Annotated in this window: 43 protein-coding genes, 1 tRNA gene, 1 pseudogene and 2 riboswitches; of the genes and pseudogenes, 15 read left to right on the top strand and 30 right to left on the bottom strand. The window is 66.3% G+C overall.

Annotated features, from left to right (window positions below; genetic code table 11):
• Positions 1 to 750, top strand: a 750-nt coding sequence (locus tag Y706_RS23315; protein ID WP_043434421.1) for an aminotransferase class IV, incomplete at its 5' end; no start/stop codon positions are given.
• A gap of 6 nt (positions 751 to 756) precedes the next feature.
• Here the strand turns inward: Y706_RS23315 and Y706_RS23310 are convergent.
• Positions 757 to 1,710: an ATP-grasp domain-containing protein gene (locus Y706_RS23310; protein ID WP_052354994.1), complete on the bottom strand. Its 954-nt coding sequence runs from the start codon at positions 1,708 to 1,710 to the stop codon at positions 757 to 759.
• A gap of 318 nt (positions 1,711 to 2,028) precedes the next feature.
• Positions 2,029 to 2,142, top strand: a riboswitch (SAM riboswitch).
• A gap of 12 nt (positions 2,143 to 2,154) precedes the next feature.
• On the opposite strand from Y706_RS23310, the gene Y706_RS0103000 reads away from it, so the two are divergent.
• From Y706_RS0103000 to Y706_RS0102990, 3 genes are read left to right on the top strand one after another with little or no spacing between them, the layout of a single operon-like run.
• Positions 2,155 to 2,463 carry a DUF1737 domain-containing protein gene (locus Y706_RS0103000; RefSeq protein WP_173403046.1) on the top strand — a complete coding sequence of 103 codons (309 nt, stop codon included), beginning with the start codon at positions 2,155 to 2,157 and terminating at the stop codon, positions 2,461 to 2,463.
• Positions 2,460 to 2,879: a rhodanese-like domain-containing protein gene (locus Y706_RS0102995; RefSeq protein WP_028275400.1), complete on the top strand. Its 420-nt coding sequence runs from the start codon at positions 2,460 to 2,462 to the stop codon at positions 2,877 to 2,879. The genes Y706_RS0103000 and Y706_RS0102995 overlap by 4 nt, the downstream gene beginning before the upstream one ends.
• Positions 2,880 to 4,088: an O-succinylhomoserine sulfhydrylase gene (locus Y706_RS0102990; RefSeq protein ID WP_028275399.1), complete on the top strand. Its 1,209-nt coding sequence runs from the start codon at positions 2,880 to 2,882 to the stop codon at positions 4,086 to 4,088.
• Positions 4,089 to 4,118: 30 nt separating this feature from the next.
• On the opposite strand, the gene Y706_RS0102985 is transcribed toward Y706_RS0102990, so the two are convergent.
• The 9 genes from Y706_RS0102985 to Y706_RS0102945 all read right to left on the bottom strand — a co-directional run bounded on the left by Y706_RS0102985 (position 4,119) and on the right by Y706_RS0102945 (position 14,916).
• Complete coding sequence (locus Y706_RS0102985; protein ID WP_216699099.1) at positions 4,119 to 5,165, bottom strand: hypothetical protein; 1,047 nt, start codon at positions 5,163 to 5,165, stop codon at positions 4,119 to 4,121.
• Between the two features lie 41 nt (positions 5,166 to 5,206).
• Positions 5,207 to 6,502 carry a glycosyltransferase family 2 protein gene (locus Y706_RS0102980; RefSeq protein ID WP_043434418.1) on the bottom strand — a complete coding sequence of 432 codons (1,296 nt, stop codon included), beginning with the start codon at positions 6,500 to 6,502 and terminating at the stop codon, positions 5,207 to 5,209.
• Positions 6,489 to 7,430, bottom strand: a complete 942-nt coding sequence (locus Y706_RS23305; protein WP_084475890.1) for an ATP-grasp domain-containing protein — start codon at positions 7,428 to 7,430, stop codon at positions 6,489 to 6,491. The genes Y706_RS0102980 and Y706_RS23305 overlap by 14 nt, the downstream gene beginning before the upstream one ends.
• On the bottom strand, positions 7,430 to 8,335 hold the full coding sequence (locus Y706_RS0102970; protein ID WP_052354992.1) for a PIG-L deacetylase family protein: 906 nt from the start codon (positions 8,333 to 8,335) through the stop codon (positions 7,430 to 7,432). The genes Y706_RS23305 and Y706_RS0102970 overlap by 1 nt, the downstream gene beginning before the upstream one ends.
• A gap of 584 nt (positions 8,336 to 8,919) precedes the next feature.
• Positions 8,920 to 10,104 (bottom strand): glutamate--cysteine ligase 2, encoded by a 1,185-nt coding sequence (locus Y706_RS0102965; RefSeq protein WP_043434415.1) that lies wholly within the window; start codon positions 10,102 to 10,104, stop codon positions 8,920 to 8,922.
• Between the two features lie 51 nt (positions 10,105 to 10,155).
• Positions 10,156 to 11,679: a UDP-N-acetylglucosamine 1-carboxyvinyltransferase gene (locus tag Y706_RS0102960; protein ID WP_028275394.1), complete on the bottom strand. Its 1,524-nt coding sequence runs from the start codon at positions 11,677 to 11,679 to the stop codon at positions 10,156 to 10,158.
• A gap of 105 nt (positions 11,680 to 11,784) precedes the next feature.
• Positions 11,785 to 12,588, bottom strand: coding sequence for an energy-coupling factor transporter transmembrane component T family protein (locus tag Y706_RS0102955; protein ID WP_028275393.1), 804 nt, complete (start codon positions 12,586 to 12,588; stop codon positions 11,785 to 11,787).
• Positions 12,585 to 14,240: an ABC transporter ATP-binding protein gene (locus Y706_RS0102950; RefSeq protein WP_028275392.1), complete on the bottom strand. Its 1,656-nt coding sequence runs from the start codon at positions 14,238 to 14,240 to the stop codon at positions 12,585 to 12,587. The genes Y706_RS0102955 and Y706_RS0102950 overlap by 4 nt, the downstream gene beginning before the upstream one ends.
• 28 nt (positions 14,241 to 14,268) lie before the next feature.
• Complete coding sequence (locus tag Y706_RS0102945; RefSeq protein ID WP_028275391.1) at positions 14,269 to 14,916, bottom strand: ECF transporter S component; 648 nt, start codon at positions 14,914 to 14,916, stop codon at positions 14,269 to 14,271.
• 66 nt (positions 14,917 to 14,982) lie between these two features.
• Positions 14,983 to 15,126, bottom strand: a riboswitch (TPP riboswitch).
• 187 nt (positions 15,127 to 15,313) lie between these two features.
• Between Y706_RS0102945 and Y706_RS0102940 the strand changes: the two genes are divergently transcribed.
• Both Y706_RS0102940 and Y706_RS0102935 read left to right on the top strand, forming a co-directional pair.
• Entirely contained in the window at positions 15,314 to 15,859 is a 546-nt protein-coding gene (locus Y706_RS0102940) for a heme-degrading domain-containing protein (protein ID WP_028275390.1), read from the top strand.
• 39 nt (positions 15,860 to 15,898) lie between these two features.
• Positions 15,899 to 16,162: a DUF4235 domain-containing protein gene (locus tag Y706_RS0102935; RefSeq protein ID WP_028275389.1), complete on the top strand. Its 264-nt coding sequence runs from the start codon at positions 15,899 to 15,901 to the stop codon at positions 16,160 to 16,162.
• Between the two features lie 96 nt (positions 16,163 to 16,258).
• Here Y706_RS0102935 and mnhG read toward each other — a convergent pair whose 3' ends face one another.
• Genes mnhG through Y706_RS0102905 form a run of 6 tightly spaced genes read right to left on the bottom strand, consistent with a single transcriptional unit; the run spans position 16,259 to position 22,654 of the window.
• Positions 16,259 to 16,648, bottom strand: a complete 390-nt coding sequence (gene mnhG / locus Y706_RS0102930; protein ID WP_275450871.1) for a monovalent cation/H(+) antiporter subunit G — start codon at positions 16,646 to 16,648, stop codon at positions 16,259 to 16,261.
• Complete coding sequence (locus Y706_RS0102925; RefSeq protein WP_018774043.1) at positions 16,638 to 16,916, bottom strand: MrpF/PhaF family protein; 279 nt, start codon at positions 16,914 to 16,916, stop codon at positions 16,638 to 16,640. The genes mnhG and Y706_RS0102925 overlap by 11 nt, the downstream gene beginning before the upstream one ends.
• Positions 16,913 to 17,458, bottom strand: coding sequence for a Na+/H+ antiporter subunit E (locus Y706_RS0102920; protein ID WP_028275387.1), 546 nt, complete (start codon positions 17,456 to 17,458; stop codon positions 16,913 to 16,915). The genes Y706_RS0102925 and Y706_RS0102920 overlap by 4 nt, the downstream gene beginning before the upstream one ends.
• Positions 17,455 to 19,083 (bottom strand): Na+/H+ antiporter subunit D, encoded by a 1,629-nt coding sequence (locus Y706_RS0102915; protein WP_028275386.1) that lies wholly within the window; start codon positions 19,081 to 19,083, stop codon positions 17,455 to 17,457. The genes Y706_RS0102920 and Y706_RS0102915 overlap by 4 nt, the downstream gene beginning before the upstream one ends.
• Positions 19,080 to 19,601 (bottom strand): Na(+)/H(+) antiporter subunit C, encoded by a 522-nt coding sequence (locus Y706_RS0102910; protein ID WP_028275385.1) that lies wholly within the window; start codon positions 19,599 to 19,601, stop codon positions 19,080 to 19,082. Before Y706_RS0102910 ends, Y706_RS0102915 begins: the two co-directional genes overlap by 4 nt.
• Positions 19,598 to 22,654, bottom strand: coding sequence for a Na+/H+ antiporter subunit A (locus Y706_RS0102905; RefSeq protein ID WP_028275384.1), 3,057 nt, complete (start codon positions 22,652 to 22,654; stop codon positions 19,598 to 19,600). The genes Y706_RS0102910 and Y706_RS0102905 overlap by 4 nt, the downstream gene beginning before the upstream one ends.
• 225 nt (positions 22,655 to 22,879) lie before the next feature.
• Here Y706_RS0102905 and Y706_RS0102900 point away from each other — a divergent pair, with 225 nt between their 5' ends.
• The 3 genes from Y706_RS0102900 to Y706_RS0102890 are packed head-to-tail and all read left to right on the top strand — an operon-like array spanning position 22,880 to position 26,003.
• Positions 22,880 to 24,280: an MFS transporter gene (locus Y706_RS0102900; RefSeq protein WP_028275383.1), complete on the top strand. Its 1,401-nt coding sequence runs from the start codon at positions 22,880 to 22,882 to the stop codon at positions 24,278 to 24,280.
• 38 nt (positions 24,281 to 24,318) lie between these two features.
• Positions 24,319 to 24,801 (top strand): cation:proton antiporter regulatory subunit, encoded by a 483-nt coding sequence (locus tag Y706_RS0102895; RefSeq protein ID WP_028275382.1) that lies wholly within the window; start codon positions 24,319 to 24,321, stop codon positions 24,799 to 24,801.
• Positions 24,802 to 24,806: 5 nt separating this feature from the next.
• The gene (locus Y706_RS0102890; RefSeq protein WP_028275381.1) at positions 24,807 to 26,003 is read left to right on the top strand and encodes a cation:proton antiporter; all 1,197 of its coding nucleotides are present in this window, start codon (positions 24,807 to 24,809) and stop codon (positions 26,001 to 26,003) included.
• 90 nt (positions 26,004 to 26,093) lie between these two features.
• Here the strand turns inward: Y706_RS0102890 and dcd are convergent, their stop codons facing one another.
• The 5 genes from dcd to Y706_RS0102865 form a co-directional block, all read right to left on the bottom strand.
• Positions 26,094 to 26,669 carry a dCTP deaminase gene (gene dcd, locus Y706_RS0102885; protein ID WP_026538211.1) on the bottom strand — a complete coding sequence of 192 codons (576 nt, stop codon included), beginning with the start codon at positions 26,667 to 26,669 and terminating at the stop codon, positions 26,094 to 26,096.
• Between the two features lie 78 nt (positions 26,670 to 26,747).
• Positions 26,748 to 27,194 (bottom strand): SRPBCC family protein, encoded by a 447-nt coding sequence (locus Y706_RS0102880; protein WP_028275380.1) that lies wholly within the window; start codon positions 27,192 to 27,194, stop codon positions 26,748 to 26,750.
• Between the two features lie 140 nt (positions 27,195 to 27,334).
• Positions 27,335 to 28,780, bottom strand: a complete 1,446-nt coding sequence (locus Y706_RS23300; RefSeq protein WP_052354991.1) for a tyrosine-protein kinase domain-containing protein — start codon at positions 28,778 to 28,780, stop codon at positions 27,335 to 27,337.
• 54 nt (positions 28,781 to 28,834) lie between these two features.
• Positions 28,835 to 29,188 (bottom strand): hypothetical protein, encoded by a 354-nt coding sequence (locus Y706_RS29090; RefSeq protein ID WP_162159056.1) that lies wholly within the window; start codon positions 29,186 to 29,188, stop codon positions 28,835 to 28,837.
• 405 nt (positions 29,189 to 29,593) lie between these two features.
• On the bottom strand, positions 29,594 to 32,518 hold the full coding sequence (locus tag Y706_RS0102865) for a DNRLRE domain-containing protein (protein ID WP_216699098.1): 2,925 nt from the start codon (positions 32,516 to 32,518) through the stop codon (positions 29,594 to 29,596).
• A 440-nt stretch (positions 32,519 to 32,958) separates the two neighbouring features.
• On the opposite strand from Y706_RS0102865, the gene Y706_RS0102860 reads away from it, so the two are divergent.
• Both Y706_RS0102860 and Y706_RS0102855 read left to right on the top strand, forming a co-directional pair.
• Positions 32,959 to 33,411: an FAD synthase family protein gene (locus Y706_RS0102860; protein WP_028275378.1), complete on the top strand. Its 453-nt coding sequence runs from the start codon at positions 32,959 to 32,961 to the stop codon at positions 33,409 to 33,411.
• A gap of 1 nt (position 33,412) precedes the next feature.
• Positions 33,413 to 34,891, top strand: a complete 1,479-nt coding sequence (locus Y706_RS0102855; RefSeq protein ID WP_084475884.1) for a glycerophosphodiester phosphodiesterase — start codon at positions 33,413 to 33,415, stop codon at positions 34,889 to 34,891.
• 46 nt (positions 34,892 to 34,937) lie between these two features.
• On the opposite strand, the gene Y706_RS0102850 is transcribed toward Y706_RS0102855, so the two are convergent.
• The 5 genes from Y706_RS0102850 to Y706_RS0102830 are packed head-to-tail and all read right to left on the bottom strand — an operon-like array spanning position 34,938 to position 40,389.
• Entirely contained in the window at positions 34,938 to 36,212 is a 1,275-nt protein-coding gene (locus tag Y706_RS0102850; RefSeq protein ID WP_028275376.1) for an MATE family efflux transporter, read from the bottom strand.
• Complete coding sequence (locus Y706_RS23290) at positions 36,213 to 36,971, bottom strand: CDP-alcohol phosphatidyltransferase family protein (protein WP_043434411.1); 759 nt, start codon at positions 36,969 to 36,971, stop codon at positions 36,213 to 36,215. It abuts the gene before it with no gap.
• Positions 36,968 to 38,410, bottom strand: a complete 1,443-nt coding sequence (locus Y706_RS0102840; protein ID WP_028275375.1) for a hypothetical protein — start codon at positions 38,408 to 38,410, stop codon at positions 36,968 to 36,970. Before Y706_RS0102840 ends, Y706_RS23290 begins: the two co-directional genes overlap by 4 nt.
• On the bottom strand, positions 38,394 to 39,548 hold the full coding sequence (locus Y706_RS27375) for a glycosyltransferase (RefSeq protein WP_084475881.1): 1,155 nt from the start codon (positions 39,546 to 39,548) through the stop codon (positions 38,394 to 38,396). Before Y706_RS27375 ends, Y706_RS0102840 begins: the two co-directional genes overlap by 17 nt.
• Positions 39,541 to 40,389 carry a glycosyltransferase family 2 protein gene (locus tag Y706_RS0102830; protein WP_028275374.1) on the bottom strand — a complete coding sequence of 283 codons (849 nt, stop codon included), beginning with the start codon at positions 40,387 to 40,389 and terminating at the stop codon, positions 39,541 to 39,543. The genes Y706_RS27375 and Y706_RS0102830 overlap by 8 nt, the downstream gene beginning before the upstream one ends.
• 95 nt (positions 40,390 to 40,484) lie before the next feature.
• Here Y706_RS0102830 and Y706_RS23280 point away from each other — a divergent pair, with 95 nt between their 5' ends.
• Entirely contained in the window at positions 40,485 to 41,213 is a 729-nt protein-coding gene (locus Y706_RS23280; RefSeq protein WP_162159055.1) for an SGNH/GDSL hydrolase family protein, read from the top strand.
• A 14-nt stretch (positions 41,214 to 41,227) separates the two neighbouring features.
• On the opposite strand, the gene Y706_RS23275 is transcribed toward Y706_RS23280, so the two are convergent.
• From Y706_RS23275 to Y706_RS0102805, 4 genes are all read right to left on the bottom strand, one after another.
• Positions 41,228 to 41,692 carry an LbetaH domain-containing protein gene (locus tag Y706_RS23275; RefSeq protein WP_253906678.1) on the bottom strand — a complete coding sequence of 155 codons (465 nt, stop codon included), beginning with the start codon at positions 41,690 to 41,692 and terminating at the stop codon, positions 41,228 to 41,230.
• Positions 41,693 to 41,832: 140 nt separating this feature from the next.
• Positions 41,833 to 43,092 carry a glycosyltransferase family 4 protein gene (locus Y706_RS23270; RefSeq protein ID WP_043434405.1) on the bottom strand — a complete coding sequence of 420 codons (1,260 nt, stop codon included), beginning with the start codon at positions 43,090 to 43,092 and terminating at the stop codon, positions 41,833 to 41,835.
• A 6-nt stretch (positions 43,093 to 43,098) separates the two neighbouring features.
• Positions 43,099 to 44,064 carry an NAD-dependent epimerase/dehydratase family protein gene (locus Y706_RS0102810; RefSeq protein ID WP_028275373.1) on the bottom strand — a complete coding sequence of 322 codons (966 nt, stop codon included), beginning with the start codon at positions 44,062 to 44,064 and terminating at the stop codon, positions 43,099 to 43,101.
• A 44-nt stretch (positions 44,065 to 44,108) separates the two neighbouring features.
• On the bottom strand, positions 44,109 to 45,596 hold the full coding sequence (locus Y706_RS0102805; protein WP_043434532.1) for a sugar transferase: 1,488 nt from the start codon (positions 45,594 to 45,596) through the stop codon (positions 44,109 to 44,111).
• A gap of 724 nt (positions 45,597 to 46,320) precedes the next feature.
• On the opposite strand from Y706_RS0102805, the gene Y706_RS0102800 reads away from it, so the two are divergent.
• From Y706_RS0102800 to Y706_RS27715, 3 genes and pseudogenes are all read left to right on the top strand, one after another.
• Positions 46,321 to 46,394, top strand: a tRNA-Gly gene (locus Y706_RS0102800).
• An 89-nt stretch (positions 46,395 to 46,483) separates the two neighbouring features.
• The gene (locus Y706_RS29540; RefSeq protein ID WP_018774018.1) at positions 46,484 to 46,633 is read left to right on the top strand and encodes a hypothetical protein; all 150 of its coding nucleotides are present in this window, start codon (positions 46,484 to 46,486) and stop codon (positions 46,631 to 46,633) included.
• Positions 46,630 to 46,841: pseudogene (locus Y706_RS27715) on the top strand (alanine dehydrogenase); the annotation flags it as partial. The gene Y706_RS29540 and the pseudogene Y706_RS27715, both read left to right, overlap by 4 nt.

Below are 46,841 nucleotides of genomic sequence, written 5' to 3'. Positions count from 1 at the left end.
CTTCTGGAGCTGGACATCCCCGCCGAGGACGCATGGCGGCGGGCAGTGGAAACCGCCATCCGCGAGTTCCGCGGGCAGGACCCCGCCGCGGCTGCAGCGGGCGGCGCGGCGCAGGACGAGGTGGTGGTGAAGCTGATTGTCACCCGCGGGCCGGAGGGCGCGGCTGCCCCCACGTGCTGGGTCCAGGCCTCCGCCCCGGCCGCCGCGGGACGGCGGCAGCGCCAGACCGGGATCGACGTCATCCTGCTCGACCGCGGCTACGACAGTGAAGTCGGCGAGCGCGCCCCGTGGCTCCTGCTCGGCGCCAAGACCCTTTCCTACGCCGTGAACATGGCGGCGCTGCGCTACGCCCACCGGCAGGGCGCCGACGACGTCATCTTCACGTCCGCGGACGGCAGGGTGCTGGAGGGTCCGACGTCGACCGTTCTGCTGGCCCACCTGGAAACCTCGGACGACGGCGCCGGCGGTGTCCGCACCATCCGGCGGCTCATCACGCCCCAGCTGGACAGCGGCATCCTGCCCGGCACGTCACAGGGCGCCCTGTTCACCGCCGCCAAGGCCGCCGGCTGGGAGCTGGGCTACGGCCCGCTGGAGCCGAAGGACCTGCTGGACGCCGACGCGGTCTGGCTGATCTCCAGCATCCGGCTCCTGGCCCCGGTGAACCACATCGACGGGCAGGAAATCGGCACCCCGGAACTCCGGCGCCAGCTCACGGCCGAACTCAACGCCCTCTTCGCGACCATCGAATAGCAACGCTCACCCCAGGGCGTCCGCGGGCACTGCCGGGCACCGGCGGAACGAGGCCGGGTTGAACGCCGGGAGCATGAACGTTGCGAGCACGGCGTCGAGCATTTCCGGGGCCCAGGTGCTGTTCTCCCCCAGGGTCGCGCAGACACCCAGCACCACGGGCGTTCCGTCGGTGCGGCGACGGATCTGGACCTGGACCGGTCCGGCCAGCCCGAGCGTGCGGACGGCGGCCAGGCCCAGCTTGCGCACATCCCCGGCCTGGTTCGCCGGCACCCTGCGGCTGACCTCGTCGCTGCCGGCGCGTCCATACGGAGTCCTGGTCTTCTCGAGGACCACCGCCACCGGCGCCATCGCGTTGCGTGCCGGGGTGCCGAACACCAGGCACACATAGTCGGCGCCCGGGATAAATTCCTGGACCAGTTGCCCCGCCGGCATGTTCTTCCAGCTAACGGAGTCGGTTCCGGCCAGCAGGTGGACACCATGGGAGCCTTTGAAGACCCGAGGCTTGACCACCACGGGGCCGCTGAGGCCGGCGAGGGATGCCGGCGCGGCGGCGAGGTCGCCCGGAACCGCGAACCGGGGCACCGGGATGCCGGCGGCTTGCAGCGCCCAGGTGGTGAACAGGTGGTCGTTGGCGAGGGCCACCGCGGCGGGGTCGGCCACGATGATCCGCACGTCCTGGGCGAATCCGGCGCGGGCCGCGGCCAGGACCGGGAGCTCCACGGTGAGGGTCGGAATGATGACGTTGATGGCTTCGCGGTCCACCACCCGGCGCAGGTCCAGGACCATGTCCGGGTTCGTCGCCGGCAGGAGCCTGACCGCGGCGGCGGGAGCCTCCCCGGCCTGGCGGGTGTCGGCGCGGGCGTCGGAGCCGAGGTACGGGAGGGCCCGGGCTTCGAGCTGGGCCGCGACGGCCCGCCCGGCGGCGCTTGTAATCCCGGTAACGAGTATGCGCGGGCCCACGATTGCTCCATTCCGCCGTCACCGGCCGGACCGCGGCTGCGGCTCCGACCGTTCCAGCCACCGATTCCCAGACAGCTTGTTGATGGACAGACGAGTCGATTCCGGGACTGCTCGATTCACACATTGCTCGAATCACCTGCAGCTCCGGCCGACTCGTCGGACCTAATCCCCCCAGTAGACGGCGAAACGTCCCGGCAGACACGAGTGGGCTGTACCCGAAACTGGAGCCCGCCACTACTCGCCCGGGCCGCGGTCCGGTTACGGAACATGACGACGGCGGCCGTGCGGGCCGGCGTCGCAGGTGTTACGTTTTTGGGGAGTAATGAGAACCGGTGCCAAGCCCTGACTGGCCGGTCGGCAACCCTCCCTTTCGCGGCGGGGTGCCTCAGGTGAATACTCGGCATTCGAGAATTCGAGCTGCAAGCGTGAAAGAGGAGATCCGTCGTGCCCGAGACGTCAATACCCACAACAGCCACACCCGGTTCAGCACCCGGCGAGGAGAGGCTGGCCTACCGGCTGTTCACCGGCGCGGATGACCGCGCCTTTTGCGAGCGGGTGTCAGCCGCCCTGGCCGAGGGCTACGTGCTGCATGGAAGCCCCGCCGCCAGCTTCAACGGAAGCACCGTGATCGTGGCGCAGGCGCTGGTCCTGCCGGCCGCGATTGCCAGTGCGGACGCCGCCGTGGCCAATGCGGTTGATGAGCTCGACGCCGACGAATTTGACGCCGACGGGGCCTTCGCGGGCCACGCATGAGCTACGCCGGAGACCTCAGCCCGCAGGAGGCGTGGGCCAAGCTGGAGGCCGGAGCCATCCTGGTGGATGTCCGGACCGAGGTCGAATGGGCCCACATCGGCATCCCGGACACCGCGGCCGCGGGCGAGAGCCGCAACGATCCGCTCTTCATCCAGTGGAACCTCGCCGGCGGCACGCCGAACCCGCACTTCGTGGAACAGCTAAGGCAGCAGGCGCCGGCGGACACCGCCGTCGAACTGGTGTTCCTTTGCCGTTCCGGTGCCCGGTCGATCGGCGCCGCGACGGCCGCGACGGCCGCCGGCTACACCTCGTACAACGTCCTTGAAGGCTTCGAAGGCGAGGCCGACCGCTTTGGCGAACGCACCGTCAATGGCTGGAAGAACCGCGGCCTGCCCACCAACCTCGGAAAGATCTAAGTGACTTTCAATCCCGACGCCGCCGGCTGGGCGGCCGACACCCAGGCTGTCCGTGGCGGCCTTGACCGCACCGGCTTCCAGGAAACCACCGAGCCGATCTTCCTCAACTCAGGATTCGTCTACGAGTCCGCGGCCGCCGCCGAGCGCGCCTTCACCGGGGAGGACGAGCGCTTCGTCTACTCCCGCTACGGCAACCCCTCCGTCGCCACCTTCCAGGAGCGGCTGCGGCTGCTCGAGGGAACGGAGGCGTGTTTCGCGACGGCGTCCGGCATGTCCGCCGTCTTCACCGCCCTGGGCGCGCTGCTGGCGGCCGGCGACCGGGTGGTCGCGGCCCGCTCGCTGTTTGGCTCGTGCTTCGTGATCCTCAACGAAATCCTGCCGCGCTGGGGTGTCGAGACGGTCTTCGTGGACGGTCCGGACCTGGAGCAGTGGCAATCCGCGCTGTCCGTGCCGACCACCGCGGTGTTCTTCGAGTCGCCGTCGAACCCGATGCAGGAAATCGTGGACATCGCCGCCGTGAGCAAACTGGCGCACGCGGCCGGCGCCACGGTGGTGGTTGACAACGTCTTCGCCACCCCGTTGCTCCAGCGCTGCGGCGACCTCGGCGCGGACGTGGTGGTCTACTCCGGCACCAAGCACATCGACGGCCAGGGCCGCGTCCTGGGCGGGGCCATCCTGGGCACCAAGGAATTCATCGACGGGCCCGTCAAGCAGCTCATGCGGCACACCGGTCCGGCGCTTTCGGCGTTCAACGCCTGGGTGCTCACCAAGGGCCTGGAGACGATGGCCCTGCGCGTCAACCATTCCTCGGCCTCCGCGCTGCGGCTCGCCGAATGGCTCGAGGGACAGCCTGCGGTCGGCTGGGTAAAGTACCCGCTGCTGCCGTCCCACCCGCAGTACCCGCTCGCAGTACAGCAGATGAAGGCCGGCGGGACCGTGCTCACCCTGGAACTGCAGCCCTCCCCCGGCCGCACGGCGAAGCAGGCCGCGTTCGCACTCCTGGACGCGCTGCGGATCATCGACATCTCCAACAACCTGGGCGATGCCAAGACGCTCATCACGCACCCGGCCACCACCACGCACCGCGCGATGGGCCCGGAAGGCCGCGCGGCGATCGGCCTCAGCGACGGCGTGGTCCGGCTTTCGGTGGGGCTGGAGGACGTCGAGGACCTGATCCGCGACCTCGGCCAGGCGCTCAAGCAGGTCTAGGCCCTTAAGCAGGTCCGGGGCCATGGCCGCTCAGGCCCAGGCCGCCTTGAGCGCCCGCCAGGCGTCGTCGTCGAGCATGCTGGACGGTGTGACAGCGACGGCGGCCGCCCCGCCGGAGACAGACGCCCCCAGCCCGGCCGCCAGGTCCGCGGCGGAGATGCGCCCGTCCTTGGCCCACATCCCGACCGACATGGCGAACTTCCCGGACCGCTTGGCCATGGCCGCGGCCAGCTCGGCGGAGTAGGCCGGAGCGGCGTCGTTGAGCCCGAAGTAGTCCCACAAGACCAGCCGGTCCGCGGCCGCGGCGAGCAGCCCATAGTCATGGCCGCTCTCCGGCCGGTCGGCGGCGGGATCGTGCCACGGCGCCCGGACGTCCATGTCGAGCGTGGCGCCGTTCGCGTGCGCGGCCGCCGCCGCCTTGGCCACGATGGCTGCCACCGCCTTCGACCGCCAGGCCCCAAGGCTCGGGTGTTCGACGTCGATGTCCCCGTTCGCGAGCCGCGGCCAGTCCGTCCCGCCGCTGGCCAGCCGGTAGGAGTCACGGTCGTCGCCGCCGTAGGTGTTGTTATCGAACATCAGTTCCGTCAAGGCCACGGCGTCCGGCTGGTACCGCCTGGTCACCTCGGCCACGAAGTCGACCAGCCGCTCCCCGACGGGTCCTGTCGTGAGTGCGCTGACGCTGGCGAACTCCGTGGAGCGGGTGCCGTCGAAGTTGATGCCGGCCAGGCCCGGGTTGGTGCGGATCCAGCCGGGGATCAGCAGGTCGATGGTCAGTGTGACCTTGCGTTTCCGGCCATCACCGCCGGTCCCCAGTGCCTTGACCGCTTCGGCCACGTGGTCGCGGCCCGGGACGGCCTCCACCTCGGGGTGGGCGTCCCAAGGGAACGCCGTCCAGTCCAGCCGCCCCACGCTGATGGTGACGCTGTTGGCGTTGACCTCATCGAGCCGTCTGGCCAGTTCCGGCAGCGTCGAGGCGGCGTCGACCACAGTTTCGTAGCCGACGCCGACAGTGCGCTCCGCGGCGGGCGCCGTGGGTCCCTGCGGGCCGCCGCACCCAGTGGCGGCAAGCGCCAGCACCGACAGGAGCACAAGGGCAGGGAAGGCAGCCGGTCCGCGCCTCAAACGCTGACGTCCGGGCGCACCGCCGGGGCGGTGACGCTGACCACCCCGGTCCGCGTCAGCTTGTTCCAGTGCGCCTCCTTGCCGCGGAGTTCCTGCACCAGCGCGGCGACCATGGTCAGGCTCGTAAACACGGAATAGAGCGGGATGAGCGGGAGTGCCCAGGCGTGCCGCAGGTCCTTCCACGCCCTGTTCATGGCCAGGGCAAACACCGTGAGCAGCAACGTGATGAACAGCCCCACCCAGCCAAGGATCGCCCAGACGTCCGCGCCGAACGGACTGCGGCCCAGCGCCGTGAGGAAGACCAGATCCACGAGTACCAGGATCTGGAGCACCGGGAGCACCACCATGGTGATGGTGTTGAACAGCAGGTACGCGCCGAACTGTCCGTGCCGGAGGTTGCCGATCATGCGCTTGTGCACACCCATGGTCTGCAGCAGCCCGCGGGCCCAGCGGACGCGCTGGCGCCAGAGCGCCCGGACCGTTGACGGCGACTCGGCATAGACCAGCGCCCGCGGGGCGAAGACCACCCGGTAGCCTGCCTTGTGCACCCGCCAGGTGAGTTCCAGGTCCTCGCCTACCGTGTCTTCGCGGAACGGCCCGATCTCCTCCAGGATCCGGCGGGGGAACGCCCCAATGTTGCCGGAAACGATCGGGAGGCAGCCGATCATGGTCAGGGCGCGCCTGACCATCCCGGTGCCGACATGGCTGATGAAGGCCAGCATCCGGGTCTGGACCCGGTCCAGGTTTACCGGCCTGTCGTCGCCGCACACGGCCCCGGTGCGCTGGTCAGTGAAACCCTGGAGCATCCGCTTGACGGTGTTCTGGGAGAAGATCCCGTCAGCGTCGACAAACATGAGGACCTCACCCGTGGCGTGGCGGATGCCCAGGTTCAGGGCCGCCCCCTTGCCGGCATTGGCCTGGGTCAGGACCGTGATCCGTGGATCCGTCGCGGCGAGCGCGCGCATCAGCCCGGCCGTGTTGTCAGTGGAGCCGTCATCCACGAGCACCACCTCGTACCGGTCGTACAGGGTGAGCTGAATGGAGCGGACGCAGTTTTCGATGACGGTCGCCTCGTTGAAAGCCGGGACAATGATCGACACGCTGGGCCGCTCATCCAGCAGGGTGGGCGTTGCGCGGCGGCGGCGGCGCCCCGCACGGAGTTCAAACCAGACGGACAGCGGCAGCACGAGCAGCTTCACGAGCCCGAACACCAGAATCGGCAGGCCGATGAGGAGCAGGAGGTATTCGGCGCCGGGGACGGCTGATGCGGAGGCGGAACTAAACCAGGACATGGGCGTACGCTCCTGTGCTTTGCCGGAAGGAGGCCGGGTTGAAGGAGGGAAGGGCAAACGACGCCAGCACGGCGTCGAGCAGTTCCGGGGCCTGCCTGCTGTTCGCGCCGAACCGGGCGTTCACTTCAAGGACCGCCGGGGTCCCGTCGGCACGCCGGCGGACGTCGACGTCGACCGGGCCCGTGAGGCCCAGCGAGCGGACGGCCCCCATCGCCAGATTTCCGACGTCCATGGCCTCGCCTGCTTCGGCGCGGCGGGTGCTCACGGCGTTGCCCACGCTGCCCTGCGCCAGTTCGGTCTTCTCCACGACGACGACGAACGGCGCGGCCCCGTTGTGCGCCGGGGTGCCGAAGACCATCGGGCCGTATTCGGTGCCCGGGATGAATTCCTGGACAATCAGGCCTTCCGGCAGGCGGTGCCAGTCCACCTGCTTGCTGCCGTCGATGACCATCACGCCGCGTCCGCCGCGGGAGACCCGCGGCTTGAGAACTATGGGGCCGCCGAGCGCGGCCATGGCGGCACCGGCATCGGCGAAGTCCCTGGGCACGCCGAATCTCGGCACGGGGACCCCGGCGGTCTGCAGCTGCCAGGCCGTGAAGAGCTTGTCGTTGGCCAGAGCCACCGGACCGGGATCGCCGATGATGACCCGGACGTCGGTCCCGAAGGCGGCACGGTACCCGGCAAGCTGCGGGAGTTCCTCACTCACCGTGGGGATGACCAGGTTGATGCCCTCCTGGACGACAAGCCGGCGCAGAGCCGAGACCATGTCCGGGTCCGAGGCCGGCGGCACCGGGACGACGGTAAGGCCGGCCCCGGCGGGCAGTTCGCGGATGTCCGTGCCCAGGACGGGAACGCCACGGGACTTCAGCTGGGCCGCTACGGCGCGGCCCGCGGGGCCTCCGGCGCCGGTGACCAGCACGCGGGGCATCACAGCTTTTCCATTTCCGTGCTCAGGAGACGGACGGGTTCGTAGGCTTCGGCGACCCGGCGCCGCGCCTGCCCGCCGCGGAACGAGGCGATGCCGCGGACCCGCTCGGGCGTCATGTACGGCTTGGCGAGCTGGTCGCTGTGCATCCTCACGGCCTGGACCTTGGCGTCAAGGTAGTCGTCGATGTCAATGAAGACGCTCGGGCTGAAGTCCCGCGTTGCCGACGGGCTTTCATAGCAGAGGATTGAGTGGTGCTGGCGGGCGGCCCGCAGCGTCGCCATGTGGACGGCCTGATGGTCCTGGTGCTGGTCGTGGTTGGAATGCGTGAGGATGATGTCCGGGTTGTAGCGGGCGATGGCGGCTTCAATGACACCCACCATTTCCTGGCTGTGCCGGAACAGGTCCGTGTCTGTGAAGTTGTAGTGGGTCATTCCGGTGAGGCCCATGAACGCCGCGCCGCGCCGCGCGTCGAGGGAGCGTTCCAGGGGATCCCCTCCACGGGTGCCATCGCTCATGACGAGCCCCTGCACCTCGTGTCCGGAGTCTACGAACTTCGCCAGGGTACCGCCGCAAGCAAGTTCAAGGTCGTCGGGGTGGGCGCCGATGGCCAGAACTCTGCGCGGCTGGCGGGCCGGGGCTCCCCCGGTGCGCAGGGCCGTCAAAGCAACGCCCAGGGACGCGAGCCCGCCAAGGGTGAGCGTGAGGTCGGCAGTCCGCCACAACTCGGGCGCATCGAGGAAAACGCTGGCCAGATTTGCCACCAGCAGCGTTGAGCCGGCAAGAAGGCAAATCCTGCGAAGCAGTTCGGGACGGCGCAGGCGGCGGTGGAACCAGGACCGGCCAAGGGCGGCGGCGGCCACAAAAGTAATCAGGAAAACGATGAGCAAGACATAAATCGAGACCATGTGAATTCAATTCCTATGTTGTTCGGCACCCCAGTGCCGGGCCGGATTTGATCTTCAGGGCCGGGCGCATAAGCGAACCCGGCTTTGGGAAGTAAGAGGGGCCATTTCTGAATCGGTTCGCGGCACCCTTGGCAGGGTGCCGCGTCGGCGAAAGGTGCAGCCGCTGCGGGCTGTGCGAGCATTGCAGGACGTTGACCAGCGCATATGTGGCACAGCACAACCGCCCCCCGGCGTGTTACGTGACATTGTGAGACCTTCTGGAAACCTTCTGAAAACCTTGAACTTGCTCTTCCAGTAAAGGCGAGTGGCCTATCAGGGCGCCCGAGTAGGCAATACCCGAACCTCAGTGAATGGAATTAATGGCGGTCACAGGTAGTACTCATATTTCTTGTTTCGACTACCCGGATCAGGCTTTCGCAAGGCGAACGGGGGCGTGCTGCCCTGCCGGGAACGGTTAACTGAAAAGGGCTGGGCGGCAATCATTAAACAACCGTGATTCCCTATCAGCATTCGGCAATAAATGCGGCGCCTCTTCGGCTTTTTTCTTTTGGCGTCCCGCACCCGCAGCTGTTGTGGGCTCCCGGTCAGGCCGGGCGCAACCGGCCCAGGGCCGAACGATTGTCTGCCGGCCCCTCGGTGACGGACCCCTGGGTGGTCAGTTCGATGGCCCGCTCGACGACGGCGGGCAGGCCGCCGGCCCGGAACGGGCCGCGCTGCAGCTGGGAACCAGTGCCCTCTGCAAGAATCCGTTCGACGCCCTCGCGCGCCAGCTCCAGCTCGCCCTGTTCCTCAAGCACCGGGGCCACGAAGTCCACGAGCGCCCTGACCACGTCCGCGGCCGGGGCCGGGGTGAAGGTTCCGAAGTCCAGGAGCTCCCCGCGCAGTCCGCAATTGCTGGCCTGCCAGGCGGCCATCCGCAGCAGCAGCGTGGGCACCGGGGCGGGATCGACGCCGTCGTTCCATTCCCGCGCGGCCGACTCCACGAGGGCGCGCACCAGCACGGCAATCAAGGCAGCATCCTCGGCCCGCAGGCAAACATCCGCGACCCGGATCTCCACGGTGGGATGCTGCCGGGCCAGCCGTGCGTCGAAATAGACCATCCCCTCATCCATCAGGACGCCGCTTTCGACCAGTCGGGTGACCACGCGGCGGTAGACGGGCAGGCTGCCGAAGATCATCGTGGGACCCGAGCCCGGCCACCGGTTCCAGGCCTGGGTGCGGTAGCTTTCGAATCCGGTCTCGGCCCCGTTCCAGTAGGGGGAATTCGCGCTGAGTGCTATCAGCACGGCCAGCTTGTCACGGATCCGGTCCATTACCGCCACGCCCTCCTCCGGGGACTCCACAAAGGTGTGGACGTGGAGGCCGCAGGTCAGCTGGTTCCGGACGGTGAGCCCGAAGCGCTGCTGCATGGTCATATAGCGCGGATTCGGGGTCAGGTGGGTGGCTGAGCCTTGGGGCGACGTGGCGAGGGCCGCGACGCGCCCGCCGTGCGCCCGGGCCGCCTGGTCCGCAAGGGACCGGCCACGCCTGAGCTGCCGGAGCAGTTCCGTGTATTCCAGGCACGGATGCGTCTGGGTCTCGATCTGTTCGAGCTTGAGCTCGTAGCTGAAGTCGGCGCCTTCGTGGACCGGTTTCTGTGCCGGGAGAACCCTGGCGGCTTCCTGCTGCGGCGGCACCAGACCCGGCAGCATGAGGTCAGCGAGGGCAAGCAGCATCCCCGATTCGGGGTCCACTATCAGCAGTTCTTCCTCCACGCCGAAGGTGCGCATGAATCTATTGTGCGTCAGGATCCGCCGAAACGCCCCACACCAACGCGGGGCTCAGTCTTGGAAATACTCGATCTTCGCCCCGATGGTGTTCAGCCGCTCGGCCAGGTCCTCATAGCCGCGTTCAATGACATAGATGTTCCGCAGCTCCGAGACGCCACGGGCCGCCAGCATGGCAAGCAGCAGGCAGGCGGCGGGGCGGAGGGCAGGCGGGCAGCCCACCTCGGCCGCCCGCCACTTGCTGGGCCCGTTGACGTAAATGCGGTGCGGATCGAGCAGCTGGACCTGGGCGCCGAGCTTGTTGAGCTCGGTCAGGTAGATGGCCCGGTTCTCGTAGACCCAGTCATGGATCATGGTCTGGCCGTGGGCGTTGGCGGCGATCACCGCGAAGAAGGGCAGGTTGTCGATGTTCAGCCCGGGGAAGGGCATGGGGTGGATCTTGTCCTCCGGCGCCCGCAGCTCCGAAGGCTTGGTGGTGACGTCCACCAGGCGGGTTCGGCCGTTGCGGGCAAAGTACTCCCCGGAAACCTCGAGCCGCTGGCCCATCTGCTCGAGCGTGGCGAGTTCGATTTCCATGAATTCGATCGGGACACGGCGGATGGTGACTTCCGAGTTCGTCACGATGCCGGCGGTGATGAGGCTCATCGCCTCGATGGGGTCCTCGGACGGGAAGTATTCGATGTCGGCGTCGATCGACGGCCGGCCGGTGATCTTCAGCGTGGTGGTGCCAACCCCAGCGATGTCCACGCCGAGCATCTGCAGGTAGAAGCACAGATCCTGCACCATGTAGTTCGGGCTGGCATTGCGGATGATGGTGGTGCCACGGCGGTGGGCTGCGGCCATGATGGCGTTCTCGGTGACGGTGTCGCCGCGTTCGCTGAGCACGAAGGAGCGGTCGTGACCGTCCGACGGCGGCGCCTGCACCGCGTAGAACCCGGATTTCGCCTCCACGCTAAGGCCGAACTGGCGCAGTGCCTGCATGTGCGGCTGCACGGTGCGGGTGCCGAGGTCGCAGCCGCCGGCGTAGGGCAGCCGGTAGGTGTCGGCCTCGTCCAGCAGCGGGCCCAGGAGCATGATGACGCTGCGGGTCCGGCGGGCCGCCTCCACATCCATGGAGGCCAGGTCCAGGACGGCGGGGCGGCGGATCTGGAGGTCGTTCGCGTTGAGCCAGGTGCACTCGACGCCGATGCTGGTCAGCACCTCCACGATCCGGTTGACTTCCTCGATCCGGGCAAGCCTGCGCAGCGTGGTGGTGCCGCGGTTGATGAGGCTGGCGCACAACAGCGCGACGCCGGCATTCTTGCTGCTGTTGACGTCCACCGCGCCGGCGAGGGTGCGGCCGCCCTCGACGCGCAGGTGGGTCATCTGGGGCCGGCCCACCTTGACGATGCTGTGCCCGACGATCGCCTCCAGGCGCTGGATCATCTTCAGGCTCAGGTTCTGCTTGCCTTGTTCCATCCGGGCGATGGCGCTCTGGCTGGTGCCCAGCTCGGCCGCGAGTTGCCCCTGGGTCCAGCCCTTGGCGCCGCGCGCCTCGCGGAGCAGGATGCCTACGTGTTCAGCAGTCGGTTGAGTCATGCTCCCGAAAATATCACGCATGATTTATAAACCACGGCAATTCCGGCCGGAATGGCGTCAATCTCACACGGATACCCACGCCATGCGATAACCGGCGGCGCCGGTCTACTGGCGGGTGAGGAAGACGAGGTTCCAGGTGCCCGCGCCGAGGGCCGCGGCGACGGCGGCGGCTGCGATGCCGAGCCCGCCCAGCAGCACCCAGGCATCGAGTCCGCTGAACGTTGAGGGCCGGGCCCAGGTCCGGGCGGCACCGCCGAACCCGCGGGCCTCCATGGTCACCGCGAGCCGCGAGGCGCTCCGGATCGCCTGCACCAGCAGGCCGAAACTCTGGCCCAGCGTGGCGCGGAACCGCTGATAGGGGTTGCCGCTCGAGCCCACGCCGCGGGCCCGCCGGGCCATGCCGATGGTCTGCCATTGCTCGGCCATGATTCCGACGAGCCGCATCGCGGCCAGGGTGCCCAGGACGAACCGGTGCGGCAGTTTCGCGTTCTGGGCCAGGGCGTCGGCCAGATCCGTGGGGTCGGTGCAGCTCATCAGCAGCACCGCGGGCAAGGCGATCGCGAGTCCGCGGAGCATGAAGCCGATCCCCAACTGCAGGGAACCGGCGCTGATGGACCAGATCCCCGCATCGAGCAGGACGGGTCCGGAATCGGGCGCCAGGATGGCCGTGCTCCAGCCGCCCAGCGCCGCGGCGAGGATCAGCGGCCAGCCGCGCTGCCACAGCACGGCCACAGTCAGGCCCGCCAGCGGCAGGAGCAGCAGTTCGAACGCCAGCGCCACCGACGCCGACACCCAGTCAATGGAGAGCGCCAGGACCAGGGTGATCAGGGTGACCGCCGTGAACTTGGCGAGCGGGTTGGCTCGGGTCAGCAGCGCATGGTTGCCGCGCAGGCTCAGTGCGTCCCTCATGGCGAAGCTCCCTCCGGCAGCTGAAGATCCGGGCCGGGCGCGTCCGCGGCGGCGGTTTCCCGTGGCCGGAGGCGGAGTTCGGCGCCACCGAGGACGGCGCTGAATTCGGCGTCATGCGTCACGGACACGACGGCGGTGCCGGCGTCGAGGAGCTCGGAGAGGAACGAGGCGAGTTCGGCCCAGGTATTGGCATCCTGGCCGAAGGTGGGCTCGTCCAGGACCAGCACCTGGGGGTGCGCCGCCAGCACAGTGGCTACCGAAAGGCGTCGCTTCTCGCCGCCGGAGAGCGTGTAGGGGTTGGCGTCCACAAGCTCCGTCAGCCGCAGCCGCTCCAGCAGTTCGTCCACGCGGTCTTCGCCGTAGCCGAGGTGGCGCGGCCCGAACATGAGCTCGTCGAGGACCTTGCCGGTGACGAACTGGTGCTCGGGTTCCTGGAAGACGGTTCCGATCCTGGCGATCAGCTGCTGGGCCTTCCACCGGTAGGGATCGGGTCCGGCGCTGTCGCGTACGCGGCCACTGGAGTGACCGGTGGCGGGACTGCTCAGCTCCGCCGTGGCCGAGATTGTTCCCGCGACGGGCCGCAGGAGACCGGCCATTGTCAGCGCCAGGGTGGACTTTCCCGTGCCGTTCTGGCCGGTGATGGTCAGCGCCTCGCCGGCGCGGACCCGGACGGAGAGCCCGGACTGGACCGGACGCGGCGCGATGGTGCGGAAGCCGTCGCGCAGCCCGGCCCGCCGCGGCCGTTCGCGGGACACCGCGAGCGCGTCGGCCGTGAGCAGAGTCTGTCCCGCGCCCCGCGCCGGTGTCCGCATCCGCGTCGCCGGGACGTAGCCCGGCACCCAGACGCCCGCACCGATGAGCATGTCCCGCGCCTCGGCCAGGACCCGGTCCGGCGGTCCGTCAATCAAGACCGCGGAGTCCGTGGCGGACCCTGGCTGCAGCACCACGATCCTGTCCACCAGATCTTTCCAGACCCCCACCCGGTGCTCCACGACCACCAGCGTGGCGCCCGTCTTGTCCAGGCAGCGGCCCACGGCGTCGCGGACCTCCAGGACGCCCGCGGGGTCGAGGTTGGCGGTCGGCTCGTCGAGCAGCAGCAGCCCTGGCCGCATCGCGAGGATCCCGGCGAGCGCCAGCCGTTGCTTTTGTCCGCCGGAGAGGGCCGCCGTCGGGTGGTCCAGCGGCAGCTGTCCCAGCCCGACGTCGTCGAGGGCCTCGCGCACGCGCGGCCAGATCTCCGCCGCCGGGACGGCGAGGTTCTCCGCCCCGAAGGCGACGTCGTCGCCGAGGCGGGAGAGCACCACCTGCGTTTCCGGGTCCTGCTGCACCAGCCCGGCGCGGCCGCGCTGCGCCCGTGGCGCGGCGCCGTCGATCAGGAGGCTGCCGGTCTCGTCTGTGTTCTCGGCGTCGCCGGGGTCGCCGGGGTCACCGGGGTCACCGGAGGCGCCGGACGCGCCGTCGCCCAGCACGCCGGCCAGGGCGTGGAGCAGCGTCGACTTGCCGGCGCCGGAGGGCCCCAGCAGGAGCACGCGCTCCCCCGGCTGGATGTCCAGGTCAAGGCCGCTGACCGCGGGCCTGGTCCGTCCGGCATGCCGCCAGCCCCAGCCGCGGGCCGTGACGGCGGCCGGCCGGACGCCCGGTGAAGATCTCATGATTCTCTGCAGGATTCAGCGACGGGGCTCAGGAAAAGACGGGCTCCGTGGCGGCCTTGCGGGAGGCAAAGGAGCCCAGCACTCCGGTCTTCGCCAGGCCGCGGGTGGCGAGCCAGGCCAGTCCGCCGGCAATCACTGCGCCGGAGATCGTGGTGAAGACGATGTAGGCGAGCTTGTCGCCGGCTTCGTAGGCGATGTTCCAGCCCCACGGCAGGAAGGAATCGTTCAGGCCGCAGAAGAGGCCCGCGCCGGCGCCGGCCAGCACGGAGACGGGCAGGTTGAACTTCTTGTAGAGGAAGGCCGCGAAGACCAGTTCGGCGCCGAGGCCCTGCAGGATGCCGGAGATCAGCACCGTGGTGCCGTACTGCGAACCCATGATGAGCTCGCCGGTGGCCGCGACGGTTTCGCAGAAGAGCGCGGCGCCCGGCTTGCGGATGATGAGCATGCCCAGCACCGCCGGGATCATCCAGCCGCCGGCGTAGAGTCCGCTCAACGGCGGGTAGACCGCGTTGACCGGAGTCGAGATCAGGTTCGCGCCCTGGGACCAGGCCCAGAAAATGACGCCGCCGGCAACAGCGATCAACGCGGCCACCACAATGTCCACCACACGCCAGCTGTAGTTGCGCCGGGCGGATGAACGGCTGGCGGAACCATGCTGTGCTGAAATATCTGTCATGTCGTCCTCCTGAGGAACAGGAGGGGAGGGTGCGCCGGCCGGTCTCGGCTTCCGCCGCCCTCCGCGCACCCTGAGAACTCGACTCCCTTGCGCCGGTACTAACCGGATCAGGTTCGAGGGTCTGCGGCTGTCCGCACTCTCAGCGCCCACCAAAGGTTTCCCCGGATTGTTCCGGCGATGCCCGACGGCGGCGCTCCCCTGTCGTAATTATTTTCGCCCTTGTGGGCTGGCTCAGTTTACACCCGGACGGCCGGGTTTTCAGTGGTGTGCCGTCACAATCGCGGAGCGGACGGCGGCAGTCCCGGCGGCCCGGAAAACCCTCTTGGTAGAGTCGTCGTGCCGGACCCCCGGACCCGCCAGCGGGCGGCCTCGTCACCCACCGGAAAGCTGGAATATTTTGTCGCACACACCGGTCACCCAAGATCCCTCCGGGGAATACGATCCCGACTCCAGCGAGCCGCAGCCGCAGGGTTCCCTGGCGGCGCTCATCGGCCGCGTGCTGGCCGAGATAGAGGCGCTCCAGTTCGCGTCGTTCAGCAAGGATGACGCCCTGGACCTCGGGCTCCTCCTTGTCGAGCTGGGCAGGCAACGCTCGCTGCCCATCGCCGTCGACATCACCAAAGGCCAGCAGGTGCTCTTCCACGCCGCACTGGACGGCGCCACACCGGACAATGAGCGCTGGATCAACGCCAAGAAGCGCACCGCCATGCGGTACGAGGTCCCGTCCCTGCTGGTCGGCCTCCGGGCCCGCGCCGCCGGCGGAAGGATCGAGGACAACGCCTGGTGGGATCAGTCGGAGTTCGCCGCCCACGGCGGGGCGTTCCCCATTTACGTGCGCGGCACGGGCGCCGTCGCCGTCGTCACCGTCTCCGGCCTGCCCCAGAAGGCGGATCACGAACTCGTGGTCGAGGCCCTGCGGATGGTCCTCACCCCGGAACGCTAGGCTAGGGGAAAACCGTTCCCGTCCCAAGGAGACCGAAGAATGAACATCCTCATCAAGCTGCTCGGCACCGGCGTCAGCCTCCTGGCCGGCTTTGCCGGCACCAAGCTGGTGGACACCTTGTGGGAAAAGTCCACGGGCAACAAGCCGCCCAAGGGCCAGGAGGACGACGTCCCCACCACCCTGCGTTCGGCCCTGACGTTCGCCCTGATCTCCGCATCGGTCAGCGCCATCATCCAGGTGCTCGCCAACCGCGGCACCCAGCGCGCGATCACCCGCTTCGCCAAGACCCAGGACGTCGTCTGACCTGACCCGACCAGCCGCGGCGCCCGCCGCGGCAGTCGAAGGCCCCGGCCGCGTCCGTCGACGTGCCGGCCGGGTCCGCCGGGCCCGGTCGGGGGCTCAGCGGTCGTCGTCGTCCGCTCCGTGCGTGGCCGCCTGCTGGGCGGCCTTCTGGACTACCGCCTCGAGCTCGTCGGAGCTCAGCAGCTCCGGGTGCAGGTGCTTGGTCCGGTAGCCGGCCCGGCCCACCATGTGGGCGGACACGGGGACGGTGAGCAGCTGGAAGAGCCAGGCCACCAGCAGGACGGGCCACACCGACCAGGTCCGCATCTGCAGGCCGAGGGCCGCCAGCAGCAGGAACAGGCCGAGGACCTGCGGTTTGGTGGCCGCGTGCATCCTGCTCATGAGGTCCGGGAAGCGCAGCAGCCCGATGGCGGCCGCGAGGGACATCAGGGCTCCGGTCACCATGAACACGGCGGAGACGGCGTCGATCACTGTGTCAGGATTCACGGACGCCCTCCCGCCTGTCGGCCACGAACCGGGCGACGGTGACCGAGCCGACGAAGCCGATCAGGGAAATCGCAACGAGCAGCATCAGGTTGTTCAGGTGCCGGTTGGCGGCCATGTCGATGCACAGGGCCGCGCCGAAGATGGCCAGCAGCACGTCGGCGGCCAGAACCCGGTCCAGCAGCGAGGGCCCCCGCGCGATCCGGACGATCGCCCCCGCGGCGGCCAGGGACAATACGACGGCGGTGACCGTCAGGACGGTCTGCATCATGCGGCGGTCTCCTGTGTCAGGGCGGAAAGTTCGGCTTTGGTCCCCATGATCCGGATCAGCCCGGCCTCGGTGTCCCGGACCTCTTTGCGCAGCTTGGCCGCGTCCTCGGCATTGCGGACGTTGATGCCGTGGATGTAGAGCGTGGACGTCGACCTGTCCACCTCCACCACGAGGGACCCGGGAATCAGCGAGATCACGTGCCCGGTGGCCGTGACCAGGAGGTCCGAATGGCTGCGAAGCGGCACGGCTACGACCGCGCTGACCACGTTGGGGCCGCGGACCACGGCCAGGTACAGGACCTGGAAGCTTGCCGCGACGACTTTTCCGAGGAAGATGAGGGCGAACGGCACGGCGCGGAGCACGTTGAAGCGGCCGCCGAGTTCCACCGGGGGCAGATAAAAAATGCGCGCCACGAGCACCGCGATGAGGGCGCCGAAGAGGAGATTGCCCGGGCTGAAGTTCTGCCAGAGCGCGCCCCAGACAAAGACGAGCCAGACCAGCAGCGGCAGTTCCTGGCGCAGCGAGATCCTTTTCCGGTTCATTTCCCGCCGCCCTCCCGGACCTGCGCCGGATGGAGCGACGGAGGCACCGGCGGCACGGGCGCGTCCGGGCCGAGCACGGCCTGGATATAGGAGGTCCGGTCCAGCATCTCCTGGGCGGACTGGTCGGCCACCCTGAACAGCGGCCCGGCAAAGACCGTCAGGGCCACGCCAAAGACCACCAGGCCCAGGGTGGAGCCCACCATGGTGCGGGGCAGCAGGGTCACATTCGTCTTGCCGGCCCGGTCACCCGTGGCGGAGTCGGCCGGCGCTGCCAGGAGCACCGGATCCGGGTGTTCGGCGTCCCCGGGCTTGCGCCAGAACGCCCGGTTCCAGACCCTCGCGATCGCCAACAGGGTCAGCAGGCTCGTCAGCACGCCGCCGATCACCAGGGCGTAGGCCAGCGGCGTCCCCAGTTCCACGCCTGCCTGAAGCAGCCCCAACTTGCCCAGGAAACCCGAGAACGGCGGGATTCCGGCGAGGTTCATGGCGGGAATGAAGAACAGGACCCCCAAGACCGGGGAGAGCTTGGCCAGTCCCGCCACACGGTCCATGGACGAGCTGCCGCCACGGCGTTCAATCAGGCCGGTCACCAGGAACAGGCTGGTCTGGACAGTGATGTGGTGGGCCACGTAGAACACCGCGGCGCCCAGGCCGGCCACGGTGGACATGGCCAGGCCGAACACCATGTAGCCAATATGGCTGACCAGGGTGAAGGACAGGAGCCTCTTGATGTCACTTTGGGCCAGGGCGCCGAGGATGCCCACCACCATGGTCAGCAGCGCCGCGACCATGAGCGGGGCGTTGAGCGCATCCCCCGGGAAAAGCAGCGTTTCCGTGCGGACCATCGCATAGACGCCCACCTTGGTCAGCAGCCCGGCAAACACCGCGGTGACCGGGGCCGGGGCGGTGGGGTAGGAGTCAGGGAGCCAGAAGGACAGCGGGAAGACGGCGGCCTTGATGCCGAAGGCCACCAGCAGCATGACGTGCAGCAGCGTCCGGGTGCCCTGGTCGAGGTCGCCGAGCTTGATGGCGAGGTCCGCCATGTTGATAGTTCCGGTGGCGCCGTAGATCATGGCGATCGCGATCAGGAACAGCACTGAGGACACGACGGAGACCACCACGTAGGTCACGCCGGCCCGGATGCGCGGGCCTGTCCCGCCGAGGGTGATGAGCACGTAGCTGGCCGTCAGCAGGATCTCGAAGCCGACGTAGAGGTTGAAGAGGTCTCCGGTGAGGAAGGCGTTGGACACCCCGGCCACGAGGATCAGGTAGGTCGGGTGGAAGATCGAGACCGGCGCGTCGCGGTCGCCGTCGGCCATGCCCTGTCCCGTTGCGTAGATCAGCACCGCAAGGCTCACGGCCGAGGACACCACGAGCATGAGGGAGGAGAACTGGTCCACCACCAGCACGACGCCCCAGGGCGGCAGCCAGCCGCCGATGTTCACCGCGGCCGTCCCGCCATCCCAGACGGAGGCCAGCAGCCAGCATTCCAGCAGCAGTGTCAGCGTCAGCACGGCGATGCTGACCGCGCGCTGGACCCGGGGGTGATGGATGAGCAGGAAGGTCAGGGCGGCGCCCAGGATGGGGAGTACGACGGCGAGCGGGGCAAGGCTGGTGATGTTCACTCTCCGCCTCCTTCCGGGCTGGGGTCAACGTTGAGGGAGCCGGGCTGTTCTTCAGAGGCGGCCTTGTCGGCCCGCACGGCGCGGTCACCGGACATGACCGTGGCCAGCGGGAACTCCGACGTCTCGACCGGGATCACGGAGTCATCCTCGGCATCGAAGCTCGGCGTTTCCGCGACGCGGCGGTCCTCGGCGTCGTCCTGGATTTCATCCTGGCGGGCCAGGACCCAGGTGCGGTAGATGATGCCCAGCATGAACGCCGTGACGGCGAAGGAGATCACGATCGAGGTCAGGATCAGGGCCTGCGGCAGGGGGTCGTTGTAGTCCCCCGCCGCGGTGTCCTTGTCGAAGAGCGGCGCCAGCCCGGCGTAGCCGCCGGTGGCGAGGATCAGCAGGTTCGTGGCGTTGGCCAGCAGCATGAGGCCCAGCAGGACCCGGGTGAGGCTGCGTTCAAGGAGCAGGTAGATGCCACAGGCGTAGAGGGCGCCCATGACCGTCAGCAGGGTCAGGTTGACGCTCATGTTCTCCCCTTGGCAGTGGTTTCCGCGTCGGCGGACTCGTCGGCGGACCCGGCGGGGACCCCGCCCGGGAATCCTCCGCTGTCCTGGTCTTCGGCGGCCCTCTCTTCGGTCGTCTCGGGTTGCTCTTCGAAGTGCTCGTCGATCTCCGCGCCGAGGCTGCGCAGCACATCCAGGGCCAGTCCGACGACAACGACGTAGACACCGATGTCGAAAATGGTCGAGGTGACGAACTTGATGTCGCCGAAGACGGGCAGCCACAGCTCCACGATGGCGCTCTGGAACACTTCGCCGCCCAGCAGCAGCGGCGTCATTCCGGCGGCAGCCGCCGTGGCCAGTCCGATCCCCAGCAGGGTGCCGGCGCCGACGGGTGTCGCTTCGCGCAGTTCGAAGCGGCCGCCGGCCAGGTAGCGGATGGTCAGGGCGAGGCCGGCCGTGAGGCCGCCGGCGAAGCCGCCGCCGGGCAGGTTGTGGCCGGCGAGGAGCAGATAGATGGAGAACACGATCATCGAGTGGAAGATGAGGCGCGTGACCACCTCGAAAATGATCGAGCGGCGTTCGGGTGCCAGGGTCCGGCCGGCCACCAGCCAGGCGTCGCGAGTGGCGGCAGCGAACCGCCGGTTCATCGCCAGGGCGGCGTCTTCCCTGGTGCTGCCCCTGACCCCGGTCCGCCGGCCCACGGTCCCTTCCGCGACGCTCGCGGATGTCCGGATGCGGTCGCCGCGGCCGCGAACGAAGATGAGGCTTGCCACGCCGGTGGCGGCCAGGGCCAGGACCGAGATCTCGCCAAAGGTGTCCCAGGCCCGGATGTCCACCAGGGTCACGTTGACGACGTTGAGGCCGCCGCCGCCCTCATAGGCCAGTTGCGGGAACTGCAGGGAGACCGGCGGCGCCACCCGGGCGCCGAGGGCGTGGATGGCCACGAAAATCATGGTGACGCCGAATGCCAGGCCGATCACCACGCGGATGACCCGGTACTTGCCGCCGGTGCGGTCACGCAGCCCCGGCGGAAGGCTCCGCATGGCCAGCACGAACGCCACCAGGATCATGGTTTCGACCAGCATCTGGGTCAGGGCGAGGTCCGGGGCTCCCTGCAGGGCGAACATCATGGCAATCCCGTAGCCGGTAACGGACACCATCAGGACGGCCAGGAACCGTTTGTTGGCGCGCACCGCGGCCAGCGCCCCGATCACGATTCCGGCGCCGGCCACCAACTGCAGCGGCGAGCCGGGATCGATGACATAGAGACCGGGCGGCAGCGGTTTGTTGGCCAGCAGCAGCGCCGTCAGCGGCAGGACGAACGCCACGGTCAGGATGACGGACAGGTAGAAGAAGAGCGAACCTCGCTGGGTCCGGCCGGTGATCCATACCGCGGTGTCGTCCAGGGCGCCGATCGTCTGCTGGTAGGCACGGTCGCTGTCGATCCAGCCCGGCACCAGCGCCTGCAGCCGGGCCACGGCGTTGCGGCCGTAGAACATGGCCAGGCCCAGGACGAACGTCACTGCGGTCAGGCCGAGGGCCGGGGTGATGCCGTGCCACAGCGCCAGGTGCCCGGGCGGGGCCTCGGAGCCGTGCACAAAAAGCTCCGCGTAGGGCTGGATCCAGGCGTCAACGGTGGCAGGCCACAGCCCGTAAAGGATTGTGAGGAGGCTCAGGATCGCCGGCGCGGCGAGGAACGCCGGTTTGACCGGCTTGAAGGCCGTGGGCTCCACGCCGGGCTTGAGGGCGAAGGCTCCCCACATGAACCTGGCGCTGTAGGCGAAGGTCAGGATGGAGCCCAGGACCACACCGGCCAGGAGCCAGGGTCCGGTCCCGGTCTCCGACTTGTACTGGAGGAAGGCCTCGAACACCGATTCCTTGGCGACGAAGCCGGCCAGCGGGGGCACGCCCGCCATCGAGGCCGCGCCGATCGCCGCGACGACCGCCAGTGCCCTGGCCGATCCGTAGACGCCGGAGAGCTCGCGGATGTCCCGGGTCCCGGACTGGTGGTCGATGATGCCCACCACCAGGAAGAGCGTGGCCTTGAACAGCCCGTGCGCCAGGAGCAGGGCTATTCCGGCGAGTGCCGCGTCGGGAGTGCCGAGGCCCACCACCATGGTCATGAAGCCCAGCTGGCTCACGGTGCCGTAGGCGAGGATGAGCTTGATATCTGTCTGCCGGAGGGCCCGGTAGCCGCCCACCAGCATGGTGGCCAGGCCCAGGCCGAGCACGATCGGCAGCCACGCCGCGGTGTCCGCGAATCCGGGGGCCAGCCGGGCCACAAGGTAGATCCCGGCCTTCACCATGGCCGCGGCGTGCAGGTAGGCGCTCACGGGGGTGGGGGCAGCCATTGCGCCGGGGAGCCAGAAGTGGAACGGCACCAGGGCGGATTTGGTGATCGCACCGATCAGGATGAGGACGACGGCGGCGTTCACGACCCCGCCTGCGGGGCCGGCGACCAGGGCGGGAGCCAGGTCCATGATGGCCTGGATCCGGTAGGTTCCGGCCGTCGAACCGAGCATGATGAGCCCCACGAGCATGGCCAGGCCGCCGGCGGTGGTCACCACGAGTGCCTGCAACGCCGAGCGCCGCGCGGACAGCCGGGTGCGGGCGTAGCCGATCAGCAGGTAGGACAGCACCGTGGTCAGTTCCCAGAAGATGAACAGCAGCAGAAGGTCATCAGCGGTAACGAGGCCGAACATCGCCCCGGCAAAGGCCAGGAGCTGGGCGCCGAAACCGCCGAGGTAGTCGTCCTTGTCCTTGAAGTAGCGGGCGCAATAGACCAGCACCAGCGCACCCACCCCCAGCACCAGCAGGGACATGATCCAGGCCAGGGCATCCATCCGGAACGCGAGTTCGAGCTGCAAGCCGGGAATCCAGGGGATGACTTCGGTAATCGCCCCGTCAGAACCTGAATAGACTGTGCCTGAATAGACTTCGTCGTGCTGCAGCAGCAGCCAGATAAAGGAGGCCGCGGGGACCGCGGCCAGGGCAATGAACGAATTCCTGCCAAACTTTCGGAACAGCAGCGGGGCCACAGCAGCCACCGCAAAGTGCACGGCAAGGACTGTGATCACTGGTATCTCCGCAACGTCAGAAAGTCGATTGTCAGCAAGTTGGAGCAGGCGGGTCATTTGTTAGGTTCGGTGCCGTCAGTTTACCAAGCGTGTACAAATTCTTTTGGCCGGGACACCGGCCGCTGAACAATTCGACGCAAATGTGAAGCCGGGGTTAAACCCCGGCTGGCAAAACCCCCTCCCGCTCCCCCTCGGAGGACGCCCTGGGCGGCTACGATTCTGGCTATGAACACTGCCGCCGCCCCAGAGGCCATGCGCCCCTCGGAACTGGAATCGGGAAGTCCCGTCCCGCACCGGGGCCGGATCCTCGCGTGGGCCTCGTGGGACTGGGGTTCGTCAGCCTTCAACGCCGTCATGACAACATTCGTTTTCACCGTCTACCTGACCTCCAGGGCATTCGGCGGGGAGGACCAGGCCTCGGCAGTCCTGGGCGCCGCGCTGGCCGTCGCCGGCGTGGCCGTTGCCCTCCTGGCCCCGGTCACCGGGCAGCGCTCGGACACGGGCGGCCGGCGGAAGCTGTGGCTGGGGGTCAACACGGCCGCCGTCGTCGTCCTGACCGGGCTGTGCTTCTTTGTCTTCCCGCGGCCGGACTTCCTGATCCTGGGCGTCACGCTCATAGCGCTGGGCAACGTCTTCTTCGAGTTTGCCGGTGTCAACTACAACGCCATGCTCACCCAGATCTCCACCCCGCGGAACATCGGCAAAGTGAGCGGCTTCGGCTGGGGCATGGGGTATCTCGGCGGCATCGTGGCGCTGCTGATTGTGCTCCAGCTTTTTGTCCAGCCCAGCGTGCACTGGTTTGGCGCCTCCACCGCGGACAGCCTCAACATACGGCTGGTGGCGGTGTTTTCCGCCCTGTGGTTCCTCGTCTTTGCCCTGCCCGTGCTGTTCGCAGTCCCGGAGCTGCCGCGCTCTGACCGGGGCGCCGGACTGGGGTTCCTCGCCTCCTACGGCCTGCTCGTCCGGCGCATCCAGGCGATCTACCGGACCAGTCCGCACACTATCTACTTCCTCCTCGCGAGCGCCATCTTCCGGGACGGGCTGGCAGCTGTCTTCACCTTCGGCGGGGTGATCGCGGCCGGCACCTTTGGCTTCGAGCTCAAGGACGTCATCTTCTTCGCGATCTTCGGAAATGTCGTGGCGGCCGCCGGCGCCGTCCTCGGCGGCTTCCTGGATGACAGGATCGGGCCGAAGACCGTGATTATCGCGTCCCTCGCCGGCCTGCTGGTCGCGGGTACCGCGATCCTGGTCCTCGGCAACGGCAGTTACACGTTCTTTGGCATGGCCTGGGCCGGGACCACCACGTTCTGGGTCTTCGGCCTGCTGCTGTGCCTCTTCGTGGGGCCGGCCCAGTCGTCCTCCCGCGCCTACCTCGCCAGGCTCGCCCCGCACGGCGAATCCGGCGAGCTCTTCGGCCTCTACGCCACCACGGGCCGGGCCGTCAGCTTCCTCGCCCCCGCGCTCTTCACGCTGTGCATCGCCGTCGCCGCACCCTTCGTAGCGGAGGGCCAGGCCCAGCGCTGGGGCATCCTCGGCATCATGGTGGTGCTGCTCGTGGGCCTGCTCGTGCTCCTGCCGGTCAAGGCCCCCGACCAGACCGAAATCGCGGTGGTCCCCGAGTCCTGAGGCGGCCGAATCACCGGTTCGCGCACTAGGCTGAGGGTATGAACGTGGATGAGACGGACCTCCCCGGCCTCGGCCGGCGCAAGGACTTCATGACTGCCTCCGGACGCCGGATCGGCGTTGTCGAATACCGCGAGGGCCAGACGGAACTCATCGTCTCGACCTGGGACGATCCTGATACCTGCCAGGCCTCTGTCCCGCTGACTGCTGATGAGGCCGCCGCCCTGGGCAACCTCCTGGGCGGCCAGCGCATCGCCATGCAGCTCTCGGAAGCGCACCGGGAAATCCCGGGTATTGTCACGCGCCAGTTTTCGATCAGCGCTGAGTCACCCTTCCAGAACCAGCCGATGGGGAAGGCGTGCATCCGGACCCGCAGCGGTGTCTCGATCGTGGCCATCATGCGCGAAGGCGAGGTCGTGCCCTCCCCGGGACCCGACGTCGTCCTTCACCCCGGTGACCTCCTCGTTGCGGTGGGTACGCAAGAAGGCCTGGACACGGCGGCCGGCATCCTGCGCAACGGATAAGCCGGATGGATCCGCTCGCGCTGACCCTGATCGAGCTGGGGGCCGTCGTCTTCTGCCTCGGCCTGCTGGCCAGATTGGCCGGGCGGATCGGCATGTCCCCCATCCCGCTCTATCTGGTGGGCGGGCTGTTCTTCGGGGCCGGGGGCCTGGTCAAGCTCGAAGGCATGCACGAGTTCGCGCACCTTTCCGGCGAGATCGGCGTGATTCTCCTGCTTCTCATGCTTGGGCTGGAATATACGGCGTCCGAGCTCGTCACCGGCCTGCGGCGGTCCTGGCAGGCCGGCGTCCTGGACCTGCTGCTCAATTTCCTGCCCGGTGCCGGGCTCGCGGTGATGCTGGGATGGGGCGTCGTGGGGGCCATGGTGATGGGCGGCGTCACCTACATTTCATCCTCCGGGATCGCCGCCAAGGTCATCACGGATCTCGGCCGCATCGGCAACCGGGAAACCCCGGTTGTCCTGTCCATCCTGGTGTTCGAGGACCTCGCCATGGCCGTGTACCTGCCGGTCCTGACCGCCACGCTGGCCGGCGTCAGCATCCTGCTGGGGCTGCAGACGGTGGGGATCTCCCTGGCCGTCGTCAGCCTGGTCCTGGTGGTGGCCCTGCGGCACGGACACCACGTGTCCAAGGCCGTGCACAGCGAAAACTCCGAGGTTTTCCTGCTCAACCTGCTGGGCGCGGCACTTCTGGTCGCGGGGCTCGCGGCCGCCATGCAGGTTTCCGCGGCAGTGGGCGCCTTCATGCTCGGCATCGCGATTTCCGGCGCCACGGCCCACAGCGCCACCCGCGTCCTGGAACCGCTCCGTGACCTCTTCGCGGCCATCTTCTTTGTGGTTTTTGGCCTCAACACCGACCCCCGGTCCATCCCCCCGGTCCTGGGCTGGGCCCTGCTGCTGGCCCTGGTGACGGCAGCCACCAAGGTGGTCACCGGGTACTGGGCGGCTAAGCGGGCCGGGATTGGCATTCCCGGCCGCTACCGCGCGGGCGCGGCCCTGATCGCACGCGGCGAGTTCTCGATTGTCATCGCCGGCCTGGCCGTTGCCTCCGGCGTGGTGCCCGCGGATCTGGCGGCCCTCGCCACCGCGTACGTTCTGATCATGGCGATTGTGGGGCCGCTGGCCGCCCGCTTTGTGGAGCCGCTGGTCCGGCTCCTGCGCCGTCCCGCACGGCGGCCCGCGTTCCGGACCTCGGGCCCGGCGTAACGCTGCCGCCCTGCGACACGGCGCTTACTGCGTGGCCGGGAGGCTGGCTTGGCTGCCTGGCGCGGCCGTCTGGCCTGGCAGCCGTCCCGCCTAGATGTTGGTGAGGTGGAAATTCAGGTGGCTGCGGCTGGCCGTGGGCCCGCGCTGGCCCTGGTAGCGGTTGCCGTATTCCCCCGAACCGTACGGGTGCTCCGCGGCCGAGGACAGCCGGAAGAAGCACAGCTGGCCGATCTTCATGCCGGGCCAGAGCTTGATGGGCAGCGTGGCCATGTTGGACAGTTCCAGCGTGACGTGGCCGGAGAATCCGGGATCGATGAAACCCGCCGTCGAGTGCGTCAGCAGGCCGAGCCGGCCGAGCGAGGACTTGCCCTCGAGGCGGGCCGCGATGTCATCCGGCAGCGTCACGGTCTCGTACGTGGAGCCAAGGACGAACTCCCCCGGGTGCAGGATGAACGGCTCGCCGGACTCAACTTCCACCAGTCGGGTCAGCTCGGGCTGCTCCTCGGCCGGGTCAATGTGGGCGTATTTGTGGTTGTCGAACAGCCGGAAGAACTTGTCGATCCTGACGTCCACCGAGGACGGCTGGACCATGTCGGGGTCGAAGGGTTCGAGGACAATCCGCTGGGAGTCAATTTCGGTTCGAATGTCGCGGTCAGAGATCAGCACAGGTTCAAAAATACCGCACGGCGCCCTGCCCGGCTTCACGGACGGGTGCAGCCGCCAAGTGTTACTCCACCGGACCGTCTATTCCGTGGCGGGCATATTTTCGAGGAGGGACTTGAGCCGCTCGAGTTGGCCGACCTCGGCCTTCATCCGCCGGCGGAAGGGGTTAGTCAGGCGGACCATGAACCCCCGGGGCTCGTAGTTCAGGGCGAATCGGACGCGGGTGCTGGGACCCTCGGTGCTCAGGTAGTAGCCGCCGTGCGGCCGGGCCGGCCCGACGATGACCTGGTACTGGATCTCCGCCCCCGTCCGGGCTTCGACGATTTCGAAGTCCGCGGCCACGGGTCGTCCGCCCGGTCCGGCGACCGTCTGCCGGTACACGGCACCTTTGGCGCCGGCGGCACCGGAGTGTAGTTCCACGCTCCGGACCCCCTCCCGCCAGAGTGGCAGGTGGCCCGGGTCCAGGAGGAAGTTGTACACGCTCATGGCGTCACGGTGGATGACGACGTCGTACTCTGCGAATGCCACGAAAATCCTTGCTTGGCGGACGGCAATGGGCGTAGCCCGCTTCCCCCACAGCGCAGCTAACCAATTCAGGATATTCGCCCGGGCCGTCAGTGCCGCGGCGGCTCCAGGTCCTTTACCGAAGAGTTACGGGGCAGTCATCATCAGGTTTCCACACTCGCGAACTTGCCGCGGCGAACGTGGGCGGGCCGGAAGGAACCGTCGTCGCGGTTCTCGACCGGAGGGATGCGATCGGGATGTTCGGCGCCGTATCCGGCAACGTACGCCGTGTTGGCGTCGGGGCCCCGACGGGGGATCCTGTTTTGGACGACGCCGAGAATGTTGGCGTCGACAAAATTGAGCTGATCGATTGCCTTGGCCAGGCTGTGTTGGCTCACCCTCTTCGTTCCGACCACCAGCAACACGCTGTCGGTGCTTTTGGTCAGCACACTGGCGTCCGTGACGGGGAGGATGGGCGGGGAATCGACGATGATCACGTCGAACTTTTTCTGCAACTCCTCCAGGAGACGGCTCATGGCTGCTGAACCGAGCAGTTCACTGGGATTGGGCGGCAGAGGACCCGAGGCCAGCAGCGCCAACCCGTCGTCGGACCAGTACTGGATGCTGTCGTCGAGGCTGGACGTTCCGACAAGGACAGTGGTGAGTCCGATTCCCCCCTCGATTCCAGTCGCTGAAGCAACTGAAGGAAGACGAAGATCCGCATCCACGAGGATGACCTTCTGGCCGCCCTTGGCGATAGTGACGGCAAGGTTCAGCGCGACCGTGCTCTTCCCCTCCCCCGCTGACGCGGAAGTAACAACGATCGAGCGCATCGGCCGGTTCACGCCTGCGAACTGGAGGTTCGTTCGAAGCTTGCGGAACGCCTCCGCGCCCGAACCGCCCAGGACCGCGGGAGGGGCCCCTGGCAGACGGCCGGCAGTCTGTTCAGTGATTCCTGCCAAGAGCGGCAGATCAGTCATCTTGCGCAAATCCGATTCCGTCCGGATGTTGCGGTCCAGGACATGGCGCAATACGGCCGCCGCGATTCCGGCTGCGAGCCCGTACAAAAGGCCCAGGCCGAGGTCCAGCTTCGCGTTGGGACTCGACGGCTCGGTCGGCGTGGTGGCGTGGTCCACCGGGCTGAGCCGAACCGGTGTCGGCGTTCCGTTCGTGGGCCGCTCCAGGTCAGCGACAGCCGTGATGAGGCTGGCAGCGACGGCGTTGGCGATGTCGGCGCTCCGCTGGGCGGAGCCGTCCCTGGCTTCGATTTCGATGATCACCGTATTGCGCGCGGTGGATGTCTTGATCTTGGCGGCCAAGGCTTCCGGGGTCATGCCGAGCTTGAGCTTGTCGATGACGGGTTGGAGCACGGTCGGTTTCGAGGTGACGTCCACATATGATTGGACGCGCGCCAGTGCGAAGACGCTGCCCTGTTGCAGTTCCGCGGATGTTTCCGAGTTCTGCGTCGAAACGAAAAGGCTCGTCGATGCCGTGTAGGACGTGGGAGTAAGCAGGGATGCCACGCCCGCGAGTATCGTTCCCAGCAACGCCAGGACAGTGATCAGGCGCCAGCTTCGGCGCAATATAAGCAATTGTTCACGGACGTCCATTGCGGGTCCTTTCACAGGCGGTGGTTGCTGCATTCCAGGCGAAGCGGCGCGGTTTCATGCGGCCAGCCAGGTGTAGCATCCATCCGACACGACGCGGGCGGTGCCGGCCGGGATGGTGAAGGCCGACGTACCGTTCGATTGCGCAATCGACCCGCCTGCTGCATCGTAGGCCACCAGTGTGCAGTTCGGAGAGGGATTCCATGCCTCGTACTTACCTGCGGAGATTGAACCACCGCCTTCCTTGGGCGCTGCCGCACCGATGGTGAAGTCGCCGTCGGTGAAGCCTCGGCGCGCGGCATCGAGCTCAGGCTGGAGCCCGGGACAGAGATCATTAATGGCAGCGACTACCTCCGCGTCCACCTTCTCGATCAAGTGAGACACCACGGCCTTCTGGTCCGTGGCCTTCACATTTTCCAGTTGGGCGCAGCTTTCCTGTCCGACTTGGAGGACAGCGTTCGGGTCGGTGCCCTGGGGGACCCGTGAAACGAGATACCGCTGCTCGGGAGGCGCAAAGGTGGGCTTGGGTGCAGCCTGCGGGGCTTGCGCCTCGCCGGAGGAGGTGGGGGTGTTAGCAGGTGCCGCTGTCTTGGCTCCCGCGGCGGGAGCCGAGGGGGAAGCCCCCGGAGGAGCGGCCGGAGCCTCAGAAGCTGAGGCGGACGGGGAGGATGAGTTGGCGGACGTGGACGTGGCGTTGGGATTTCCGGGGGAGGTGCAACCGGCGGCTGCGAGGACCGCAGCCGCCAGAAGCACCATTCCCAGGGATTTCGAGAGACCGTTATACATGGGATGTTTTCTTTCGAGAGCTATTTTTACCTAGGGATTCGGCTCGAAGTTCAGGACCAGGGCCGGGCGTTTGGCAGCACTGGCTTCCCGCGAGAAGAACCACATGTTGTCGGTTCCAGCGCTCTGCATCGAGAAGTTGATGTCACCTGCGAGCGCTGCCGAGATTGCGTCCGCGTCGAGCGAAATTGAGTACGACGCGTTCGGTGCCGTCGGACCGGTCAGCGTTCCCAGCAAGGTGCTGCTGGTTTGCGGGCGGTTGTTGTAGGTCGTCGTCGCCTCGGACCAGTCACCGGCCATCGCCACCGTCTGCTGCGGATCGGCGGACCCGGCAAAGGAATCCGCGGTAGTTGAGAACTTCAAGGTCGCCGACACGAGGTGCTGGCCCGCAGGAACCTGCGCGGACGCATTGAACCTCATGTAGGTGATGTAAGCCGACGTACCCCTGGTGGCCAGGGTCGTGAAGGACCCTGTTGCGGTATTCGGCGCTCCCGCGTTCACGTAGGTGTCGGCGGTCGGTGTCAGCGTGAGCGTGACCGGCTGCGGGAGCGGGACCACCGTTGCGGATGCTTCGTTGGACGGGCCGCTGATGTTGCCGGCCTCGTCGGCGGCGAGAACCTGATAGTAGGACGTTCCGGCCGGACGGCCCGCGTCAGTCCAGCTGAGCGTGCTCCCGTTCACCGTGGCGACGAGGCTGGCTGCTGACGGGGTGAACCCGCTGGTATCGGAACGGTGGACCTGGTATGCCGTAACCCCGACGTTGTCGGTGGTTGCGTTCCAGGAAACGGCCACATCACTGGCATGTACCGCGGCCGCAACTCCTGTCACGGCCGCGGGAGCTTGTGTGTCGGGGACCGGCTGTCCGATTCCCTTGCCAATGTTGAAGTGGTCGGTGACCTGCGCTGCCGAAAGTACCGTCGGGTACACGGCGAACTCGTCGATGGAGCCGGCGAAGTAGTTGCTCGAGGGCCGCAACGGCCAGCTGTTCAGCTGGTCTCCGCCAATCTTCCACGAACCCCAGTAGCTTTGCGCTTCAGTCTGGGTCGGCAGCGCGCCGATCTGGGTTCCATCTACGTAAAGCCGCATGCCGTCGCTGCCCTGCGTCGCCACGGCGTGGTGCCAGGCGTTGTCGTTGTAGGGCAGAACCGAGCTAACCGTCCTTGTGCCGTTGACGTAGACACCGTAGATCAGCGTGCCCGCGTTCGTCATGTAGAGGTTCCGGTCGTAACTGCTGCTGAGTCCGGGATTGGTACCGTGCCGGTTGGGCTGGCCACTGCCGAAGCCGAAGATCTTCCCGCCCCGGGTCGTGTTCGTCTTGAACCACACCTCCGCGCTGTAGACGGTGGGCGCATTGCCCCGGTTCTGGCCGTAGGCGAATGCGCTCGTGCCGTTGAACGTCGTCGAGCGGCTGGTGTCATTGGCAATGGCTCCGGTGTCGCCGGCAAATGCCGGTCCGCCATAGCTCAGTTCCAGGTTGTTGCCCGCAGAGCTGTCGGCGCCGACCGTCGGACCGCTGCCGTCAAGCCGCCAGTACGTACTGGCACCTGCCCCAAGGACAGCGGCCGGGTAGGCTGCGGTGTTCCTCGCTGTTGTGACGGCCACCGAGGCCGAGAGCGGGCCGGTGTTGGTGCCGTCAGTCGCCCGGACACGGTAGCTGTACTGCGTTCCGGGTACGGCTGTCTTGTCCGTGAAGGACACCTGGCCGGTCGACCACCACAGCGAGCTGGCATTAACAGTTCCCAGCGGCGTCGTCGAGCCGTTCCGGTAGACGCTGTAGCTCAGCTCCGAGTCATCCTTGTCGAGGCTGGCCCGCCACCGGATCTGGTTTTCGCCGGCCTTGACGCTTTCCGCGCTGACGTTGCTGGGCGAGGACGGTGCCACCGTTCCCGGGCCGGGGCCGAACCTGGTCAGGCCCTGCTGGGCGGTGCCGTTGGTGGTGGTGAATTCGCCGGCGACCCAGAGCATGTCGCCCGAACCCCGGTTCGTGTGGACGATGGCCCTGGGGCCAATGCCCTCACCAATCCCGTCGTTGGTATCAGGGCTCCACCCCAGCTGGGGCGCCGGGGCGTTGACGCTCTGTGCCGTCAGGTGCTGCCGGACGCCGTCTGCCATTTCATTCATGGTCGAGCAGTCGTGCTCGTGGCTGGCGGCGTAGAGGACACCGCCGTAGACGTCCACCGCCTGGGTAGCTCCGAGGCAGGTGTCCCTCCACACCTGGTCGTAGGTGTCAAGGCTGAATCGTGCCCGTCCGTCGAAGACGCCGCCTCCGGTGCCCTCGTTGCCGATGTAGAAGTTCTGCCCGTCGTCAACGATGGACTTTGTAAATGACGTGCGCGAGATGAACGTTGCGCCGTATGCCCTTACGTTCGCCCCGGTGTTCGTATCGACGACGGCGATCGACTGGGATGCCACGCCGTTCACAGTTGCGAAATCGCCACCGAGGACGGCCACGTTGCGGCCGGCGGGGATGTCCAGCGCGCGGGCTGACGCGTTGACGGCCGGTGCCCATGGAAGGAGCGCGCCGTTTGAGTCCATGGCCGCGTAGCGGCTGCGGGCCTCGGTCCCGACCGTTTGGAAGTCGCCACCGAAATAGACGGCGGTGTTCGTGGCGGCGATTGTCCGGACCGTGGCCGAGACGATTGCCGGTCGGAAGGTCGTGTCTACCGTGCAGCCAGGAAGCTTGACGGCAGCGATGCGGGTGGTGTTGACGCCGTTGATGGCCCCAAACAGACCGCCCACATAGAGCCGGCTGCCGTCCGGAGTTACCGCCAGGGCACGAACGGTTGTACCTGTCCCGCCCGTCACGGACAAGGCGCAGGAAGTCGGGTTGCCGGTGAACGCGTCGAAGGCCGCGAAGTTCACCGCATTTCTTGACTGGGCGCTGCCGGCGGCGGTGCCAGGAGGCCGGATCTGGGTGAAAGTTCCGCCGGCGTAGACAACGCCGTTTGACTGGGCCATGGTCCAGGCAACGCCGTTTGTCTGCCAAGTCGGGAGGGCGTTGGCGGAAAACGCAACTCCCGGAGATAGAGCGAGCGCGGAGCTGCTGGTGGCAATTAACGGCGCCACCGCCAGCGCTATGCCCGCTAGAACAGCTGGAATTTTTTGACGCATGGAGTCCCCCCCGGTTACGTAATCATGAACTTCAGGGCTGAAGCTACCAAGATCAAATCAGCAAAGACCAAGGGCGGGAACGGTTGCTCCTACTAGCTTTTCCACCCCTCCTACTTGTCTTACTAGTCCCGCTACCTGCTTTAGCCGCCCGCCCACGCGTTTCTCCCCAAAGTGCTTTCCGTCAGGCAATAACACCCTCAGCATGGAATTGGGGGGACCAGCCCAGCGCCTCGACGGCCGGCCGGTGCCTATGACCTATTCGGCATTCGTGAAGAATCGAGTTCGTTGTGACTGTTCGTATCGGCTATGCATCCGGTGTCTACGATCTTTTCCATGTCGGGCACCTCAACCTGCTCAAACATGCACGGTTGCACTGCGACTATCTGGTCGCCGGAGTGGCTTCCACCGAAGCGACACTGCTCATGAAGAACAGAGAGCCTGTCGTGCCTCTTCACGAACGGCTTGAGATCGTCCGGAATATCCGGCTTGTCGACGAGGTGGTGGTCGACAACTACCCGGACAAAGTAGACGCCTGGCATGCAGTTGGCTTCCATGTAATTTTCAAAGGCGATGATTGGCGCGGAACAGAAAAGGGAAACCGCCTCGAAGCCGGCATGCTGGCGCTCGGCGTCGAGGTGGTGTATTTTCCCTACACCGTTCACACCTCCAGCACCCTGCTGCGGCGCGCGCTGAACCTGCTTGATAGCGGCCTTGAAGACAACGAGTCATTGAAGGCGTGAAATGCATGCAAATCGAAGTGCAGGGAAATCCGGAACCGGCACCGGGAATATTCCGGATGATCGCAGAGCGCTCTCCCGGCGCCAGGCCATCTTCCTTGGAGCATCGGGATTATTTCTGGCCGGATGCACGCCGGCCCGTCCGCCTGTTCAAGCTCCACCAATTCACACGGTAGCCACGCTATTCGAAAATGATCGTTTTATTGTGGCTCACCGCGGCTCAGGAGATAACTGGCCGGAACACACTATGCACGCCTATGAGCAGTCGGTGAATTCCGGTGTTCCGGCGCTCGAAGTTTCGGTGAACGCCACCAAGGACGGCGTGCTGGTGTGCCATCACGACCAAAGTGCGCTCAGAGTGACCGGGCAAGACCGCAAGGTCGCGGAACTTACCTATGCCGAGCTCAGCGGCCTCCGGGTCGATGCCCGCGCTTGGCTTGGCCCGTCGACGGCCCTTGAGCCTATTCCGAAGCTACGGGACGTCCTTGACCGGTTCGCGGCTTCGCATGTCATTTTCATCGAAGACAAACAAGGCACGAACACAAGAACGCTTCTTGACCTGATGGACAGCTACCCGAATTCCACCGGGCATTTCATCTGGAAGCAACCGGCCCCCGCCCTCCAGGTTGCGGCAGCCGCCAAGCGCGGCTACAAAACGTGGGGGTACTTCATGCCGGATGCCATTCCCCGTTTGGACGAGCTCGCCGCCGGATTCGATTATCTTGGCGTTTACCACACCGCCGATGACGCGACGGTCCGTAAGGTCGTGGCCTACGGCAAGCCCGTCATTTGCTGGGAAGTCCATACCCGTTCCGCTGCCAACCGCGTGACCAGCCTGGGCGTTCAAGGCCTGATGTGCTCAAACATCCCCTACGTGACGTCGGCGACCGCGGAACCTCAGGACACGTTCTCGACCGGTTCCCGGGCCGCCGGCGACCTTCCTTGGACTGTTGACCAAGGCTGGGGAGCCCAACCGGTGATCGACGCGGCGTCGGCATCAGTAGTGCTGGATAAGAGCGAGAACTTCAGCTACCGGCTGGGTTCAATGGGTCCTGTCACGAAAGAGATCCACAGCATTACGTTCGAAATGTGTTGGCCCCAGGAACTTCCGTCGAACCTTCAGCACGCCGGAATAGCTTTCGGGCAACAGGATGACACCCCCTACCGGGTGTTGGTGCCAAGCAGCGTCGGGGGATATCACCTGATCATTCGGCCGGCCGGAGAGCTGGTCCTGTACCGGCGCGACCCAGGCAATCCCGCCGGCACACGGCTACAGACGATCGCGACGTCACCCGTGAAGCCCGGGGAATGGATGCACTTCAAAATCGACGTTACGCCGTCCTCCATCCGGTTCTCGAGGGTAGACGGCGCCGGCTGGTCAGGAGAGACGATGGACCGGCAGTATCGCGGGGGCTACATCAGTCTCTGCAAGGATTACCCTGCCCCGGTCCCCGTCCAGTTCAGGGGTGTCACGGTCACCTAGACCAGATGCCGGGCAGGGCCGGCCACCCGCCGTGTTTCTGCCGCGCTCACCGGGCGTCAGCAGCCCGCCGGAGCTCGACTTCCGCCGCATCGGGCCGATGCAACGACGATTCTGTCCGGGAACGGGAACGGGATCTCGACACAACGGTGGCGGTCCCCCCGACGACAACCGCGGCCGCGACTGCCAGCGCAAACGCCCAGGCGGCGCCAACGGTGCCGCCTGCATACGCCAGGGCAAGAGGCAGCACAAGCGTCAGAAGGGCCAGAACTGCCCGCATGAGCGTCGACAGCCTGTTCGCCTGGACGGACCTGTAGTAGGCCAGCAAGACGGTGTAGGGAACCATCGCGACGTATTGCACCAAGTAAGGAAGTCGCAGCCCGGACGCAGCCTCCCAGGATGCGCCGAGCACCAGGGCCCCTATGGAGCCCGGCAGCAGCATGACGGCCGCGCCCCACAGCCCGGCCATGGCAGCCACGACCACAGCCGTTTCGATCAGCCGCATTCGAAAGACCGCAGTGCCCTTGGAGCGCACGAGCTCGGGAATGACAGCCATCTTGATAGCGGAAAAAGCGGTGTTGAGCGGCGAGAACAGCAATTGCGCCGCCCGCAGCGCACCCACGCCAGCAGCACCCAGAGGCAGCGCCAAGAGATACAGCACGACGAAGTTGGACGCATTGAGCGCTGAAAACTCCCCGAGATAGCGAAGCCCGGGGTTGCGGTTGACGCCCAGCCAGCGCCTGCCGTCGCGCAGCGAAGGCAGCACCCGCCCCAGCAGGAGTCCCAGGACCAATGCTGCCGCTGCGCCGCCGCCCCAGCACAGAACGACGGCCCACACGGCTCCGGTGGTGGACGCGACAACCACCATGGATGTGATCGACAAGACGGCCCACACAGCGTCGATGAGCAGCGCCCGCCATGGACGGTGCTCACAGATAAACATGTACCGGAGCGTGTCTTGGAGGAGCACGAAGGGCAGGCTCGCGGCGATGACAAACCAGATGAGGCGGGCCGATTGGTCAGCCACGACGGCGCCGGCCAGCAGCAAGGGAACCGTGGCCGCTGCGACCAGTACGCTGGCACCCAAAACGCCTCTTCTCACCGGGGGTTTCAGGGAGCCCGCGGCGGAGTATTTGACCAGCATTGTCTCTCCGATAAGCGCACGCTGGGCGCCCAGGAACAGGAGCAGCCCCGCATAGCCCAGGGAGAACTGACCGAACTGGCCAGGGGTCGCGACATTGGCCGTAATGGCTACCGCGACGAAGTTCGAGATGCTGGATACGGCCTGATCGCCGAAGGCGACATACCTGCTCAGGCGGGCCATCTAGTCCATCCTTGCCAGGGCACGGGAAAACTTCGCCACATAGGCGGCGCAGAAGACGCAATGGAAGATCGCCAGTGCCGCGTAGCTGGGCAGGAATATGCCGCTCCACGGCACGGTCATCAGGGCCAGGCACGTCACGCCGTAGTCGACTGGCAACGTGAGGATTGATCGCTTTATGGAAGCCCAGCCATCGTGGCCGGGAGGTGACGGGCGCTTCCCCGCCTGACGGGTCAGCTGATCGAACAGGGCGCCGGCGAAGAAGATTGTGGAGTTGGCGAAAAGGAACACGCCGCACAGCGCGGCCAGCTGCAGCGCCGGAATGGAAGTTGTGCGCAGCAGGAAGCAGAATACGGCTCCGTGCAGAACGACGATCCGCCCGCTGTCCAGCACATGGTCGAGCCACTCACCCAATTTTGAGCTCCGTCCCTGGAGCCTTGCCAGCTGCCCGTCTGCCGAGTCGAGGACAAACCCGGCGGCGAGCACTACTCCGACCAGGGCGGAACCTGCCCCGGTTCCTGCCCCGAGGGCCAGCCACAGCAACGCCCCGTAGGTAAGGAACGCCCCCGCGAAAGTCACCTGGTTTGGCCCGAACCGGGTGTTCCTGAGCGCGGCTGCGACCACCCGGCCGGCCGGCCGGTTGACGTACAGGCAGTACAGGGGCACCCCTTTCTTGCCCTTCTGCGCCAGGCTGAGCTCCCTGAAGGACTGGGCAAAACCGGGCCCTGCGGCATGTGGACGCTCGAGCTTGTCCGTACTCATTTCGTGTCACCTGGCTTTCGTTTGGTACTCACGCTCAGAACAGCAATGGCCAGGGCGAGGATCAGCAGCCTCCCCATCGACTGCAGCAAAGAGCCGCGGAGCAGGATAAACATGTACCCGGAGAAAATGGCGACGCCCAGATAGCCCACCGATCCGGCGGACAAGGCACCCGCGCCGAAGCCGACGTCGAGCCTTCTGCTCAGCAGTCCCAGCAGGGCGAATGTGACCGCCACCCCGAGGACTCCGAAATTGATCCAGGCCTCTGCCCACAGCGGGGACGACAGGTTGACGTTGGCACTGCTCATCCACTGGCCGACCTCAACACCGCTGTCGAGCGGTTTGGTCGGCCAGACGACGCGCGGCACCCAAAACAGCACGGCGCCCAGGAACTGGTACCCCCAGGTCAGTCCCTCATCCCGGGTGAACCCAAGGGTATTGGCGAGCATGCTGAACTGGTCATAGTCCTTGGTCGAGATCATCCGCCACACCGAGTCCGTCTGGAGCATGACGCCGGTCCCCGCCGCCCGGCGGGTGATGTCGCTTAGCGGAAAAAGGAAGATCGCCGCCACCACGCCGCCGACGATCGCCACGTTGAAGAGGGCTTTGCGTGACCCGATGAGCGGCATGACCAAGCCGAAAAGCACGGCCAGCGTCCAGTAACGGGAGTTGGAGATCGGGTTGTTGACGACGACGTTGAGCACCACCAGGCCGACTATTAATACGGTGTCAAGCAGGTTGAGGGAACTTCGGAGGACCCGGAATATGTGGATGTAGAAAATGAGCGCCACCAGGCAGGTTACGGAGCCGAAGGCGGAGATGATCGCCCGGGCGGCTTGCCCGCTGTCGGGGCTTACCTGGTCCAGGGCCTGGCTCGCCTCCTGCCGGCTGGCAAAGAACACGCTGATTCCGCCGACCTGAGCCACGTATATCAACCCGCCCAGGATCGCGGCTGCCGCAAAGATCCTCAGGGTTTCCATGCTCCGCAGCTTGCGCACGGGAGCCGGGCCGCCCAAGTTCTTGAAGAGTCTGAGGTGATAGGCCAGGTCGAAGCTGACGCAGCCAAGAAGAGTGATGGCGGTTGCCGCGTACAAGGTCGAGTCGTCGACCTGGACGGCAAGGATGGTTGACGCACCGGTTGACAATTGGGCCAGTGGAACCACGCCCAGGCAGATGTAGACGAACATCCAGAAGACACCGGCTACCGGGCGCACCTGGTCTTTCCAGAGAATGGCGCTCATGCGGAAAGCCGCGTAGAGGAGCACCGAATATCGGATGAGGAAGTCAGTGTCGCTGTAGGTGGCTTCCGACGTCGACCGCAGGATGAGCGGTATGGCGACGGCAAAACACAAGAAAGTCAGGATCGCCAGCGCCGCGCCGATTCCTGACTTCCTCTCGCCCGGCAGGCTGACCGGGCTCCGGAGGTCACTGCCGGCCAGCATCTATCGCCTCCGCATACAATCCCAGGAGACTTTCCGCGAGGGATTCGGCAGACCAGAGACCCAGGTGCAGCTCACGGGCCCGCGCACTCAGCCGGAGCCGCAGATCCTGGCTGGCCGCCACCGTGGCCATGGCTGCCTGGAAGGCCCCGGCCGTGGGGGCGGCGACAACCGCCGCTCCCGCTTTCTGCAAGGGCGCGGCCAGTCCACATTCCGAGGTCAGGATGATGGGCGTACCCACAGCCGCCGCCTCGATGATCACCATCGGGTAAGGCTCGTGGCGGGCGGGCAAAACGACGGCGGTCGCATGGGACAGCGCCTCCAGCACCTGAGGTTCCGTCAACTCCCCCGGAAGATCGAACCGGTCCCGGAAGCCTGATGCATCGATCAAACGGTGCACGCTCTCCAGTTCGCCTTGATCAGGTCCGGCAACCACGAACCGGGCTTCCGATCCCCCCCGCAGGAGGGCAATTGCTGCCTCGACGAACACCGTGGGCTGCTTGCGCGCCGCCAGCCGCGAAACAAACAGAAAGGTGGGGGTCTGCGGGTCTTCCCACACGGTGCCGGGGTCGGCTGTAGCGTTCACCACCCGGCGCATCTTCGTCCTGGGCACGCCGAGGGACTCAAGGTTCTTTTCTTCGGCCTCCGTCAGGGTCAGCCATATTTGCGGCGTCCGCATCGCCCGCCGGAAGATCAGCGCATCGAACACCCGCAACCCGCGCGAACGCGGTGCTGCAAGCATGCCGTGGGCCTGCGCGATGACGGGAATGGCAGCACCGCGGAGCACCAGGGCGCTGAAGGTCGTGATGAAGTCGCGGCAGAGGTGCAGCTGGACGACGTCGACCTGGCGGCTCCGGTCCCAAACATGCCTGACGAGGCCAACCCCAATCAGGCCCCTGAGACGCGCGCCCCGGAAAGGGCGCCGGACGCGGAAGATTCTTTCATGCGGTTCCGGTCGAGTGGCCGGCCGGCCGCCGAGCCAGCCGCCGACGAGTTCAACAGCGGCACCGTGGCGCACCAGCGCTGCACTCTGCATGCGCGCGACCGCCCAGACGCCGCCCGCGACGGCCCCCGGGCCGGCCAGGCCGCCGATCTGCAGCACGCTCAGGGGCGGCCTCGACGATGCGCGATTTTCAGACATGCTCAGCCAGCCGATGGCCGTTTTGCTGTAGTTCGCGGGTTTTCAGGCCGATCTGCCAGTAGTACGTAGCCAGGGCGACGGCGTAGTCCAGGCCGGCCCGTCCGTCCAGGAAGCCGCGCCGGACGATGTAGCTGTAGACCCAGAAGGCAACTGGTTTGAACGGGACGACATCAAAGCGCTGGCCTTGCTGGCTTTTCGACGAGCGCACCGAGCGCCGCATGGCCGGGTCGGCATGGATGTAGGCCTCCCAGTCGGAGTACTTGTTGTGCCTGTCGAACCAGGTGCGGACCGGATCCAGATCGTGGTGTGCCAGCAGGCCCGCTGTGCGTCCCACCTCACCCGTCGCCTCTGGCTGGTAGTGCACTTCCAGCTCTGTCATCACCGGGAGATTCACCAAACCAGTGTCCTCATAGCGGTTGAAGCCCCGCTTTAACAGCGAACGCTTGACCACCCGGTGGCCGTGTTTGAGAACCTTCCCGGCGAAGTGATAGGAGATGGGGATGTCGAAAGCCACACGGCGTTCCAGTGGATCCGAGACGATGACGGCGATTTCCTCGATCAGTTCCCGGCTCGGAAATTCGTCGGCGTCAAGAAACAGGATCCAGGGGTGGCGCGTCGGCGCATGTTCAAGCTGCCACTGCTTCTTCTGCGGGTAGGCTCCGTTCCAGGTGAAGTTAATAACGGTCGCACCGCCGGCGGCGGCAAGTTCCGCGGTCCGATCGGCGCTGTTTGAATCGACCACGATGACCTCGTCGAAGTCGCTCAGTGCCGCCAGGCACCTCTCGATGCTCGCCTCTTCATTTTTCGTCTGAATCAGGACCGAAGCTGGTATCTTCTGCATTCACTTCCCCCTCGAGAGTGGATTGCCGATAGTCTTTGCGAATGGATTTTCTGAAGAGCACAAACAGGACCAGATCATCCTTCCGGTTCCGTCACGTGAAAGAAGTTGGATTTGGCCTGCTGGCCGTCGTGGCGGTCATGATTGCTGTGCTGGCATTCACCGCGCGGGGCAACGGGGCCGGTCCCTCGCCGGCTCCAGCTGCCAGCACGCCGGAATCGAGCCGTGCCGCGGTACCGAACGTTGACATCATCGGCGACTCCTACGTTGTTGGCTCCGACCAGGGTGGCTACGGAGCAGCCAACTGGGCAAAGATCGTCGGGTCCCGCTTTTACTCGGAATCCCACCCGGTCGACATGAACGTCATCGGCCATCCCGGCGCCGGGTACATCGTCAGGGGAACCGAGAAAGTCACGTTCGCCGAAGCCGCCACCACCAGCCTGCGCTCGACGGCAGATCTGGTTCTCGTCTTCGGGAGCAGGAACGACGGTAAGCAGGACCCTGCAACAATGGCCGCGGCTGCGACGGACCTCTACACAAAGATCCACGAGCGGGCGCCCCACGCGAAGCTGATCGTCGTCGGGCCGGCCTGGGTCAACGAGCGGGTGCCGGACTTCATCACCAGTGACAGCAAGGCGATCGCCGGGGCAGCGTCTGCCGGAGGCATTCAGTTCGTCGACCCGTTGAGCGAGCGCTGGTTCTTCGGCGCCGATTCCAAGCTCATCGGCGCCGACGGCGTCCACCCGACCGACGCCGGCCATCAGTACCTCGCCGACAAGATGTATGCGTTGATTTCCAAGACCCTGGCCACCATGGCTACCCCCTAGGATGCATTGTGCCATCACAGGACATCATTTCCCCGGAACCGTTCCCTGATCACTGAGGGGCCCGGCACCCGCCCGTAGACAGCATTCGGCGGGATGTCACCTCGGACCACGGTGAGCGGCTCCACGACGGCTGACTGGCCAATGTGGGCTCCGCCGAGCACCATGCAACGCGAGGTGACCCATGCACCATCGTCAATGTAAACGGGGCTGGTTATCAGGCCCATGTCGCTGCGGGCCCGGTGGCTTCCCGTGGTGATGAAGCATTCCTGTGAAACCACAGCGTTGGCGCCGATGTAGACATCGTCCTGGTTGTGGAACCAGACGCCCTCACCAATCCAGCAGCCGGCCCCGATGTGCAGCTTCCACGGAAACTTGACGCGGGTGCGGGGCCGGAATGTGACGCCCGGACCGATCTCGGCGCCGAAAGCCCGCAGCACGGCGACCCGAAGCCGTGAACTTATCTGCCAAGGGTTGCTCACGAACAATAGCTCGCAGGCCCCCCACAGATAGACAATCGCCCGTGGCCGGTCCCAGGCTTCACCGGCGCCCGGCGCCTGAGCCAGGTCAATGACAGGCGTCTGCCGCCCTGGTCCGGCGTCGGGCGATGATTGTGCTGGCATCAGGACACCGCCTCGGCAGTCTGCGCGGACCCTTGTGGTGCCAGACGGCGGTCCGCAACGGCTTTGGCCAGCACTTCTTCGAATCGGGTGGCGATCGGACCAATACCAAACCGCTCGACGGAAAGCTGGCGGCTTCGCTCTCCGGCGGAGACAAGTGCCCCTGGCGACTGGACCATCCCCTGGAGCCAATCGGAGGCACCCACCACACCCTGAGCGTCCGGAGTCCCGACATACCCGCCGGCCGCCCCGATGTCCACGGCCGCTGGATTGTCCCGCGGCATGAGTCCCAGGACGGGACGGCCGGCCGCCAGGGACGAGAGCACCTTGCTGGGTATCGAAAACTTTGACGCCCCGGGCTCAAGGAGGGCCAGGAGCACATCAGCGGAGCTGAGCATTTCAGAGAGTTCGGAAGCAGGCTGGAACGGCAGCAGGGTGATCGGCAATTCCGGCTGCCGTTCAGCGATCTGGCGCACGGCTTCAATCCCTTCCCCCTCCGAGGCGACCACGAGGCGCGCCGGGATGCCCTTGCCCAGGGCGGCGCGCAGGAGGTCAATCAACAGCAGCGGGTTGTGCTTCCGGCCGAGCGTTCCGGCATAGAGCAGACGTATCTCCCGGCCCTGCGGGAGATGGGAGCGCGCCCACCCGTTGTCCCTTGGCCCGGGCAGGATCTCACCGAGCGGCGCCCAGTTTGGAATGACAGAAACGTGGCGCACATCGAGGCCCCAGCGCCGGTACGCCCGGCGGAATTCCTCGCCGATTGCGACGACCTGGCTGGCACTGCGGACCAGGTTCTTCTCCGTGCTGGTGACCCATCGCTGCGCTGCCGGACCCACAGCCGCAGGCAGCCGCTTCCTGATCTCTTCTCCGATGGCTCTGCTGAAGAGGTCCTGATGCCACAACACCCAGGGCTGCCCCGACTTGGCCATCGTTGAGCTGAATCTGTTCAGGACGAACAACGGAACGTTGCATGCCACGACGCAATCGGGACGGGCCTGCTCGAGGTGGCTGACCCAAGCTTGGGCAAATGACTTCTCGAACCGCATCCGTCCCAGCGGCGAATACTTCTCGAAGGTCCTCACGGCGGTGATTCCGCGGAAAGTCAGCGCGTCCGGGTCACCGTCCAGGCGCTCCAGCTTTCCCTTGCCACTGGGGTACTGGGTCGCGTAGGCGTGTTCGACGTCGTGTCCCCGCGCGGCGAGTTCCCGGGAGAGCTCCGCCTGGAATGGGTGCCCGGCGAAGTCGTGAATATGGATGCGCACGGGGGTTCACCCCTGCGCCTTGAGCTGGTCGAAGATCCACTCGTAGGTCTTTTCCAGTCCCGTCCTGAGCGTGATGGACGGCTCCCAGCCGTACGTGGCATGGAAGAGAGTGTTGTCGCTGTTCCGCCCGCGGACTCCCTGCGGGGCGTCGAGCTTGTAGTGCCTGGTCACCACGGTGCCGGAGATCTGCTCGAGGAGATCCACCATCTGGTTGATCGAGACCAGCTCAGAGGATCCGAGGTTGACGGGCTCGGTCAAATCGCCGTGCAGGACGTCTTTAGTGCCCTGGATGCAGTCGTCAATGTACATGAAGCTGCGGGTCTGTTCCCCGTCGCCCCAGATCTCAAGATTGGTGTCGCCTGTCAGTGCCGCCCGTGCGAACTTGCGCGAGAGTGCGGCCGGCGCCTTCTCCCGCCCACCGTCCCAAGTGCCGTGCGGGCCATAGACGTTGTGATACCGGGCGATCCTGGTCTGCAGCCCGAAGTCCTCGCGGTAATGCCGGGCCATACGCTCGGTAAAGAGCTTCTCCCATCCGTAGCCGTCTTCCGGCTGTGCGGGGTACGCGTCTTCTTCACGCAGTGCGATGACGTTAGACGACGTTTGATGTCCGGCAGCATAAACGCAGGCAGAGCTGCTGTAGAAGAACCGCTCAACGCCTGCTTCCTGCGCTGCCATGAGCATGTGGGTGCTGGTGAGCACAGTCAGCATGCAGGCCGCCTTGTTGTTTTCAATGAAGCCCATGCCGCCCATGTCGGCGGCGAGGTTGTAGACGTACTGCACGCCCCGGTTAGCCTCGCGGGCCGTCTCCAGCAGCGAGCAGTCGCCCTGGATGTTCTCCGCCTCCGGGTGCACCTGGTACCACTCTGCAAAAGGCTTGCGGTCTACTGCCCGGACTGATTGTCCCTCTTTGAGGAGTTGGGCCACCAAATGGCCTCCGATGAATCCACCAGCCCCCGAAACAAGTGTGGTCATTGCCTTGCCTTTCTCAATTTTGTAGAACAGAAAACCTCGGTTTGTCAGTAGGCCCCGACCGGATTGATGAGCATCTTTGCTGTGCGCCAAAGGATGATCAGGTCTCCGGCCAGCGACCAGTTTTCGACGTAGTACAAATCCAGTCGGACGCTGTCACGCCAGTTCAGCTCCGATCTCCCATTGATCTGCCACATGCCTGTCAGGCCCGGTTTGATGTAGAGCCGCCGGAGCACCTTGTGGTGGTAGTTGTCGACCTCGCGCTGCAGCGGGGGCCGTGGACCGACCAGGCTCATGTCGCCCTTAAGGACGTTCCAGAACTGCGGCAGTTCGTCGAGGGAGTGCTTGCGCATCCAGCGGCCGACCCCGGTGACCCGCGGATCGTTGTGCATCTTGAAGAGCACACCCGCGCCCTCGTTGTGTTCCAGGAGCCCGGCGAGATCGTCCTCCGCGGTTTCGACCATCGACCGAAATTTCAGCATGTTGAATTTCTCACCGCCGCGACCTACCCGTTCCTGCCTGAAGATCACGGGCCCGGGGCTGTCCCGCTTGATCATCACCCCGAGGACCAGAAACACAGGGATGAGCGCCACCAGGGCCGCGGCGGCCAACGTGATGTCGAACAGCCTCTTCAGAGCATGCTTGGCGCCGGCGTACTGCGGCAGTTCCACGTGCATGAGGGGCAGACCCTCCACGGGACGGGAGTGGATCCGGGGACCTGCGACGTTGGTCAGTCCGGTGGTGAGGATCAACTGGGTGGACGACTGTTCCAGCTTCCATCCGAGTCGTTGTATGTAACGGCTGCCGCCCTTCATGGGTCCGGCCACGATGACAGCATCGGCGTCCACGGAAGCCACTGCTTCCACGACGCTCCGCTCGTCTCCAATGACGTTGAGGACATGGCTGCCCTGGGTGAAGGTGCCGGCGCCGGTGGACCCGGAAAGTGCGACACCCACGACCTTGTACGCCGCACCAGACTTCTTTTCGATCTGGCTGACGACGTACCGGACGTCATTCGGCCGGCCCAACACGATCACGCGCGAAAGGTAATGGCCGTGAACCCGCTGCCTGGACAGCCACTGACGCATGCTCCAGCGTGCCGCGAGCAGGCCGGTCAGCCCGGCGGGCAGGGCCAGCGCGAAGAATCCCCGGGCCACGTCGATATTCAGGACAAAGCAAACCAGAGCGATGAGGCCCAGAAGCATTGCGCTTGCGCTGACGACCCGCCTGTATTCGTCGATTCCGATTCCGACGATCCGCGTGTCCCTGCTCTTGTACAGCCCCAACGCAAGCATCCAGGCGGCCGCGATGACCACCGAAATGTAGAGGTAATCCACTCGGAGCTCGCCCACTTGCACCGAACTTACTGTGCTCAACCCGAACCGGGTGATGTGGGCCGCCGCAGTCACCGCCGCAATGACCAGGGCGTCTGCGGCTATCAGCAGATGCCGATAACGGTTTGCCCAACGAATGCCCTCGTGACGGGAGCTGCTCGCAAGCCGGAGTTTCGCCGACCTGAAGTCGGGAAATGGGATGGGCGGGGCTAAGGCTGCCGCGCCGGCAGCAGACCTCGGTGAATCTTGCGTTCGTGGGGTGACCCGGACATGATCCGGGGATCGATACCCCGTATGGACCGGAACGCGCTGCTTGAGCTCACTCATGCTTGCCGCCAATGGCGCCAACCGGACCGCTGAACCCGGCCGTCCGGCGGCCCTGATGCCGCGCCAATTGCCTGGCCCGCGGGTGGCCTTGATCCGGCACGTTTGGCTGGGCAAACCCACCCGTTGGCAACAAAGGACGGGCCACCATCCACTTTTGGTCGTACATGTGAGACCTTCTAGCGACTCGGTTGGCTGTGGTCTCCTCCAGTAAATTCGATGGCTTTCTGCTGCACACGAGTGTGGCCTACCCCTCTTGAGTTGGTGGACCACTCGTCAAATTCGCCGCCACCGGCGGACTACTTGCGCTCATTACCCGGATTCGAGACAGCACTACCCATTTCGGGGTGCGGTTTCGGCTCGCTTTCTGTGCACATGAACGAGGTGTTCCCACAGCGTTTCGGGGAAATGACGGGCCCGGATGCCGGGATCAGCGATCTTCAGAGCGAGGGACACCGCAGGCGCGCCATCCGGTCACAATCGCGCAACCCTGGCGCGGTACCGGCCAGGCGAGCGCGGGGTGTACAACCTTGAACTCAGACTGAGGTAATGTAATCCTCGTTGATCGGGACTCACGGCTGGAATTCAGGCCGGTCCCTCTGCGGCTGTAGCTCAATGGTAGAGCGCTAGCTTCCCAAGCTTGATACGCGGGTTCGATTCCCGTCAGCCGCTCCACATACCCCGCAGGATCCCGGGCTCTTATTAGGTTGCTACCTGTATCGTCGGAAGTCAGGAACCTCTTCGGTTCCGCTACAGGAGCAATCATGGCTGACAAATCCCCCCGTCAAGCAGCATCCAAAAAATCCGGCAAATCCATTAAGGAAAAGCGCGCTGACAAGAGGGCCGCTTCAGCGCCGGCCAGCTCCCTCGATAAAGTGACCGCCGCAAAGACGGCGAGCCCCAAAAAGAAGTGACCCGTTCACCGAATTACCTCACGCTCGGTATCCTCGCCGGCACACGCAAACCGGACGAGCGGCGCCTCCCGATCCACGCCCTGCACCTGGACCGCATCGCGCCGGAGATCCGGGACCGGTTGATCCTCGAGGAAGGCTACGGCGAGCGCTTCGGCCGGTCCGACGCCGATCTTGCACCCCTCGTGGGGCGCATCGCGCCCCGACAGCA

The sequence above is a fragment of the Arthrobacter sp. I3 genome, from assembly GCF_000520575.1.
GTDB lineage: Bacteria > Actinomycetota > Actinomycetes > Actinomycetales > Micrococcaceae > Arthrobacter > Arthrobacter humicola_A.
Note: the sequence above shows the minus strand (reverse complement) of the source record. Positions and strands in the feature narration are given on the sequence as shown.

Coding starts and splice junctions, on each gene's coding strand:
- Y706_RS23300 (WP_052354991.1), bottom strand. CDS start 28,780: ATGGACGTCCGTGAACAATTGCTTATATTGCGCCGAAGCTGGCGCCTG.
- Y706_RS0102810 (WP_028275373.1), bottom strand. CDS start 44,064: ATGACCACACTTGTTTCGGGGGCTGGTGGATTCATCGGAGGCCATTTG.
- Y706_RS0102830 (WP_028275374.1), bottom strand. CDS start 40,389: ATGCAGAAGATACCAGCTTCGGTCCTGATTCAGACGAAAAATGAAGAG.
- Y706_RS0102950 (WP_028275392.1), bottom strand. CDS start 14,240: ATGAGATCTTCACCGGGCGTCCGGCCGGCCGCCGTCACGGCCCGCGGC.
- Y706_RS23290 (WP_043434411.1), bottom strand. CDS start 36,971: ATGAGTACGGACAAGCTCGAGCGTCCACATGCCGCAGGGCCCGGTTTT.
- Y706_RS23305 (WP_084475890.1), bottom strand. CDS start 7,430: ATGCCCCGCGTGCTGGTCACCGGCGCCGGAGGCCCCGCGGGCCGCGCC.
- Y706_RS0102920 (WP_028275387.1), bottom strand. CDS start 17,458: ATGAACCGGAAAAGGATCTCGCTGCGCCAGGAACTGCCGCTGCTGGTC.
- Y706_RS0102995 (WP_028275400.1), top strand. CDS start 2,460: ATGAGCTACGCCGGAGACCTCAGCCCGCAGGAGGCGTGGGCCAAGCTG.
- Y706_RS0102925 (WP_018774043.1), bottom strand. CDS start 16,916: ATGATGCAGACCGTCCTGACGGTCACCGCCGTCGTATTGTCCCTGGCC.
- Y706_RS0102890 (WP_028275381.1), top strand. CDS start 24,807: ATGGATCCGCTCGCGCTGACCCTGATCGAGCTGGGGGCCGTCGTCTTC.
- Y706_RS0102840 (WP_028275375.1), bottom strand. CDS start 38,410: ATGCTGGCCGGCAGTGACCTCCGGAGCCCGGTCAGCCTGCCGGGCGAG.
- Y706_RS29540 (WP_018774018.1), top strand. CDS start 46,484: ATGGCTGACAAATCCCCCCGTCAAGCAGCATCCAAAAAATCCGGCAAA.
- Y706_RS0102935 (WP_028275389.1), top strand. CDS start 15,899: ATGAACATCCTCATCAAGCTGCTCGGCACCGGCGTCAGCCTCCTGGCC.
- Y706_RS0102850 (WP_028275376.1), bottom strand. CDS start 36,212: ATGGCCCGCCTGAGCAGGTATGTCGCCTTCGGCGATCAGGCCGTATCC.
- Y706_RS0102910 (WP_028275385.1), bottom strand. CDS start 19,601: ATGAGCGTCAACCTGACCCTGCTGACGGTCATGGGCGCCCTCTACGCC.
- Y706_RS27375 (WP_084475881.1), bottom strand. CDS start 39,548: ATGTCTGAAAATCGCGCATCGTCGAGGCCGCCCCTGAGCGTGCTGCAG.
- Y706_RS0102965 (WP_043434415.1), bottom strand. CDS start 10,104: ATGCGCACCTTCGGCGTGGAGGAAGAACTGCTGATAGTGGACCCCGAA.
- Y706_RS0102945 (WP_028275391.1), bottom strand. CDS start 14,916: ATGACAGATATTTCAGCACAGCATGGTTCCGCCAGCCGTTCATCCGCC.
- Y706_RS0102865 (WP_216699098.1), bottom strand. CDS start 32,518: ATGGCCCAGTCAAACGGCGTTGTCTACGCCGGCGGAACTTTCACCCAG.
- Y706_RS0102960 (WP_028275394.1), bottom strand. CDS start 11,679: ATGACTCAACCGACTGCTGAACACGTAGGCATCCTGCTCCGCGAGGCG.
- Y706_RS0102970 (WP_052354992.1), bottom strand. CDS start 8,335: ATGGTCTCGATTTATGTCTTGCTCATCGTTTTCCTGATTACTTTTGTG.
- Y706_RS0102855 (WP_084475884.1), top strand. CDS start 33,413: ATGCATGCAAATCGAAGTGCAGGGAAATCCGGAACCGGCACCGGGAAT.
- Y706_RS0102900 (WP_028275383.1), top strand. CDS start 22,880: ATGAACACTGCCGCCGCCCCAGAGGCCATGCGCCCCTCGGAACTGGAA.
- Y706_RS0102980 (WP_043434418.1), bottom strand. CDS start 6,502: ATGTCCTGGTTTAGTTCCGCCTCCGCATCAGCCGTCCCCGGCGCCGAA.
- Y706_RS0102955 (WP_028275393.1), bottom strand. CDS start 12,588: ATGAGGGACGCACTGAGCCTGCGCGGCAACCATGCGCTGCTGACCCGA.
- Y706_RS0102895 (WP_028275382.1), top strand. CDS start 24,319: ATGAACGTGGATGAGACGGACCTCCCCGGCCTCGGCCGGCGCAAGGAC.